General features: G+C 37.0%; 58 protein-coding genes, 1 pseudogene and 2 riboswitches (2 of these 61 running past the window's edge). Of the genes and pseudogenes, 51 read left to right on the plus strand and 8 right to left on the minus strand.

Features of this window, described 5'->3' with window-relative positions; all coding sequences use genetic code 11:
* The 4 genes from LPC09_RS11235 to LPC09_RS11250 all read left to right on the plus strand — a co-directional run.
* On the plus strand, window positions 1–482 hold the 3' portion of the coding sequence (locus LPC09_RS11235) for a DinB family protein (protein WP_098796981.1). Its footprint begins 40 nt before the window's first position; only the last 482 of its 522 coding nucleotides appear in the window; its start codon lies off the left edge, out of view; the stop codon is at window positions 480–482.
* Between the two features lie 47 nt (window positions 483–529).
* On the plus strand, window positions 530–988 hold the full coding sequence (locus LPC09_RS11240) for a GNAT family N-acetyltransferase (RefSeq protein WP_098796980.1): 459 nt from the start codon (window positions 530–532) through the stop codon (window positions 986–988).
* Window positions 989–1,522: 534 nt separating this feature from the next.
* Window positions 1,523–1,708: an alpha/beta-type small acid-soluble spore protein gene (locus LPC09_RS11245; RefSeq protein WP_098796979.1), complete on the plus strand. Its 186-nt coding sequence runs from the start codon at window positions 1,523–1,525 to the stop codon at window positions 1,706–1,708.
* Window positions 1,709–1,791: 83 nt separating this feature from the next.
* Complete coding sequence (locus LPC09_RS11250) at window positions 1,792–1,941, plus strand: hypothetical protein (protein ID WP_176551049.1); 150 nt, start codon at window positions 1,792–1,794, stop codon at window positions 1,939–1,941.
* Between the two features lie 121 nt (window positions 1,942–2,062).
* Here LPC09_RS11250 and LPC09_RS11255 read toward each other — a convergent pair whose 3' ends face one another.
* Complete coding sequence (locus LPC09_RS11255) at window positions 2,063–2,905, minus strand: hypothetical protein (RefSeq protein ID WP_098796978.1); 843 nt, start codon at window positions 2,903–2,905, stop codon at window positions 2,063–2,065.
* Between the two features lie 155 nt (window positions 2,906–3,060).
* Between LPC09_RS11255 and LPC09_RS11260 the strand changes: the two genes are divergently transcribed.
* The 3 genes from LPC09_RS11260 (at window position 3,061) to LPC09_RS11275 (ending at window position 6,370) form a co-directional block, all read left to right on the plus strand.
* Window positions 3,061–3,558 carry a GNAT family N-acetyltransferase gene (locus LPC09_RS11260; RefSeq protein ID WP_098796977.1) on the plus strand — a complete coding sequence of 166 codons (498 nt, stop codon included), beginning with the start codon at window positions 3,061–3,063 and terminating at the stop codon, window positions 3,556–3,558.
* Window positions 3,559–3,682: 124 nt separating this feature from the next.
* Complete coding sequence (locus LPC09_RS11265) at window positions 3,683–4,405, plus strand: DUF2161 domain-containing phosphodiesterase (RefSeq protein WP_098796976.1); 723 nt, start codon at window positions 3,683–3,685, stop codon at window positions 4,403–4,405.
* Window positions 4,406–4,792: 387 nt separating this feature from the next.
* Window positions 4,793–6,370: a sensor domain-containing diguanylate cyclase gene (locus tag LPC09_RS11275; protein ID WP_176551048.1), complete on the plus strand. Its 1,578-nt coding sequence runs from the start codon at window positions 4,793–4,795 to the stop codon at window positions 6,368–6,370.
* Window positions 6,371–6,504: 134 nt separating this feature from the next.
* Here the strand turns inward: LPC09_RS11275 and LPC09_RS11280 are convergent, their stop codons facing one another.
* Window positions 6,505–6,888, minus strand: a complete 384-nt coding sequence (locus LPC09_RS11280) for a GtrA family protein (protein WP_231309535.1) — start codon at window positions 6,886–6,888, stop codon at window positions 6,505–6,507.
* A 243-nt stretch (window positions 6,889–7,131) separates the two neighbouring features.
* Here LPC09_RS11280 and LPC09_RS11285 point away from each other — a divergent pair, with 243 nt between their 5' ends.
* Window positions 7,132–7,713 carry a YitT family protein gene (locus tag LPC09_RS11285; protein WP_231309536.1) on the plus strand — a complete coding sequence of 194 codons (582 nt, stop codon included), beginning with the start codon at window positions 7,132–7,134 and terminating at the stop codon, window positions 7,711–7,713.
* 107 nt (window positions 7,714–7,820) lie between these two features.
* Here the strand turns inward: LPC09_RS11285 and ndk are convergent, their stop codons facing one another.
* Entirely contained in the window at window positions 7,821–8,276 is a 456-nt protein-coding gene (ndk, locus tag LPC09_RS11290; protein WP_231309745.1) for a nucleoside-diphosphate kinase, read from the minus strand.
* A 245-nt stretch (window positions 8,277–8,521) separates the two neighbouring features.
* On the opposite strand from ndk, the gene LPC09_RS11295 reads away from it, so the two are divergent.
* The 18 genes and pseudogenes from LPC09_RS11295 to LPC09_RS11380 all read left to right on the plus strand — a co-directional run bounded on the left by LPC09_RS11295 (window position 8,522) and on the right by LPC09_RS11380 (window position 28,550).
* Window positions 8,522–10,063, plus strand: a complete 1,542-nt coding sequence (locus tag LPC09_RS11295; protein WP_331275798.1) for an ABC transporter ATP-binding protein — start codon at window positions 8,522–8,524, stop codon at window positions 10,061–10,063.
* Window positions 10,060–11,169, plus strand: coding sequence for an ABC transporter permease (locus tag LPC09_RS11300; protein ID WP_212134815.1), 1,110 nt, complete (start codon window positions 10,060–10,062; stop codon window positions 11,167–11,169). The genes LPC09_RS11295 and LPC09_RS11300 overlap by 4 nt, the downstream gene beginning before the upstream one ends.
* Window positions 11,170–11,226: 57 nt before the next feature.
* A complete protein-coding gene (locus LPC09_RS11305; protein WP_231309537.1) occupies window positions 11,227–12,156 on the plus strand; it encodes an ABC transporter permease in 930 nt (309 codons plus the stop codon).
* A gap of 72 nt (window positions 12,157–12,228) precedes the next feature.
* Window positions 12,229–13,365: a BMP family ABC transporter substrate-binding protein gene (locus LPC09_RS11310; RefSeq protein WP_231309538.1), complete on the plus strand. Its 1,137-nt coding sequence runs from the start codon at window positions 12,229–12,231 to the stop codon at window positions 13,363–13,365.
* A 19-nt stretch (window positions 13,366–13,384) separates the two neighbouring features.
* Window positions 13,385–14,362, plus strand: a complete 978-nt coding sequence (locus tag LPC09_RS11315) for an aromatic ring-hydroxylating dioxygenase subunit alpha (RefSeq protein WP_121661675.1) — start codon at window positions 13,385–13,387, stop codon at window positions 14,360–14,362.
* A 154-nt stretch (window positions 14,363–14,516) separates the two neighbouring features.
* Window positions 14,517–14,960, plus strand: coding sequence for a histidine utilization transcription antiterminator HutP (hutP, locus tag LPC09_RS11320; protein WP_121661676.1), 444 nt, complete (start codon window positions 14,517–14,519; stop codon window positions 14,958–14,960).
* A gap of 119 nt (window positions 14,961–15,079) precedes the next feature.
* On the plus strand, window positions 15,080–16,594 hold the full coding sequence (gene hutH / locus LPC09_RS11325; protein WP_121661677.1) for a histidine ammonia-lyase: 1,515 nt from the start codon (window positions 15,080–15,082) through the stop codon (window positions 16,592–16,594).
* Window positions 16,591–18,273 (plus strand): urocanate hydratase, encoded by a 1,683-nt coding sequence (gene hutU / locus LPC09_RS11330; RefSeq protein WP_121661678.1) that lies wholly within the window; start codon window positions 16,591–16,593, stop codon window positions 18,271–18,273. The genes hutH and hutU overlap by 4 nt, the downstream gene beginning before the upstream one ends.
* The gene (gene hutI / locus LPC09_RS11335; protein WP_121661679.1) at window positions 18,266–19,528 is read left to right on the plus strand and encodes an imidazolonepropionase; all 1,263 of its coding nucleotides are present in this window, start codon (window positions 18,266–18,268) and stop codon (window positions 19,526–19,528) included. Before hutU ends, hutI begins: the two co-directional genes overlap by 8 nt.
* On the plus strand, window positions 19,525–20,502 hold the full coding sequence (locus LPC09_RS11340) for an agmatinase family protein (protein ID WP_231309539.1): 978 nt from the start codon (window positions 19,525–19,527) through the stop codon (window positions 20,500–20,502). Before hutI ends, LPC09_RS11340 begins: the two co-directional genes overlap by 4 nt.
* Before the next feature lie 136 nt (window positions 20,503–20,638).
* Window positions 20,639–21,100, plus strand: coding sequence for a universal stress protein (locus LPC09_RS11345; RefSeq protein WP_121661681.1), 462 nt, complete (start codon window positions 20,639–20,641; stop codon window positions 21,098–21,100).
* Between the two features lie 19 nt (window positions 21,101–21,119).
* Complete coding sequence (hpf, locus tag LPC09_RS11350; protein WP_121661682.1) at window positions 21,120–21,677, plus strand: ribosome hibernation-promoting factor, HPF/YfiA family; 558 nt, start codon at window positions 21,120–21,122, stop codon at window positions 21,675–21,677.
* A gap of 335 nt (window positions 21,678–22,012) precedes the next feature.
* Entirely contained in the window at window positions 22,013–23,035 is a 1,023-nt protein-coding gene (locus LPC09_RS11355) for an amidohydrolase family protein (protein WP_121661683.1), read from the plus strand.
* Window positions 23,036–23,065: 30 nt separating this feature from the next.
* Window positions 23,066–23,791 (plus strand): iron-sulfur cluster assembly protein, encoded by a 726-nt coding sequence (locus LPC09_RS11360; RefSeq protein WP_121661684.1) that lies wholly within the window; start codon window positions 23,066–23,068, stop codon window positions 23,789–23,791.
* 60 nt (window positions 23,792–23,851) lie between these two features.
* Window positions 23,852–24,424 (plus strand): DJ-1/PfpI family protein, encoded by a 573-nt coding sequence (locus LPC09_RS11365; protein ID WP_121661685.1) that lies wholly within the window; start codon window positions 23,852–23,854, stop codon window positions 24,422–24,424.
* 161 nt (window positions 24,425–24,585) lie between these two features.
* Window positions 24,586–25,737: a CdaR family transcriptional regulator gene (locus LPC09_RS11370; RefSeq protein WP_121661686.1), complete on the plus strand. Its 1,152-nt coding sequence runs from the start codon at window positions 24,586–24,588 to the stop codon at window positions 25,735–25,737.
* An 82-nt stretch (window positions 25,738–25,819) separates the two neighbouring features.
* A pseudogene (glcD, locus tag LPC09_RS11375) lies at window positions 25,820–27,231 on the plus strand (glycolate oxidase subunit GlcD).
* The gene (locus LPC09_RS11380) at window positions 27,228–28,550 is read left to right on the plus strand and encodes a (Fe-S)-binding protein (protein ID WP_121661688.1); all 1,323 of its coding nucleotides are present in this window, start codon (window positions 27,228–27,230) and stop codon (window positions 28,548–28,550) included. Before glcD ends, LPC09_RS11380 begins: the two are co-directional and overlap by 4 nt.
* A gap of 163 nt (window positions 28,551–28,713) precedes the next feature.
* On the opposite strand, the gene LPC09_RS11385 is transcribed toward LPC09_RS11380, so the two are convergent.
* Complete coding sequence (locus LPC09_RS11385; protein WP_212134830.1) at window positions 28,714–28,905, minus strand: DUF4177 domain-containing protein; 192 nt, start codon at window positions 28,903–28,905, stop codon at window positions 28,714–28,716.
* A 379-nt stretch (window positions 28,906–29,284) separates the two neighbouring features.
* On the opposite strand from LPC09_RS11385, the gene LPC09_RS11390 reads away from it, so the two are divergent.
* From LPC09_RS11390 to LPC09_RS11410, 5 genes are all read left to right on the plus strand, one after another.
* Complete coding sequence (locus tag LPC09_RS11390; RefSeq protein ID WP_098797011.1) at window positions 29,285–30,295, plus strand: TAXI family TRAP transporter solute-binding subunit; 1,011 nt, start codon at window positions 29,285–29,287, stop codon at window positions 30,293–30,295.
* Between the two features lie 73 nt (window positions 30,296–30,368).
* The gene (locus LPC09_RS11395) at window positions 30,369–30,878 is read left to right on the plus strand and encodes a DUF1850 domain-containing protein (protein ID WP_098797010.1); all 510 of its coding nucleotides are present in this window, start codon (window positions 30,369–30,371) and stop codon (window positions 30,876–30,878) included.
* The gene (locus LPC09_RS11400; protein WP_098796964.1) at window positions 30,871–32,835 is read left to right on the plus strand and encodes a TRAP transporter permease; all 1,965 of its coding nucleotides are present in this window, start codon (window positions 30,871–30,873) and stop codon (window positions 32,833–32,835) included. Before LPC09_RS11395 ends, LPC09_RS11400 begins: the two co-directional genes overlap by 8 nt.
* Before the next feature lie 154 nt (window positions 32,836–32,989).
* A complete protein-coding gene (locus LPC09_RS11405) occupies window positions 32,990–33,988 on the plus strand; it encodes a glutathione S-transferase family protein (protein ID WP_442920022.1) in 999 nt (332 codons plus the stop codon).
* 16 nt (window positions 33,989–34,004) lie between these two features.
* Complete coding sequence (locus tag LPC09_RS11410) at window positions 34,005–34,505, plus strand: GNAT family N-acetyltransferase (protein WP_098796962.1); 501 nt, start codon at window positions 34,005–34,007, stop codon at window positions 34,503–34,505.
* A 119-nt stretch (window positions 34,506–34,624) separates the two neighbouring features.
* On the opposite strand, the gene LPC09_RS11415 is transcribed toward LPC09_RS11410, so the two are convergent.
* The 4 genes from LPC09_RS11415 to LPC09_RS11425 all read right to left on the minus strand — a co-directional run bounded on the left by LPC09_RS11415 (window position 34,625) and on the right by LPC09_RS11425 (window position 38,297).
* A complete protein-coding gene (locus tag LPC09_RS11415) occupies window positions 34,625–36,208 on the minus strand; it encodes an IS1182 family transposase (RefSeq protein ID WP_231308038.1) in 1,584 nt (527 codons plus the stop codon).
* Window positions 36,209–36,577: 369 nt separating this feature from the next.
* Window positions 36,578–36,775, minus strand: a complete 198-nt coding sequence (locus LPC09_RS11420; protein WP_098796961.1) for an alpha/beta-type small acid-soluble spore protein — start codon at window positions 36,773–36,775, stop codon at window positions 36,578–36,580.
* Window positions 36,776–36,877: 102 nt separating this feature from the next.
* Window positions 36,878–37,006, minus strand: coding sequence for a hypothetical protein (locus tag LPC09_RS27350; protein WP_255301597.1), 129 nt, complete (start codon window positions 37,004–37,006; stop codon window positions 36,878–36,880).
* 88 nt (window positions 37,007–37,094) lie between these two features.
* Complete coding sequence (locus LPC09_RS11425) at window positions 37,095–38,297, minus strand: L-lactate MFS transporter (protein WP_231309540.1); 1,203 nt, start codon at window positions 38,295–38,297, stop codon at window positions 37,095–37,097.
* Between the two features lie 280 nt (window positions 38,298–38,577).
* Between LPC09_RS11425 and LPC09_RS11430 the strand changes: the two genes are divergently transcribed.
* From LPC09_RS11430 to cobU, 20 genes are all read left to right on the plus strand, one after another.
* A complete protein-coding gene (locus tag LPC09_RS11430; RefSeq protein ID WP_098796959.1) occupies window positions 38,578–39,900 on the plus strand; it encodes an MFS transporter in 1,323 nt (440 codons plus the stop codon).
* 69 nt (window positions 39,901–39,969) lie between these two features.
* Window positions 39,970–40,116 carry a hypothetical protein gene (locus tag LPC09_RS11435; protein WP_176551045.1) on the plus strand — a complete coding sequence of 49 codons (147 nt, stop codon included), beginning with the start codon at window positions 39,970–39,972 and terminating at the stop codon, window positions 40,114–40,116.
* Between the two features lie 105 nt (window positions 40,117–40,221).
* Window positions 40,222–40,418: riboswitch (cobalamin riboswitch) on the plus strand.
* A gap of 232 nt (window positions 40,419–40,650) precedes the next feature.
* Window positions 40,651–40,837: riboswitch (cobalamin riboswitch) on the plus strand.
* A gap of 126 nt (window positions 40,838–40,963) precedes the next feature.
* Entirely contained in the window at window positions 40,964–41,347 is a 384-nt protein-coding gene (locus tag LPC09_RS11440; RefSeq protein ID WP_098796958.1) for a (2Fe-2S) ferredoxin domain-containing protein, read from the plus strand.
* Window positions 41,348–41,379: 32 nt separating this feature from the next.
* The gene (cobJ, locus tag LPC09_RS11445) at window positions 41,380–43,014 is read left to right on the plus strand and encodes a precorrin-3B C(17)-methyltransferase (protein ID WP_098796957.1); all 1,635 of its coding nucleotides are present in this window, start codon (window positions 41,380–41,382) and stop codon (window positions 43,012–43,014) included.
* A gap of 20 nt (window positions 43,015–43,034) precedes the next feature.
* The gene (locus tag LPC09_RS11450) at window positions 43,035–43,958 is read left to right on the plus strand and encodes a sirohydrochlorin chelatase (protein ID WP_098796956.1); all 924 of its coding nucleotides are present in this window, start codon (window positions 43,035–43,037) and stop codon (window positions 43,956–43,958) included.
* Complete coding sequence (gene cobK, locus LPC09_RS11455; RefSeq protein ID WP_098796955.1) at window positions 43,955–44,734, plus strand: precorrin-6A reductase; 780 nt, start codon at window positions 43,955–43,957, stop codon at window positions 44,732–44,734. Before LPC09_RS11450 ends, cobK begins: the two co-directional genes overlap by 4 nt.
* 3 nt (window positions 44,735–44,737) lie before the next feature.
* Window positions 44,738–45,385, plus strand: coding sequence for a precorrin-8X methylmutase (locus LPC09_RS11460; protein WP_098797009.1), 648 nt, complete (start codon window positions 44,738–44,740; stop codon window positions 45,383–45,385).
* Window positions 45,386–45,388: 3 nt separating this feature from the next.
* The gene (locus tag LPC09_RS11465) at window positions 45,389–46,525 is read left to right on the plus strand and encodes a cobalt-precorrin-5B (C(1))-methyltransferase (RefSeq protein WP_098796954.1); all 1,137 of its coding nucleotides are present in this window, start codon (window positions 45,389–45,391) and stop codon (window positions 46,523–46,525) included.
* A complete protein-coding gene (gene cbiE, locus LPC09_RS11470) occupies window positions 46,491–47,699 on the plus strand; it encodes a precorrin-6y C5,15-methyltransferase (decarboxylating) subunit CbiE (RefSeq protein WP_098796953.1) in 1,209 nt (402 codons plus the stop codon). Before LPC09_RS11465 ends, cbiE begins: the two co-directional genes overlap by 35 nt.
* Window positions 47,700–47,702: 3 nt before the next feature.
* The gene (gene cobI / locus LPC09_RS11475; protein WP_098796952.1) at window positions 47,703–48,404 is read left to right on the plus strand and encodes a precorrin-2 C(20)-methyltransferase; all 702 of its coding nucleotides are present in this window, start codon (window positions 47,703–47,705) and stop codon (window positions 48,402–48,404) included.
* Window positions 48,404–49,177 (plus strand): precorrin-4 C(11)-methyltransferase, encoded by a 774-nt coding sequence (cobM, locus tag LPC09_RS11480; RefSeq protein WP_098796951.1) that lies wholly within the window; start codon window positions 48,404–48,406, stop codon window positions 49,175–49,177. The genes cobI and cobM overlap by 1 nt, the downstream gene beginning before the upstream one ends.
* Window positions 49,174–50,298 carry a cobalt-precorrin 5A hydrolase gene (locus tag LPC09_RS11485; RefSeq protein ID WP_098796950.1) on the plus strand — a complete coding sequence of 375 codons (1,125 nt, stop codon included), beginning with the start codon at window positions 49,174–49,176 and terminating at the stop codon, window positions 50,296–50,298. Before cobM ends, LPC09_RS11485 begins: the two co-directional genes overlap by 4 nt.
* Window positions 50,299–50,314: 16 nt before the next feature.
* Window positions 50,315–51,691 (plus strand): cobyrinic acid a,c-diamide synthase CobB, encoded by a 1,377-nt coding sequence (locus LPC09_RS11490; protein ID WP_231309541.1) that lies wholly within the window; start codon window positions 50,315–50,317, stop codon window positions 51,689–51,691.
* Window positions 51,684–53,213 (plus strand): cobyric acid synthase, encoded by a 1,530-nt coding sequence (locus tag LPC09_RS11495; RefSeq protein ID WP_098796948.1) that lies wholly within the window; start codon window positions 51,684–51,686, stop codon window positions 53,211–53,213. Before LPC09_RS11490 ends, LPC09_RS11495 begins: the two co-directional genes overlap by 8 nt.
* Window positions 53,197–54,264: a nicotinate-nucleotide--dimethylbenzimidazole phosphoribosyltransferase gene (gene cobT / locus LPC09_RS11500; RefSeq protein ID WP_176551044.1), complete on the plus strand. Its 1,068-nt coding sequence runs from the start codon at window positions 53,197–53,199 to the stop codon at window positions 54,262–54,264. Before LPC09_RS11495 ends, cobT begins: the two co-directional genes overlap by 17 nt.
* Window positions 54,261–55,055, plus strand: coding sequence for a uroporphyrinogen-III C-methyltransferase (gene cobA, locus LPC09_RS11505; RefSeq protein WP_231309542.1), 795 nt, complete (start codon window positions 54,261–54,263; stop codon window positions 55,053–55,055). The genes cobT and cobA overlap by 4 nt, the downstream gene beginning before the upstream one ends.
* On the plus strand, window positions 55,042–55,611 hold the full coding sequence (locus LPC09_RS11510) for a nitroreductase family protein (protein WP_098796946.1): 570 nt from the start codon (window positions 55,042–55,044) through the stop codon (window positions 55,609–55,611). The genes cobA and LPC09_RS11510 overlap by 14 nt, the downstream gene beginning before the upstream one ends.
* A complete protein-coding gene (cobO, locus tag LPC09_RS11515) occupies window positions 55,612–56,187 on the plus strand; it encodes a cob(I)yrinic acid a,c-diamide adenosyltransferase (RefSeq protein ID WP_255301596.1) in 576 nt (191 codons plus the stop codon).
* Window positions 56,187–57,293: a threonine-phosphate decarboxylase CobD gene (cobD, locus tag LPC09_RS11520; RefSeq protein ID WP_231309543.1), complete on the plus strand. Its 1,107-nt coding sequence runs from the start codon at window positions 56,187–56,189 to the stop codon at window positions 57,291–57,293. Before cobO ends, cobD begins: the two co-directional genes overlap by 1 nt.
* On the plus strand, window positions 57,290–57,671 hold the 5' portion of the coding sequence (cobU, locus tag LPC09_RS11525; RefSeq protein ID WP_098796943.1) for a bifunctional adenosylcobinamide kinase/adenosylcobinamide-phosphate guanylyltransferase. Its footprint extends 152 nt past the window's final position; the window shows 382 of its 534 coding nt (coding positions 1–382); it begins with the start codon at window positions 57,290–57,292; its stop codon lies beyond the right edge, outside the window. Before cobD ends, cobU begins: the two co-directional genes overlap by 4 nt.

Genomic DNA, 57,671 nt, shown 5'->3' on the forward strand with positions numbered 1-57,671 from the left:
GAACACCAAAGACATTGGAGCATTTTTTATCTGGACTTTCTGATCAATGGCTGCATTGTAATGAAGGGGAAGGAACGTGGAATGCTTCTGAAATTGTTGAACATTTAATTGAAGCTGAACTACATAATTGGATTCCCAGATTAGAATCTATTCTACATGATGGAAAGAACAAGCACTTTCCTTCATTTGATCGTTTTTCACATTTGACTAAGCCTGAAAGTACAATTGAAGAAAAACTATTAACTTTTATCCAACTAAGAGAAACAAATCTTGAAAAATTAAAAGAACTTATTAATCCTCATCATCACCTAGAAATCGAAGGGACACATCCCGCTTTCGGTGTGGTCAAAATAAGAGAGCTTCTTTCAACCTGGGTTGTTCATGATCTTACACATATTTCGCAAATCGTTAGAGTAATGGCAAAGAGGTATTATGATGACGTTGGCCCTTGGAAGGAATATTTGGGAGTATTAAAGAAATAGATTTTTAAATTGTAAAAGTATCTTCTCATAACAAGGAGTAATAAATAATGAAAATTAGAGCCCTAAAAAAGGAAGAAACACCGCCAATACAATTATTATTACTTGCGGATCCTTCAGTATCAATAATTGAAGATTACCTTAACCGGGGAATGTGCTTTGTTGCTGAAAATCAGGAGAACATGGTCATAGGAGTTTTAGTGCTACTTCCAACAAGACCACATTCCGTGGAGTTAGCGAATATTTCTGTTTCAGAGGATTACCGAGGAAAAGGTGTTGGAAAGTTATTGATAAAGCATGCTATTTCCGTAGCTAGAGAAAAATTATTTAAAGTCATGGAAGTTGGAACTGGAAATTCTAGCATAGATCAAATTGCCTTTTATCAAAAATGTGGATTTAGACTAACAGGCGTTGACTTTGATTTTTTCGTCAAACATTATGATGAACCGATATATGAAAATAATATCCAATGCAGAGATATGGTGCGCTTTACTTTGGATATTGAATAAAAAAATGTTTAGTTACTTTACGCTTTGATTCAATTTAACAAATAGATTAGTAAACCAATACGCAAGAATAGCCATACCTACATCTAGAAGAAAAACATGAAAAATATTCATTCCTTTATAAAAAAGCAACAAACCAAGCTTATGCCATATAAAAGCAAGTTCCAAAATGACCAAACTGTTTCCAGTATTCAAGAATTAGGTCAGTTAATTTAGCATGTAAAGAATCTGTTTGCTCTAATAAGTGTTCACGTGACATAGAGCGTTCTCTCCTATCGCATGATAAAAAATGGTTATTATTTTATTATTTGCCAAACCATTTTTTTCTACTCGAGTTATTAACCAGGTTTTTGCAAGTCCTTCCAAATGTATGTATTTAGCATTAGCATTTATTTTTATATAAAATCAAAATTATGCCTCGACTATTCCTTCAGGAAGAGGTTTTTGAATTTTTTATCAGGAAATTTTTAAAATGATGCATAATATACAAACTATCAACAAATGTTACAAGTACACTATACAAAGGAGGAATTGATTATGGCAAATAACTCAAATAACTTAGTCGTACCTGGAGCTGAACATTCACTTGACCAAATGAAGGTGGAAATCGCAAATGAATTCGGTGTAGACCTTGGCGGTGAAACAACTTCACGTGCAAACGGATCTGTTGGTGGAGAAATAACAAAACGCCTTGTTTCAATGGCGCAACAACAATTAGGTTAATTTGAATAAGGCATCATTCTTGTAGAAATAAACATCATGTATAACTACAACTAAAGAATGAAAGATGCCATTTTAGGTTTCTAATGTTTAGTGTTTTAAAAGATCATGAAATTGCTCATTTATATAACATTCTAGGAAAGTCAATTAAAGTAACTAAAGACAAACATCTAAGAACTGTTGTGCTTGAATTAACTGAAGAGCTGAACAGACGACACCAAATGGCTACTGAATGACTATACTAGAACTCTAACCCCACCAAACTTATAAATAAAAACCCCCATTATTCTTTTGAATAATGTACTGCACCCCAAAAGTTAGAGTAAGAATCTAACTTTGGGGTGTTTTTACTATCAACTATGTTCTTTCTTTGGAGTTTGAAAATATCTCCTTATGAACCAAACGTGAAACATAAATAACGAATAGGTGCCAGGGAACAAACTGAAGAAAGGCACTATAATTTATTTTCACATAGCGAACCTTTATAAGAAAATAATCGATTACTAAAAAATACAAAAGATGATAGAAGCGATAAATTATTCCACTTTTAGAAGAGATAAAGGTAGAAAAAATACCCAGTAGTAAACTGTAAAGAGGTGCAATGATAAAATGTTCCTTCCAGGTATGTAGCAACCCAACCCCAAATTTTAATTTTCTTCTAACAGCCATCGTAAACATAAAGGTCACATCAATTACAACAATTGTTAAATATTGAGCCAATTTAAGAGCCCAATCTTTTCTCTTCTCAATCAGTTTATAAAAATAATCGCTTATATAAAAATACATAAGCATTAAGACTGTAGTGAATTTTGGATTCCACCAGTTTGTTTTATAAATTCCCAAGCGAAGAAATAATTTTTCAACAATATAAAAGTATGTGATGAAGGAAACTTTCCACCGCCAATTCTTTTTATAGATCGTTAAAAACGTTGCTGTAATGGGTACATAAAAGGCTTGAGATAAAATTGCTCCAAGAATATTATCTAAATATTTTATTTTTAAGATGGAGGGTTTATATGTGTATGCTTGAAAAAGATTCAGTACAAAGTATTCAAAAAAGAAAGCAAAGCCAATATTTGATAGCAACAGAGTCCATGTGTATTCTCTTTTTCGTTTTAGTAATTGAGAAAAAATAATAAGATGAATAATTGTTAATAAAAGAAATGGTATAGAGTTTCTATTCAGTTGTCCTTTACGCAAGGGTATCACCAACTCATGACTAATATAATATTTTGATTCCTCAAAGATATCTTACCTTTATCTTTTGTTATTATTTGTTTTTTTACTCAAATAACGAAATACCCGATTGATTTGGTACAATGGAAATGGAATCTCCTTGAAAGAGAGGAAAAAAGATGGATATAAGATTATTAAGTAAAAAACACGCAGCTGTTTATAAAAGTCTAAGATTAAAGGCGTTACAAGAGCATCCAGAAGCATTCAGCTCCAGTTATGAGGAGGAAGTTACATTTTCTATAGCTACTATAGAAAAGAGGTTAAGTGTAGAAAACTCCTTCACATTTGGAGCATTTGTTGATGAAAAATTAGTTGCTGTTATTACATTGTTGCCGGAAACAAAAAATAAACTAAAACACAGAGCTAATATCGTCGCTGTTTATGTTAGTACTGGCTACCGTAAAGCGGGAATAGGTCAAAAGTTAGTAGAAGCAGCGATTAATAAATCAAAGTCTATTGAAGGAATCGAGCAACTTTATTTAACTGTTTCATCAAGTAATATAGCAGCAAAAAATCTTTATCAATCATTTGGTTTCAAAACATTTGGTATTGATAAAAAGGCATTAAAAGTTAAAGAAACTTATTATGATGAAGAACTTATGGTACTATATTTGTAATACAACGGCGGATTATGTCATGCAGATGCAAAAGAACAACTAACAGATTGGTTACATAGTGCAAAGTAGCCATACAACTTTTAAATAAAGAAATACTCTGGAAACACACTTGGATGGTGGCAACATGACTGAAAAGAAAAAAATACAAGAAGCAGACTTATATAAACCAATCCAACATTATTTTACCCGTGAAGGATTTGACGTTTATGGTGAAGTAAAGGATTGCGATATTGCGGCAGTAAAAGATGACGAGCTTATCGTGGTGGAACTAAAGCTTAATTTAAGTATTGAGTTATTAATTCAAGCAACTAAGCGGCAGCGCTTAACGGACCAAGTGTATATTGCTATTCCGAAGCCTCGCTATAATAAGCGGTCGAAGCGATGGTCTGATCTATGTCATCTTGTAAAAAGACTGGAGCTTGGTCTGATTATCGTATCATTCACTGGAAATCGAAAGAGAATGGAGATGATTTTCCATCCAACTACATATAGTAAACAACGTAAACAGCAAAAATGGAAACGAGATTCAGTCCTTAAAGAGATAAATGGAAGAAGTGCTGATTATAATATTGGGGGGAGCAGTCGAACGAAAATTATGACTGCCTACAAAGAAAATTGCATTCAAATCGCATGTTATTTAATTGAATTTGGTGAACTCTCTCCAAAAAAGTTAGTGCAATTAGGAACAGGTACAAAAACATCCTCCATCTTAACCAAAAACTTTTATGGGTGGTTTCATCGAGTGAAAAGAGGCATCTATACCATAACTGACAAAGGAAAGCTTGAAATAAAAGAGTTTCCTGAATTACTAGATTATTATTTAGATAAAGTAAAAGAATCAGAATAATGGTGGAATTTAGATGTTATTACACCTAAACAGCTCCAACAAAGAAGTGATGATTGGCTCGATGAAACAACTCCTTTTTGGAATAATTTGACCGCAAATAATTATTATAAATGGTTCCAAGTTTTTGAGGATGAATTAAACCATCGTCGACAAATAAGAATGATTCGAAAAAGATTTATTGAGTAGATTTTTATGGTTCTAGCTTGACTTTCTTTTTCAAGCTGGTTTTTACAGTGATAAAAATCACATTTAAAAAATTTGTAAAGTGATATATTTTATAGTTAGAGTAGGAACAAGTTCCATATAGGAATGACCCCCTATTTATTTACTCTCTTTAACGTAATAAACTATACCTACAACAGGTTTCTTTCATGTATTGGAGTTATTATGAAAATTAAAAATAGAAAAGTTAGACTTTCAACTTTATTAACAGGACTTGTAGCTGGTTCTGTTATTTTGACTACAGTCATATTATTGTTAGCTTCCTATCAATCTGAAAAAGAATCTCTGACTAACGCCTATCTAAATCTTAATTACTCAAAGTCAAGTAAGATGAGTAGATCGGTTGATTCGTTGTTTAAGTCAATGAGAATGAGTTTAGAAGAAACAGCGATTTTTTTGTCTGAAAACGATGATTTTAAAGATGATGAAATTCAAAATTACTTTGAGCTTTTACGTAATAATAGCAGATACTTCAATTCATTATCTTGGATCGATGGAAGTGGTGTTGTTAGAAGTATAGCCCCTATTTCGGTAGGTCTAAGAGGTGAAATTCTTAGTTCAGGTGAGACAAGAAAAATTGTTGATTCAAAAAAACAAACGGTATCTCAGCCATATATTGCTCCTTCTGGACGTTTAATTGTCCTGCTTGCACATCCTTTATATGATCAGAATAATCACTTTAAAGGTATGATCGGGGGATCTATTTATCTTCAGGAACAAAACGTGCTTAACGAGATTCTTGGCAACGATATCATTGATGAAAACGGTTCATATTATTATGTTGTTGGGCCAGAAGGGAAGATTTTATTTCATCCTGACAAAAAACGAATTGGCGAAGATGTATCAGGAAATCCTATTATCGGTAAAATCATGCAAGGTAAAAGTGGAAAGGAAATTGTCACAAATACAATAGGCGTCACGATGTTAGCGGCATACACTGTTGTTCCAGAAACAGGATGGGGAGTTGTTCAGCAAACACCTGTTACTTTTATCTATGAATCATTGTATGATCACCTAAAAAAATTACTAATATATATTCTTATTCCTTTTGTTATTTTGCTTGTATTTTCAATTTTTATTGCCAGAAAATTAGCAAAGCCGTTTTTTGATCTTTCTAACGTTGTAAACCAAATTTCTTCCGGTAAATTAGTGAGTATTCCCCCTATGAAATCACATTGGAACAGAGAAGCAGATTTATTAACAAAAAGTGTGACAATGGCGATAGAAGGAATGCAAGATAAACATCAACAACTTTCTTACGAAGCAACAACCGATTCTCTAACAAATACTTCAAATCGCCGCCTGCTTGATGAGGTTATGAAAGAATGGGTAACAAACAACAAACCTTTTACACTCATCGCTTTCGATATTGATAATTTTAAAAAAGTAAATGATACGTTTGGACATCAAGCTGGAGATCAAGTACTGCAATTTTTAGTGAAATATGTACAAATGATGATTAGAAAAAACGATTTGCTGTTTCGGTACGGCGGGGAAGAGTTTGTCCTATTAATTCCGGATGTTACATCAACTATTGCTTATTCAATCGCGGAAAAAATTCGGATATGCATAGAAAATACAGTTTCTCCAATCGGAAAACCTATTACAATATCTATAGGCATAGCCGAATTTCCATCACACACAAAACAACAGGATAAATTATTCGACTTAGCCGACCAAGCTTTATATGTGTCAAAATCACAAGGGAAAAATAGGTCGACTATTTGGAATGAAAACTTATAAATGATCTCATATTTTTATTAGGAGTTTTATATACATTAGGTATCACTGGTGTGTAAAATATGCATCTAGATGGCAAGAAAATATAATAAAAACCTGGATGGAAATCAACTTACCTTCCAGGTTTTTCATATGCACTAATTAAATGTCCAAATATTATTTAAAGTGAAATTTATGAGTGGGATTACTAGGACTGTAACAATTTCTCCAATAGCATAATGAAACGATAGAACATTAACAACTGTAAAGATAATCACAAAATTTAATGTGAAGCCAATGATGGACACAACAAGGAATCGCAGTAATTGTTGATGGGAGTACTTTCCACCGAATGTATATTTTTTATTTAATAGGTATGAAAAAAGAGTCATGATGAAAAAAGAGATCGACGCACCGATAACTGGTTCTTGATAGAAAAATTCCACAAATATAAACATAGAAAGAAAATAAATGAGTGTACATATAATCCCGACAAAACTGTATTTTATAAATTTAATAATAAAAAGTCTATTTAGAATCATACTATCACCTTTAACATTAAAATTACTCTTTATTCATATCGGTTAGTAGAAATAAATATTTACAAAAATTCTAGTTACCATTCTTTTTTGTTTGAATTTTCTCTTTGTAATGGTTTTTTATCAATTTTCACAAAAAGATAGGATGTAAAAACAGTTTTTTAAAAATACGACTATTTTTAACAGATATTATGAAAGATTCCCTCATAAAGTTAATACATGTCCAAATGTTTGTGAGGGAATCAAATGAATACGATAAAAATAGTGTGTATTATTGTGTTAGGAAGTCTTCTATTATCCATTGGAATCAATGTTTTTTTAACACCTTATAAAGTGCTGGATGGTGGGATGATCGGGATTGGCTTGATTTTGCACTATTTGTTCCATTTAAAAACAGGTTTGATGATCATTGTTTTTAGTACACCAATATTTCTCGTTGCATGGATCTATTATAGAAAGTATTTTTATAATAGTTTACATGGCTTGTTACTTTCATCTTTTTTTATTGATTTGCTAAAACCATTGGATGGAATTGTTCATGCATCACCAATTGTAAGTTCAATTATTGGAGGGATATTTGTCGGCTCTGGGATTGGATTAATGCTTCGTATCGGGACTAGCACTGGTGGAACAGATCTGCTTGCTCAATTTATATCTGACAAATCTGGAGTTAACGTTGGAATTTTAATCTTTTTTATTGATATGGTTGTGATTATGCTAGGAGGTCTATTAATATCAAGTGAAACATTAATTTTGTCTTGTGTTACCATCGTATTCGTTGGTTTAACAACAACAATTGTTTCATCAAAATCTATAAAGGAAGTTTAATTTCTAGACCGAAGCGGAAGAAGCTATTCTATAAAATCAATATGATAAAAACTTGATATCCTGCAGAAAAGAAGCCATTTAGTCAAAATAATGGCTTCTTTTTACTGTTAGCTACTTTTTCTCACATTCTGATTGTAATCTGCTTTTCCATCTCGTAGCTTCAATGGATCAAAGAAATTTGCTATTTCCCGTTCAGCACTCTCTAGAGAATCTGATCCATGAATTACATTTTCTTCTTTACAAAAAGCAAAATCTCCACGAATTGTACCTGGCAGTGCTTCTGTTGGACTTGTTTTCCCTATCATCGTTCGAGAAACCTCAATGATGTTTTCACCTTCCCAAACCATCGCAAAAACAGGTGCTGATGTAATAAAATCAACCAACTCACCGAAAAATGGCTTTTCTTTATGTTCTTCATAATGGTATTCAGCTTTTTCTTGATCAATTGTCATGAATTCTGCTTGTAAAAGAGTAAACCCCTTTTGTTCAAAACGTCTAACAATTTCTCCAATTAATTTTCTTTTCACACCATCAGGTTTGACCATGATAAAAGTTCTCTGCATGGGCATGAAAATCACCTCATTTAAATGTATTTAAATTCACCTGACACTGGCAAATCTACTAGTCATTATTGGAACTTCCATAATTTCTTAAACATGAATGAATAAAAAATTGCATTGTAACTGTTTTTTACAAAATTCTATTTAGTTTGTTACATAATCCTACACAATCATAGACTGAACCTCTTTAGTGAAGGATAATTTAGAAAATTCCAAAAATATTATCTGAAGTAAGAGGTGGATAATCCTTGAAACAAACACATCTAGCGATCGAAATGCAAGATATTGTGAAAAAGTTTGGTTCGGTAGTTGCCAGTGATTCTGTTAACTTTTCTGTCAAAAAAGGGGAGATTCATGCCTTATTAGGTGAAAATGGTGCAGGGAAAAGTACCATTATGAGCATGCTTTCCGGTATTTATAAAGCAGATAGTGGCACTATTTCTATACATGGTAAAACATGTCAGATTCGTTCGCCAAAGGAATCAATGGAATTAGGGATTGGAATGGTTCATCAAAACTTCCGTTTGGTCGATACACTAACAGCCATTGAAAATATTATTCTTGGTGAAAAGGGCCAAATATGGCGAGGCCCCTCTTGGTTGAAGAAAAAGAGCGAAGAAATAGAAATAATCTCAGAGCAATATGGACTAAAGTTTCCTACAAATGTTCCAATCTGGCAATTATCCGTTGGAGAGCAACAGCGTGTAGAGATTGTAAAAACACTTTATCGGGGTGCTGACATCATTATTTTCGATGAGCCTACATCTGTTCTGACTCCTTTCGAAGCAGAGCAATTATTTCAAACGATGAAGAACCTAAAAAAACATGGGAAAACAATGATCATCACAACTCACAAACTAAAAGAAGTGATGGAGGTTTCAGATCGAATTTCTGTTATGCGAAAAGGAAAAATGATTGCTCACCGAAATCGTGCTGATACGTCAGTTGAAGAGTTAGCGCAATTGATGGTCGGAGCCTTACGTACAAAAGGGGTAACAGTTACATCAGAGCCAATCGGAAAACCAGTTATAGAAGTGCGAAATCTTTCCGTTCAAGGAGAGCGTGGGGTGCTTTCGATTGATCAAGTTAGCTTTACGATTCATGAACATGAAATTGTGGGGGTGGCTGGTGTTGCAGGAAATGGACAGAAGGAACTTGCCGAAACGTTAACAGGGCTTATCCCGTGGAAAAGCGGATCCATCATGTTTAATCAAGAACAACTAATTTCTCCTACCGTTCAGAGTTTAATAGATAAAGGAATTGCCCATATTCCTGAGGATCGTATGAAAAGTGGTTTAGCAGGAAGCTTAGGAATAGTTGATAACTTACTATTAAAAACATATCGAACAACTAAACGTACAAAATGGGGTCTTCTCCAAAAGAAACAAAATAGTGAATGGTCAAGAAAATTAGTTGAAACATTTGATGTTAAAACAGCTGACCTACATAGCCCTGTTCGTCAGCTTTCAGGTGGTAATCAGCAAAAGCTATTATTCGCACGAGAAATTGATCAAGAGCCGAAGCTGATGATTGCTGTACATCCAACACAGGGGTTGGATGTTGGAGCTACAGAAGCTGTTCATCAGATGTTGCTAAATCTTAAGCTTTCAGGAGGTGCCATTTTACTCATATCGGAAGATTTAGATGAAGTAATGAAATTGTCCGATAAAATTTTAGTTTTATATAACGGAAAAGTGAACGGCGTCATCTCTCGGGCAAAAGCTGAAAAAGAGTATATTGGCCAACTTATGGCTGGTTTGGATGAGCGGAAGGAAGGAGCTGTTTTATGAATCAAAAAACATCTGCTGAACAAGCTGCTGTTGAAATACAGGGTTCTAAAAAGAAACTAGAATTGCCTTTTCGATTAGAATATGACCCACATAAAAAGTCGAGCAGCTGGTTTGTACCACTTTTATCAATACTTATAGCTTTATTTATTTGTGCTGTGTTTATTGCAATCGACGGGATGAATCCCATTACGGTTTATGGAAAAATGCTGCAAGGTGCATTTGGCTCTGCTTTTGGTATAAGTGAAACACTTGTAAAAGCGACCCCTCTTTTACTTTGTGGGCTCGGTGTGGCCATTGCTTACCGAATATCGATCTGGAATATTGGTGCAGAAGGGCAATTTTTACTAGGAGCAATTGGAGCAACAGCTATCACCATTTACTTTCCAAACTTGCCTGGAATCGTTTATATCCCACTTATGGTCATCGTCGGAATAGTAGCTGGTGCTGTATGGGGATTACTTACCGCCTTACCTCGTACCTATTTTCAAGTAAATGAACTGATTACTTCCTTGATGTTGAACTATATCGCTCTCTTGCTGTTAGATTATTTTGTTTTTGGACCATGGAGAGATCCTGAAGGCTTTAATTTTCCTGGAACTCCAATGTTTTTACCTTCACAATTACTTGCCACAATAGGTGATACTCGACTTCATATTGGAGTATTGTTTGCAATAATCGCGGTTGTTTTATTTGCATTTCTCATTTTAAAAACCCGTTGGGGCTATGAATTAAGAGTATTAGGTGCTAATCCATCAGCGGCTAAATACGCCGGTATCAAAATTAATAAACACATTCTCCTAGTTATGATGATTAGCGGAGGGATGGCAGGGTTAGCTGGAATGATTGAGGTATCTGGTGTTGCAGGAAGGCTCATGTATGGTATTTCACCAGGTTATGGATACACAGCTATTATCGTTGCATGGCTTGCCAGATTAAATCCATGGGCAATGATTGTTTCGTCGATTTTTATTGGTGGCTTAATAGTCGGTGGTTATAGTGTTCAAACCATTGGCCTACCATCTTCTATGTCCCTAATGCTTCAAGGTGCCATTTTATTTTGCTTAATTGGTGGAGAAATGCTTAGCAAATTTCGTGTGAAAAAGTAAGAAACAAGATAACCGTGATTTTCGTTTATTAAAAAAATAAGGAAGGGAGGCACGACAATGGATGTTTTCATTTTGCTCTTAACAGCAGCCATATCATCTGGTACACCATTGCTGTTTGCAGTACTAGGAGGAATTTTAAGTGAAAAAGCAGGCGTCATACATCTTGGCACTGAAGGCATTATGCTAATTGGGGCAGTCATGTCATGTATTGTTTTTATTGAAACCGAAAGCTTGTTCGTAACATTTATTGCCTGCTTATTAGCCTCAGGATTCCTCGGACTTATTCATGCATTTTTAAGTATTAGTTTAGGTGCTAATCAAATTGTGAGTGGGTTAGCGATCACTTTATTCGGTACGGGACTGAGTGCGTATTTAGGTAAATCTGTAGCGGGAATTGCGTTACCGGTTTCCGTTCCGAAGGTGGAGCTAAGTTGGCTGGAGTTCATCCCTGTGATCGGTAAGGTGTTTTCAAACCTCGATCTTTTCATTTGGATGAGTATCGTGTTAACGATTGTTCTTTATTTATATATGTACAAAACTTCATGGGGCCTTCATTTAAAAGCGGTTGGTGATAGTCCTTCAACTACAGATGTGATGGGGATTTCAGTAACAGGTTTTCGTTATTTTCACGTCATTTTCGGCTCGATGCTTATGGGACTATCAGGATTTTATCTCATCATGGCCTATTCACCGAACTGGATAGAAGGAATGACAGCTGGAAGAGGATGGATTGCGATTGCTTTAATTATCTTTGCTCGCTGGAATCCTATCTACGCATTATTTTGCGCCTATTTTTTCGGTGGCCTTGATGCACTTGGTTTTCGTATTCAACTATTTGAAATACCGGTTCCATCTTATTTTCTGAAAATGATTCCCTATCTTGCAACGATTGTAGTCTTAATGTTTGTTGGCTGGAAAAACAGAAACAAACCTCCGATTGAACCAAAGTCATTAGGAGTTCCGTATTTCCGCGAGCAACGATTTTAATGATCAGATCACTTAAGGAGGTGGTGTATCCGGTAATTGAATATATTTTTTAAAAATAAGGGGGATATTGAGTTGAAGAAAAAAATAATGGGCTTATTTGTATTGATCATGATGTTCATGGTTATTGTTGCTTGTTCTCAGGAGTCTTCACAGCCTGCTGAACCTGAGACAACAGAAGAAGAAACAGAAGCAACAAAAACAGAATCAGAAACAGAGGAATTACCAAAAGTAGCCTTTGTTTATATTGGTGTACCTGGTGATGGAGGTTGGACGTTCGAGCACGATAAAGGAAGACAAATGGTTGATGAAACATTTGGTATTACCTCGACAACAGTAGAAAATGTTCCGGAGGGGCCTGATGCTGAACGTGTTATTGAAGAACTTGCTCAAGATCATGACATTATTTTTACAACAAGCTTTGGATATATGGATCCAACTGTGAATGTAGCTAAAAAATATCCTGATGTTGTGTTTATGCATGCAACTGGTTATAAAACCGCTGAAAACCTGGGTACATACCAAGGGAAAGGGTATCAGCCCGGATATTTAGCTGGGATTGCGGCTGGAAAGTTAACAGAAAACAATAAAATTGGTTATGTTGGTGCCTTCCCAATACCAGAGGTTATTTACACAATTAATGCTTTCACATTAGGTGCACAAAGTGTAAATCCTGATATTGAAGTTTCAGTTGTTTGGAGTAATACATGGTTTGATCCTGCAACCGAAAGACAGGCAGCTATGACACTATTAGATGAAGGTGTTGATGTTCTAGCAAACTACCAAGATTCACCAGCGGGTATACAAGCTGCTGCTGAACGAGGGGTTTGGGGAATGGGGAATGACTCTGACATGAACAAATACGCTCCTGAGACTTATGTAACGAATCCAACTCTTAACTGGGGACCTTATTATGTTGATGTTGTGCAAAGTGTAATAGATGGGACATGGGAAACGAATTCCTATTATGGAGGTTTAAAAGAAGGAATGGTGGATTTAGCTCCATTCGGTAAAAATGTACCACAGGATGTTCAGGATGCTGTTAATACGAAAAAACAAGAAATCATTGATGGAACTTTTGAGGTATTTAGTGGTCCGATTTATGATCAGTCAGGAGAAATTAAGCTCGATGAGGGAGAAACAATTCCTCTTGAAGAAATTCTTAGTATGAACTGGTTTGTTAAAGGTGTAAAAGGAACAATTCCAGAATAATCGGAAAGGATGACATGTCATGCAAGTGAAAGATCCTGTTTTGTTTCATCAATGGCATCCGGTCCTATTATCGAAAGAGTTAGCTGATCTTCCAAAGGCTGCTGAAGTTCTTGGTGAAAAGATTGTCATATTTCGTACGTCTCAAGGTGTGCATGCTTTTAAAGATTTATGTATTCACCGCGGAGTACCACTGTCATTAGGTAAGGTTGTGAATGATGCAATTGTTTGTCCATATCATGGATGGACCTATAATACGTGTGGAACATGCACAAAAATCCCAGCAATGCCAATAGGAAAGGCGATACCAAGAAAGGCAAAAGCCATTACTTATCATTGTGTTGAAGAAGCCGGGTTAGTATGGGTCTGCCTGGGTCAACCAGAACATCACCCCGCTATTGGTGAAGAAAATGTGGGCAATGAATTGGTTCGTGTTGAAATGGGGCCTTATGAAATCAATGCAGCAGGGCCACGGGTTGTTGAAAATTTCCTAGACGTTTCACATCTTATGTTCGTTCATGAAGGACTTCTTGGAGACAGTCAGTTTCCTGAAATTGGTGATTATGAGGTGCATGAGCAAGATGGAGTTCTAGTTTCTGATGAAATCGACATTTATCAACCAGATCCAGATGGAAGAGGGCATGGCGTCCATGCAAAATACACGTATAAAGTCTTTCATCCACTTTGTGCAGGGTTTACAAAAAGAATTGATCATTCTGAAGAGTTTTTTGATCTTTATCTTATCGTTTCACCAGTAAATGAAGAAAAAAGTAAAGCGTTTATGATTATGGAACGCAATTATGCGCTCGATGAAGATGAAAAGGTATTTGTGGATTTTCAAGACCTTTTAATTGAACAAGACAAAATTATTGTAGAAAATCAAAAACCAGAGTTACTTCCACTTGATCTTCAAGCAGAGCTACATTTAAAGAGCGATAGAGTTAGTATTGCCTACAGAAAAATGTTAAAAGAAGTAGGATTATCATTTGGAACTGCATAAAAATAAATGTAGGAAGGCTGTGAAAGCCTTTCTTTTTTCGTATATCGAATCCTCTTACTCTATTATTTTTTTAAAATATAGTACTCAAAGAACAAACACATGCATAGGATAATTTTAGATACTAGACATTAGATGAAAAGAAAGAGTTGTTATTATGGCATTAAGTAAAAATCGATTAATTGGACGAAATGCAATTATGCTGTTGTTATCTGAAAATCCTAACGAACAGCTTCAATTCCTTCAACAAAACAAATGGAGGGGCTGTTTGGGGAAAGTGGGTTCGATGGAGGCGAATAAAGTCGTTGCATCTATTGAAACAGCAGCAAAGAAAAATGGCATCATTCAGTCTGATGTTTATCGTGAATCACATGCATTATATCATGCGATTATGGAAGCCTTACATGGTGTAACGCGAGGTCAAGTACAGTTAGGTTCAGTGTTACGAACCGTTGGACTTTCTTTCGCGGTTTTACGTGGCAATCCATATGATCATGAGCAAGAAGGAGATTGGATTGCTGTCTCGTTATACGGAACGATCGGAGCTCCAGTAAAAGGCTCCGAGCATGAAACGATTGGCCTTGGTATTAATCATATATAAAGTGCCCATAGTTAATAGATAAGCAGGGGGCTATATCATGAAATCTTTGATTTCATTGATATAGCTCCCTTTTTTATTGACCCTTTAATCAACTAAAGGGCAGGAGGGGAGTCGTAAAGATGATTTTGCTAGATGGAGAAAGCTTAAGCTTTTCTACTTTACTAAAAATCCTATTTGAAGGAGAAGAAGTTGGATTCTCGGATGAAAGCTTAAAACGTGTGGTGGCAAGCAGAAAAGCGGTTGAAAAAATCGTTTCCGAGGAAAAAGTTGTTTATGGTATTACTACAGGATTCGGGAAATTTAGTGATGTGTTCATTGAAAAAGAAGACGTTGAGCTCCTTCAACTCAATTTAATTCGTTCACATGCATGCGGAATTGGTGATCCGTTTCCAGAAGTTGTTTCACGAGCAATGCTTGTTTTACGTGCCAATGCCTTACTCAAAGGTTTTTCGGGTGTACGTCCTATTATCATTGAAAGATTAATTGATTTGGTAAATGCCGAAATTCATCCTATTATTCCACAACAAGGCTCTTTGGGCGCAAGTGGTGATCTAGCTCCACTTTCACATCTTGCTCTCGTGTTAATAGGAGAAGGTGATGTGCTGTATAAAGGTCAAAAAACAACAGCAATTCAAGCACTAGAGCAAGAATCGCTTTCCCCAATAACCCTTACAGCAAAGGAGGGGCTAGCCCTTATTAATGGCACTCAAGCGATGACCGCAATGGGCGTAGTTGCCTATCTAGAGGCAGAAAAGTTAGCCTATCAAGCTGACTTAATCTCGGCTGTAACCATAGAGGGTTTAAGGGGAATTCTGGATGCTTTTGATGAGGATATTCATCTTGCTCGTGGATATAAAGAGCAAATTGACGTAGCGAACCGAATTAGATCCTATTTATCTGATAGTCTACTAACGACGAGACAAGGAGACATTCGCGTACAAGATGCCTATTCAATTAGGTGCATTCCGCAAGTTCATGGGGCTACATGGCAAGCGTTAAATTATGTGAAAGAAAAACTTGAAATTGAAATGAATGCAGCAACAGATAATCCGTTACTTTTTCTTGGTGATGAAAAGGTATTGTCTGGTGGAAACTTTCATGGCCAGCCGATTGCCTTTGCTATGGACTTTTTAAAGATCGCCATTGCAGAATTAGCCAATATCTCTGAACGACGAATTGAAAGATTAGTAAATCCTCAACTAAATGATTTACCAGCCTTTTTAAGTCCTGAGCCTGGTCTACAATCAGGTGCGATGATTATGCAATATGCCGCTGCCTCACTAGTCTCGGAAAACAAAACATTAGCACATCCGGCTAGTGTTGATAGTATTCCTTCATCAGCTAATCAAGAAGATCACGTTAGTATGGGAACAATCGCGTCACGACACGCTTATCAAATTATTACAAATACTCGGCGAGTGCTAGCGGTAGAAGCAATTTGCAGTATTCAAGCGGCTGAATTTCGTGGTGTTCAAAAGATGTCAACCGTTACAAGGAAATTTTATGAAGAAGCAAGACAGGTTGTTCCATCCATCGTAAATGATCGAGTTTTTTCGATCGATATAGAAGCAATGCAACATTGGTTAAAGCTCGGAGCAACATCAATACCAACTAGCCTGGAGGGAACAAAATGAATTCAAACTATGTGGAGAAAATAAAAAGATATAGAGGTACAAAACTCAATACAAAAGGATGGCAACAAGAGGCTGCTCTTCGGATGTTAATGAATAATTTAGATCAAGATGTTGCCGAAAATCCTGAGGAGCTTGTTGTATATGGTGGAATTGGGAAAGCTGCACGAAATTGGGAAAGTTTCGATACAATCGTCACATCTCTAAAATCATTAGAAAATGATGAAACACTGCTCATTCAATCTGGTAAGCCTGTTGTTATTTTTAAAACACATGAAAATGCGCCGCGTGTTTTGATGGCCAATTCCAATCTTGTTCCGGCTTATGCAAACTGGGATACGTTTCATGAACTCGACCAACAAGGACTTATGATGTACGGTCAAATGACGGCGGGCAGCTGGATTTATATTGGTTCCCAAGGTATCGTTCAAGGCACATATGAAACATTTGCTGAATTAGCAAAACAACATTTTCACTCTTCTCTTAAAGGGACGATTACGTTAACCTCAGGACTTGGAGGAATGGGTGGGGCACAACCTCTTGCTGTTACGATGAATGGCGGGGTTTGTCTTGCAATCGAAGTAGATGAAAGAAAAATTGACCGGAGAATAACAACGGGTTATTTGGACGTAAAAGCTTATTCAACAGAGGAAGCGATACATGTAGCCGAAGAAGCGAAGAAAACTGGTAAAGCATTATCAATTGGTTTACTAGGTAATGCATCTGAACTGTTATATAACATGATTGAACGTAATTTTATTCCAGATATTTTGACTGATCAAACCTCTGCTCATGATCCATTGAACGGATATATCCCCACAGGAATGTCCCTGAAGCAAGCAGCTCAGCTACGAATTACAAATCCAAAAGAATATGTAAAGCTTTCGAAAGCTTCTATAGCCAGTCATGTAAAAGCCATGCTCACAATAATGGATAAAGGAGCGGTCACCTTTGATTATGGAAACAATATTCGTCAGGTCGCTAAAGACGAAGGAGTAGAAAATGCTTATAAATTCCCAGGTTTCGTACCAGCTTATATTCGCCCGCAATTTTGTGAAGGAAAAGGTCCCTTTCGCTGGGTAGCATTATCAGGTGATCCTGAGGATATTTATAAAACAGATGAAGCGATAATGCGTACGTTCAGTGAAAATAAGCACTTATGTAATTGGATTAAAATGGCTCAGGAAAAAATTAAATTTCAAGGCTTACCTTCGCGGATATGCTGGTTAGGCTACGGCGAACGGGCAAAATTCGGGAAAATTTTAAACAACATGGTAGCAAGTGGCGAACTAAAAGCACCAATTGTGATTGGGCGGGACCATTTAGATGCAGGCTCGGTAGCTTCGCCAAACCGTGAAACTGAGGCAATGAAGGATGGCTCAGATGCTGTGGCAGATTGGCCAATTTTAAACGCAATGATCAATGCGGTTGGTGGTGCCACATGGGTTTCTGTTCATCATGGTGGTGGAGTTGGAATGGGATATTCCTTACATGCAGGTGTTGTTATTGTAGCGGACGGCACGAAAGAAGCTGATCAAAGAATTCAACGTGTACTCACAACAGATCCAGGTATGGGTGTTGTTCGCCATGCTGATGCTGGCTACAAGCTTGCAATGAAAACAGCTCACCATCATAACATTCAAATGCCAATGCTTGAAAAGGGAGTTGATTCTTGTGAGTAAGCCGATCTGGATCAAACATGCTGCTCAATTGGCTACACTTGCTTCAAATATAGATGGACCTCGTTCAAAAACAGCTATGTCTGAGCTCGGTATTATTGAAGATGGTAGCTTATGGATTGAATCAGGGGTTATCAAAGCAGTTGGTACAACAGACGAACTGAGGAATACTTATAGAGACGTAATAGACTCCGCTGAAATCATAGATGCCTCAAATAGCTTGGTAACACCAGGCTTAGTTGATCCTCATACACATGTTGTTTATGGTGGCAGCAGGGAACGGGAATTTGAAATGAGGCTGCAAGGCTCAACCTACATGGACATCATGAATGAGGGAGGAGGAATTCATGCTACAACTAGCATGACGAGAGAGGCAACGGAAAAGGAATTAATTCAACAAACAATAACCCGCCTAAATTCCTTCTTGGAGCATGGTGTAACAACAATTGAAGGAAAAAGCGGATATGGCTTAAACCTTGAAACAGAGCTAAAGCAACTCAAAGTCATGAAAGAGCTTCAACAAATGCACAGCATTGATTTGGTAGCAACCTTTATGGGAGCACATGCAGTGCCAAAAGAATTTAAAGGTCGTGAAGAAGAGTACGTCGATTTTATTATTTATGACATGTTACCAGTTATTGCACAGAAAAATCTTGCACAATTTATCGATGTTTTTTGTGAAAAAGGAGTTTTTACATGTGAGCAATCTAAACGAATAATAGAGGCTGGAAAGCACTATGGCTTGATACCAAAGATACATGCAGATGAAATTGTTAATACCAAAGGTGCAGAACTAGCTGCAGAGGTAGGAGCGATCTCCGCTGAACATTTACTTAAAACATCAAATCAAGGAATCGAAAAGATGGCTGAAGCAGGAACGATTGCTTGCTTACTACCTGCTACTGCTCTTTATCTTCGCGAACAATCAGCACAAGGGAGAAAAATGATTGATCATGGTGTGCCGGTTGCTATCTCAACCGATTGCAACCCAGGTTCTTCACCAACTACTTCCATGCCACTTGTGATGAACCTTGCCTGTATTAATATGAGGTTAACACCTGCCGAGGCCTTAACCGCAGCAACCTATAATGCAGCTTGTGCTATTAACCAACAGCATAAAGTTGGTTCTTTAGAAGCTGGAAAGCAAGCTGATATTGTACGCTGGAAGGTAAAAAACTATCAAGAATTACAATATCTATTCGGTGTTAATCATGTGAAAACGGTGTGGAAAAAGGGTGTGAAGGTGGTAGACAGATGAAAAAGCATTGGCTGAAACCACCAGAATGGTCTTGGAATTCTTTTAGTGATGAAAACCCAACATCAGTTTCTCAATGGATTAAGTCACTTCAAAGCTTTCAGGACATACCAGATTTAATCGTATACGGTGCACCAATTTCTCGTTCATCCATTAGTGTTTCAGGCGCATCATTATATCCTTCTGAATTTCGAAGAATGTGGAAAAGTTTTAGCACTTATAACATTGATGAAGATGTGGATCTTGCTTCTTTTAATGTTGCCGATGCAGGTGATATTGACATGCATACAACAGATATTCCATTGTCACATCAAAGAATTCAGCAAACAACCGCATACCTCACCAAATGTTATCCAACTTCTCGAATATGTATGATAGGTGGTGATCATTCAACAACTGCTTGTGCTGTTCGAGGAATCAAAGAAATGTATCCATTTGAGAAAATCGGGATCTTACAGCTTGATACCCATCTTGATGTTCGAGATCCACGAATATTAGGTCCGGCGAATGGAACCCCCATACGTCAGTTGATTGACGACAATACTGTTATGGGAAAGCATATAATGAATATCGGGCCACACGGTTATTTTAATGCAAAATCACTTATTGATTACGCAAAGAAACATAGCATCAACATCATTACCTTACAAGCAGCGAGAAAAGAAGGTGTTTCCCAAACAGTGAAAGAATCTCTTCAGCATTTATCAAACTGTGTTGACCGAATTTACGTTACCGTTGATATGGATGTTCTTGATATTTCCTTTGCTCCTGGAGTACCAGCCTCTACACCGGGAGGTATGAGCACATCAGAATTATTTGATAGCTTAATAGAAATTGGGAAGGAACCAGCCGTTAAACATATAGATTTTGTTTGTTTAGATCCAAGTAAGGATTCATCTGTTCAAGAAACAGTGAAGATTGGCTGTTATGCATGGCTTCAGTATGTAACGGGGTGTGTGTTGCAAGATAAGGAATAGGGGGGACAGCTCATTTTAAAGATGGGCTGTTTTTTTATTCAGGGTGTGAGAAATATCACCGAGCTATCCATTATAACAAGGTAAACTTAACTCATAGGAAGAACCTTCCTTAAAAGAAAAGTAGGGAGAGATGATCATGAATATGGTCTATGAGAATATCCTTGTTGCAATTGATGGATCAAAAGAAGCTGAGTGGGCTTTTCGAAAGGCCGTTAGTATCGCAAAAAGAAACCATGCACACTTAATATTGTGTACAATTATTGATTCAAGAGAAGTAGTGTTAACATCCTATGGGTTACCAATCGAACCAGCATTTATTGAACATGCTGAAAATTTTTCACATTCTCTATTAACAAAATATAAAAATATCGCAATTGAAAACGGGTTATTAAATGTAGAAGCAATTATCGAATATGGCTCTCCAAAAGTAAAGATTGCAAAAGAAATTGCACCTGAAAAGAAGGTGGACTTAATCGTTTGTGGTGCAACAGGAATGAACGCCGTTGAAAGAATATTTGTCGGAAGTGTATCTGAACACATTTTACGATACGCAAACTGCGATGTATTGATCGTTCGAACAGAAAAAGAAGAAGAATAAAGTTTTAGGAGGAGTAGTAATGAATCTAATTATTCACAGCAAAAATCTTGAATTAACCGAAGCTTTAAAAACCTATGTTGATCAAAAAATTGGTTTGGTTATGGAGCACTATTTTGAAGACACAACAACTTTCCAAATTCATATTAATTTATCTACCTTCAAAAATAATCACTGTATTGAAGTAACTATTCATCTTGGTGATATAACCATTCGAGCAGAAGAAAAAACAAACGATATGTATCAATCTATTGATCTAGTAGAAGAAAAATTAAAAAGACAAATTCGTAAATACAAAACAAGAAGAAATCGTAAGCTGCGAAAAGGAAAAATAATTGAACAAGCTCCAGTGTTTGAAATCCCGACAGCAGAGCAAGAGGAAGAGGAAATTGTTCGTATTAAACAATTTCAATTCAAACCGATGAGTACAGAAGAAGCGATACTACAAATGAATTTACTAGATCATCAGTTCTTTGTCTATCAAGATGCGGAAACAGATCAATTTAGTATCGTATACAAACGGAAAAACGGTCAGTATGGGTTGATTATTTCTGATGAAAAAATTGCTGTGAACATGTAATTTAAGAAAGTTCCTCATAAGAGGGAATTGCTGATATATGGCAGTTCCTTTTTAGATTGGAGAATGACCATTCTTGTCTAATTGAAGATAAATGTTAGAAACACTATTTTTTTAGGTAACTCCTCCATTTCTCATTTATATTATTCTTGTTATTTAGTATAATAAGTTCAATCCTAGTAAGTTAGATGATTATACAAAGAACTCCCTTTAAAATAACTGAAATTTTGAGTGAAACTACATATCTTATTAAAAAATAGTAGACTACAATAAATTACAAGATCTATTGTAAGCGGTAACATATTTTGATACTAAATAAAATATGAGGGGGATTGGAAATGTATAAATTGCCAAATGGTGAAGAGATTTTTATCATTGATGCTCATATTGCTTTATGGGATGGCAGTAAAGAAAATCAGTTGAACATTCACGGTGATCAATTTATAAGTTGCTTCTATGATTATCATACTAACTTAAGTCCAGATGAGTATATTTGGCCAAAGGAAAAATTTTTAAAATACGACCCTGAAACACTCGTGAAGGATGTTTTTATCAAGGGATATTCAGACATCGCCATTTTCCAACCTGTATATTTAAAAGAATTTTATAAAAATGGATTTGGAGATTTTGATGCAAATGAGGAATTGGCAAAGAAATATAAAAATCGATTTATTTGTAACGGTACATTTGATCCAAGACACGGAGAACGTGGACTTGAACAATTAGAAGAAAATAAAGAAAAGTACAATTGGCAAGGGGTAAAACTATATACAGCCGATTGGTATGGTGATTCAAAAGGATATAAACTATCAGATCCATGGGCTAAGCGATACTTAGAAAAATGTTTAGAACTTGGGATTAAGAATATTCACGTGCATAAAGGACCTACTATTACTCCACTAAATCGCGATGCATTTGACGTAGCAGATATTGATGATGCAGCATCCACCTTTCCAGATTTAAACTTCATTGTTGAACACGTTGGTTTACCTAGATTAGAAGATTTTTGTTGGATTGCTACACAAGAAAAGAATGTATATGGTGGTTTAGCTGTTGCCATGCCGTTTATTCATTCGAGACCCCGTTATTTTGCAGAAATTATTAGTGAATTACTCTATTGGATTGGAGAAGACCGTATTTTATTCGGTAGTGACTATGCTATTTGGGAACCTGGCTGGCTTATCGAGAAATTCATTGAAATGGAGCTACCTGATGATATTCAAAAAGAAACAGGTGCAAACCTGGACTTGAATGTAAAAAAGAAAATCTTAGGTGAAAATGTTGCAGCTTTATATAATATTGACATTGAAGCCCATAAGAAGTTACTTAAAGACTGTTCGCTAGCTAATCATTTTGCTTAAACCTTGAACCGAAAAAGGAGAGGGGATCGTATGGAAAAGGAGAAGCAAGTATATCAAATGCTTGATCAAGTATACGACCCGGAACTTGATCAGCCCTTAACAGAATTAGGATTTATCGATCATATCGTCATTGAAGGTTCAATTGTGGAAGTTATCTTTCGTTTACCGACTTATTGGTGCTCACCAAACTTTGCTTACATCATGGCGGAGGATATTCATAAGTATGTATCATCACTTAATTGGGTGGAAGAAGTAAAAGTGAACCTAATTGATCACTGTGCATCCAATGAAATTAACCAAGGTGTTACAAAAGGAAAAGCATTCAGTGAATCACTTACCGCTTTTAGCGGGTCTGACGGTGATTTGGATGAACTACGTAAAACATTTCAAATAAAGGCGTTTTATGCAAGGCAAGAAAAAATGATCAAACACCTCCTTTATCAATTAGACATGACTAAGGAGAAGATCGTCAGTATATTACATTCGGATTTAATATCTCTTAATCTATCAAAAGAAGGTCAATTGATTAGGACAAAGTATTTTGAAAAGAAAAACCTTTTCAATCACTCTAGTCCACTTGCCTTCACAACACCAGAAGGGGAATCCCTTACTATTGAATCATTTTCAGATTATTTACTTGGTGCTAAAAGAACAAGATTAAGCATGGAATTCAATGGTCACTATTGTAGAGGTTTACTAGAAGCAAGATACAAACTGCCGTCTATAAAAGAGCAAGAAAGCACAATTAATAACTGAATATTTAGAATGTTAATGCATTCTTAATATAAAATTAATTTGTAAAGGGGAACTGTAAACATGAGTAAAAATGTACTAATTGTAACTGGTGATGCTGTGGATTGCTTAGAAATTTACTATCCTTACTATCGCTGCATTGAAGAAAATATATCAGTGACAATCGCTTCTCCAACGAAGAAGAAGCTTCAAACCGTCTGTCATGATTTTCTTCCTGAAATGGAGACTTTCACTGAAAAACTAGGCTATAAAATTGAATCTCATGCATCTGTTGATGACATTAACCCTGCAGATTATGATGGTCTTATTATCCCTGGTGGACGTGCGCCGGAATACATTCGTATGAATCCAAAAGTACAAGAGATCACTGCACATTTTCTAAAAGAAGATAAACCAATGGGAGTTATATGTCATGGTCAACAAGTACTTACAACTGTTCGTGAGCATATTAAAGGACGTGAAATGACTGCCTATACAGCTTGTCGTCCTGAAATTGAAGCTGCTGGAGCTACATATATCGAAGAAATGTTACATGTAGATGGCAATTTAGTAACAGGTCATGCTTGGCCAGACCTGCCAAGATTTATGAAAGAATTTTTCAATATTCTTAATGTGAAGGAAGAAGCAAGCGTATAAATGAATAATCCAAGAGACTGTGGAGGTTTCCTCTACAGTCTTTTTTAAAAAGGGTTTATTTATATTGCTATTGCTTACAATTAGTTTCCAGACTTGTGCAGGTGAGAGATTTTTATATCGAGATTATTCTCAATCTAATATGCAAAGGATATGATTTTAATATGCGGCTTGTCCCTGAATTAGCAAAAAAAATTGTTAATGAAGTACAGCTTGTAATGACAGAAGATACCATTGTTGTAGATCAGAATGGCTACATTATCGCTTCGACAGATTCAAATAGAGTAGGAACCTTTCACGAAGGGGCAAATATCGTGATGAAAACAAAGAAAAAACTTTATATTAATGAAGAATTCGCTACTCATTTACAGGGGGTAAAACCTGGAATTAATTTACCGATTATCTATGAAAATGATGTCATTGGTGTGATTGGAATAACTGGGATTCCAAAAGACATAGAACCTTTTGCAGAACTTATTAGAAGAATGACAGAACTCATCATCAGAGAGGCAAATTATATTGAAAAAAAAGAATGGAAAACAAGAGGGCTAGAATCCTTTTTCTATGAATGGTTATACAATCAAGACGTTGATGAGGAATTTATTCACCGAGGGGAGATTCTTGGAATCTCATTTAACAATGCATATCTATGTATCCTTATCCAACTCGATTCTCAATTATCTCAAGAAAAATTAAAGAACATCCAATTTTTATTAAATAGTTGGTTTACAACTGAGTTACTCAGAGATCAAGATGACTATTTAGTCCAATGGGGACAAGACCGATTTGTATTATTAAAAAGCGCAAAAAGGGTAATTTCAATGACTGGATTACAATTTATGCTAGAAACTTGTAAGCAATATTTTGCTAATCATCACCAAACAAACTTATCAATCGGTGTAGGAAAAACAGTTGAATCCAAATATATTTATTCGTCATATCAAGAAGCGAAAAAGGCTCTAAAAGTCGCAGAAAAAAATAATTCTGTTGTCTTTTACGACTCTTTATTGTTAGAGATTATTCTAGAGGAGATAAACGAAAAGACTAAAAATGAATTCATTCATCGAGTTTTGTCTAGTATCAAAGAGGACGATGATTTAATTGAAACTTTAAAAACTTATTTTTATTATAATCAATCTTTAAAGAATACAGCTGATGCATTACATATTCATATTAATACTTTACATTATCGACTGAAACAAATTAGAGATATAACAAACATCGATCCAAAAAGTGCTGAAGGAACAACTTTATTTTATATTGCCCTTTCCTATTATCAATTAGATAAACAACCAAAAACTCAACATGTTTTCTAGCTATTTTCGTATTTTTCTCCATCGTTCTCATCGTTTTCTACCATTATAATTAGGTCAAAGAGATAAAGTAGGGGGAATTTCAATGCTTGATACTTCCATAAAAAAACAATTTATAAAAATTGTTGGAGACAAATATTTTCAAGATACAGCTGAGGCTAGACTCGTATACTCTTACGACGCTACACCGAATTTTCAATCATTGCCAGACGCTGTAATCATGCCCGAAAACACTCTCAAATTCAGCAAATTATGAAACTATGCAATGATGCCAAAATTCCAATTGTCCCGAGAGGTTCAGGTACAAATTTAAGTGCTGGTACATGTCCAACGCACGGAGGGATTGTTTTAACATTTAACCGAATGAATCAAATTTTAGAAATTGATGAAGACAATCTAACAGTTACTGTCCAACCTGGGGTTATTACATTAGATATGATTCATGCCGTAGAGGAAAAGGGATTATTTTACCCACCAGATCCAAGCTCAATGAAAATCTCAACAGTAGGCGGCAACATAAATGAATGCTCTGGTGGTCTTCGAGGATTAAAATATGGAGTAACAAAGGATTATGTATTAGGACTTAAGGTTGTACTTCCGAATGGAGAGGTCGTTCATACAGGTGGAAAGCTTGCAAAGGATGTTGCTGGTTACGATTTAACAAATTTATTCGTTGGATCTGAAGGTACACTCGGAATTGTCACCGAGGCTACATTAAAGTTGATACCAATCCCCGAAACGAAAAAAACACTGTTAGCCTTATTTCAAGATATGGATGCTGCAGCTAAAACGGTATCCGCCATCATTGCGAATAAAATCATTCCAGCTACATTAGAATTTCTAGATCAATCAACATGTGAGGTAGTGGAAGAATTTGCAAAAGTCGGTCTTCCAACAGATGTTAAGGCTGTTCTGTTAATTGAACAAGATGGTCCTTCCGAAATTGTAGACAGAGATGTTCAACATATTTTGAAAATTTGTCATGAAGGAAATGCTGTTTCAGTAAAATTAGCGAAAACAAAAGAAGAGGCTGAGGGTTTAAGTACAGCACGGAGAGCAGCATTATCTGCCCTCGCACGTTTAAAACCAACAACCATTCTAGAGGATGCGACTGTTCCTCGCTCGAAAATAAGCGAAATGGTTGCAGCGATTAATGAAATTGCAGAAAAATATTCTTTAAAAATCTGTACTTTTGGTCATGCAGGAGATGGAAATTTGCACCCAACTTGTTTAACAGATGCTCGAGATACTGAAGAAATTCACAAAGTAGAATTAGCTTTTGAAGAGATATTTTCAAAAGCAATAGAATTAGGTGGCACGATTACGGGGGAGCATGGAGTAGGAGAGATGAAATCACCATATTTAGCATGGAAAATTGGAGATAGTGGGGTATCAGTTATGAAAGCAATTAAACAGGCTTTTGACCCAAACGGCATCATGAATCCTGGAAAAATGTTTGCAAAAGATACTCGTAAAAGAGTGGTGGTAAATACATGAAACAATCTGTGAAGGAAGACATTCAGAAAGGTTTTCAAGAACGATTAAATTATGATGAACTCATGAATTGTATGCGATGTGGATTTTGCCTGCCTTCATGCCCAACGTATGGACAGACAAATCAATATGAAGCTTCCTCACCCAGAGGAAGAATTGCCCTTATGAAAGGCGTAGTTGACGGTTTGATAGAGCCTGATGCAACCATTGAAAGACAGTTAAATCAATGCTTAGGCTGTCGCGCTTGTGAACCTGTTTGTCCCTCTGGTGTAAAATATGGTCATTTACTTGAAGAAGCACGCGATGTGATTCAACAAAAAAAGAAACATACATGGCCAGTCCGAGTTTTAAGACATTTTATATTTGATGAACTATTTCCCAAAAAAGAAAGAATTAAAAAAGTTCATCATCTTCTTTCAATTTATCAGCAAAGTGGTATTCAAACCTTTTTTCACAAAACAAAGCTACTGTCATTACTCCCTGGGAACCTAGAACAATTTGAAAAGGCTTTACCTATAGTTCCTTCTAAGAATGAAATGAACAATAGGCCAACTTATCTAAAAGCCAAGAACCAAACGAAGCGAAGAGTAGCTTTTTTTTCCGGTTGTTTAATGGACACTATGTTTATGAAAATAAATGATGCTACGTTAAAACTTTTACAACAAGCGGGATGTGACATCTTTATTCCAGAACAACAGGGCTGTTGTGGAGCTCTACATGCACACAGTGGTGAGAAAAAGACCGCTAAACAACTTGCAAAAATAAACATTGAAGCGTTTGAAACTTTAGATATAGACGATATTGTTCTTAATGCAGGTGGTTGCGGTGCTCTTTTAATCGAATATGATCATCTTTTAAGAGATGAACCTGAATGGCAGAAAAGAGCCGAAAAATTCGCCGAAAAAGTAAAGGATTTTTCTGAAATTTTAATTGAACTTAAATTTAATGAAGATCATTATTTATCACTACCTGATCAAACGGTTACATACCAAGATTCTTGTCATTTAAGAAATGTAATGAAAACATCGAGTGCACCAAGAAAATTACTTAGAGCCATTGATGGTACATTCTATAAAGAAATGAAAGGGGCTGATCAATGCTGTGGTTCTGCAGGTGTATATAATTTAACGGAACAAAAGATGTCGATGCAGATATTAGATGATAAAATGATCAAGGTAAAAGAAACGAAAGCACAGACGATTGTAACTTCAAACCCTGGGTGCTTGTTACAAATGAGGTTAGGTATTATTAGAGAAGGATTACAAGATTCAGTAAGAGCGGTTCACTTGGCAGAGCTACTAGCAGAATCAATTAAAGAGTGAAGACAAAAAGGAACTGCCTGATTATTAGGTTTTCCAGCTTTCTCAATAACACGGTCTTGGTTAATTGCTTTGAAGGCGTTCTTGATAAGCTCGTGTTTCTTGCGAAAAAAGACTGTAAACAAACTTGATCATCTCGAGTTTGTCTACAGTCAGTCATGAAATATTAAGAGCTAACAAGTTTCTCAAAAATGATCTCATAATATGCCGCTGAACCATATGCAGCGGTGCCGGGTGCAAAAATTTGAACCAGTCTCCAACCGTCTTTTGCATGTTGTTCAATGATCTCCTGATATTCAGCCTTAGGTTTACCACTCCACTTCCCAATTTCAACTTTTTCAAATTTATATTCAAACATTGTTCATTCCTCCTAGTTTTTTCTCCTATTATCTACGAATAAAGAATCAGATGCGTTTCATTTTTCTTATATCGTGCAAAAAATCAAAACTAGTAAGCTATCTATTGATCACTTTTACTAGTATATAAAAACTCTTTCATTCGACATCATTCGATATTTTAAGATAATTTTAGCAATATTCAAAAGATAGAGAACATATAAATTTCTTTTGAAGGTATTAGGTTAATGATAGAGAAAACCCTTACAAACCAAAACTACTTTACCTACTTAACCTATGTCACTCTATCTCACATATCATTTGACAAATCTACCATTACCTATGGTAGTATAATTATGTGTTTACACAAAATTACCAATAAAAGGGGGCTTTACAAATATGATGAAGAAATTTCGTAGTAGTTTTCTGTTCATCATGATCTTATCACTTATGATGGTCATTGCTGCATGTGGCGGCGGGACTGGAGGCGGTGATGAGGGAGCTACAGGTGGAGAAGAAGGTAATGACACAGGTGGCGAAACTCAAAACCTTAGTCTTTTAACTGGTGGTACTGGTGGTACATATTATCCACTTGGTGGACAAATCGGAAACATCATTTCTGAAAACACAGATGCAAACATAACACCACAAACATCAGGAGCATCTGCAGAGAATATGGAGACATTAAGAAATGGCGAAGCAGAGCTTGCTTTCACGCAAACAGACATTGCTTCATATGCTCTTGAAGGAAAAGAAATGTTTAAAGATGCACCGATTGATAACGTTCAAGCAATTGGTTCACTTTACCCAGAAACAGTTCAGCTTGTGACAACTGCTGATAGCGGAATCACATCTGTTGAAGATTTAAAAGGGAAAACTGTTTCTGTAGGTGCACCAGGTTCTGGAGCTTACATCAATGCGATCCAAGTTCTTGAAATTCACGGCTTAACTGTTGATGACATTAAAGCACAAAACCTATCATTTGATGAATCAACAGATGGTATTCAAGCTGGTAACATTGATGCTGCATTTATTACAGCTGGTACTCCAACTGGAGCTGTTGAAGCACTATCAGCACAAGATGATGTGGTGATTGTTCCAATCGCAGAAGATAAGGTTCAAGAGCTAGTAGAAAAATATCCTTACTATGCGGCAGACACTGTTCCTGGTGGAACGTATAACATCGAATCTGATGTAAGTACAGTTGCTGTTAAGGCAATGTTAGTTGCTTCAAAAGAGCTTGATGAAAACTTAGTGTATGAGATGACAAAAGCTTTATTCGATAACACTGATCAAATCACTCATGCAAAAGGTGAGTTCATTACACCTGAATCAGCACTAGAAGGAATTGGAGATATGGAACTTCATCCTGGAGCTGCTAAGTACTTTGAAGAAAAAGGCATTTCGAAATAACATGGTTAAAAAATCGGTAGATCGCATGGTGCGGTCTATCGATTTCATTTGCAATGCTTTAAAGGATGGTTCTATGAGGCTTAAGATAATTCTAGTCACTGTACCTCTACTCTTGCTTATCACTTTGCTCGTTTTCATTCCTTTTAAACAAACTCTTGCTTTTACTTATGAAAACGAAGAAAAACTACTTGCATATCTACCTTTTGAGAAAGAGAATTCCTTTCAAATTAAATATACACATTCCATTCATCTTTCAGATGTCATTGAAACCTACAAACTTACTAAGAAGCAAATTATCTTAACTGAATTTTCTTATAAAGATTTTGCAATAGGCATGCCTTCTAATGCAGAAGGAGATGAGGTATTTGAAGAAAAAAATGGTACATACTACATAAAGAATATGAACCGTGCTTTCCCATTTGTTGATCTTCGTCTCGGGCAGGTAAGAGCGGATCATCGAATTATTTATAAAGATCACACATATACATTATCAAATTTTATTAAACCAGGAACATGGGTGCGGATGTCACCTGAAAAAATGTCATTATGGGAGCTATTGAAAGGAGTGAACATAAGTGGTTGATGAAAATAAAACGTTAAATGAAGAAGAACAACAGGCATTATTGGAAAAATATGATCCTGAAGCCGGTACACGTAAATTAACAGGTATTATTGGCTGGATTGCCTTTATTGGACTGCTATCATTCTCACTATTTCAATTATATACAGCCATTTTCGGTGTTTTTACTGCACAAATTCAGCGGACCATTCACTTAGGGTTTGCACTATCCTTGATTTTTTTACTTTTTCCTGCTAATAGGAAAAAACGTCAAAAAGGAAAGCTTCAAATTGCATGGTATGATGGCATATTAGCTCTCCTTAGTGTTGGTATAGGAGCTTATTGGCCAATTAATTTTAATGATTTGGTTATGAGTGTTGGACGTCTATCACAAATGGATTTTATCGTTGGAATCATCGCAATAGTATTAGTGTTGGAAGCAACACGAAGAGCAGTTGGTCTTCCGATTACTATTATTGCCCTTATCTTCTTGGTGTATGGACTTTATGGGCAGTATATGCCAGGTTTCCTTGCACACAGAGGATTATCACTTGAGCGATTAGTTCAAACGATGTTCTTTACTACTGAGGGGATTTTAGGAACACCACTTGCCGTATCCTCAACATTTATTTTCCTATTTCTCTTGTTCGGAGCATTTTTAGTGAGAACTGGAGTAGGACAATATTTTAATGATTTGGCTGTTTCCATTGCAGGGCGCAGAACTGGTGGACCAGCTAAAGTTGCGATTTTCTCAAGTGCCCTACAAGGAACGATAAGTGGAAGCTCCGTTGCAAACGTTGTTACCTCTGGTTCGTTTACAATACCAATGATGAAAAAGCTTGGATATAAAAAAGAGTTTGCTGGAGCTGTAGAAGCTGCTGCATCAACAGGTGGTCAGCTAATGCCTCCTATAATGGGTGCTGCTGCCTTTCTAATGGTTGAATTTATCGGCGGCGGTATCACGTATTGGGAAATAGCAAAAGCTGCTGCAATCCCTGCCGTTCTATATTTCGCAGGAATTTGGATTATGACTCATTTTGAAGCGAAGCGAATTGGTCTTCGTGGATTAACAAAAGAAGAAATGCCTGATCGAAAAGAAGTGTTAAAAAAGTTTTACCTGCTACTTCCAATTATAGCGGTCATCGTATTATTAATGTCAGGAATTATTGTCACACATGCTGCATTATATTCAATTTTAGTAGCGATAATCGTAGGGCTATTTAATAAAGCAACGAGAATGGGACCAAAGCAATTTGTGCTAGCACTTGTAGACGGTGCTCGTTCTGCTTTAGGTGTTGCAGCTGCAACTGCTGCAGCGGGTATTATTGTTGGAATTGTAACAAAAACAGGTTTAGGATTAAAGCTTGCAAATGGATTGATTGATTTAGCTGGAGGATACTTAATTCCAACATTAATGCTAACCATGTTAGCAGCAATTGTTCTTGGAATGGGTTCGCCAACAACTGCTAACTATGTTATTACATCAACAATTGCTGCGCCGGCGATTATCTTATTAGGTGTACCTGACTTATCAGCTCATCTATTTGTTTTCTATTTTGGAATTATTGCAGATATTACACCACCAGTTGCCTTAGCTGCATTTGCAGCAGCAGGTGTAGCAGGAGGAGAGCCTTTGAAAACAGGGGTCAACTCAGCCAAACTGGCCATTGCTGCCTTTATCATTCCATATATATTTGTTCTTTCACCAGAGTTGCTCATGATTGACACAACGTGGTATGAATTAGTATGGGTGCTTATTACAGCCGTATCTGGAATGCTTGCTATCGGTGCTGGTATTATCGGTTATTGGATGCGCAAACTTCATTGGATTGAGCGAATTGTCGCACTTGTTACAGGGCTTCTGCTCATCTATCCTGAAGGTATTTCTGATATTACAGGAATCATTGCCTTTGCAGCCTTACTGGCTCTACAATTTATTTGGAAACGTGATAAAGGAAATACGTTAAAAATGTCTAATTAAATTAGTTTAAAGCCTGATACTTCTCGTATCAGGCTTTTTGCTGGGCCTATTAATTGACTGATTATTCAGGTAAATACTAAACTAAACATAGTACTGCAACTTTAGATGGGGAGTGATGAGGTGTCACGTAAAGATCAGAGCTGTGAACTGGATCTTGAAATCTTTAGATAAATCTACAAAAACTGTTGAAATCAATGAAGATGGCGCTTTCAAACGTCAATCCAATAAGTTTACTACTCCGTTCGGTAGCGAGCCAGATGAGCTTCCAGTTGAAGCAGGACGCTATCGCTTATTATGGACAGCAGCATGTCCTTGGGCGCACCGAACTGTTATTGTTCGTAAACTTTTAGGCTTAGAAGATGTTATCAGCTTAGGAACAGCAAGTCCTTTTCGTCCAAAACTCAATCGTGTGGACTGGGAATTTTCATTGGATGAAGAGAGTAAGGATCCAATCCTTGATATTAGGTATATGAGTGAAATTTATCATCAAACTGATCCTGAATATACAGGACGTCCTACAGTACCTGTTATGGTGGATTTACAAACTAAAAAAGTAGTGAATAATGACTATTTTAAGTTAACTAATTATTTTGAAACGGTATGGTCACCGTTTCATAAGGAAAAAGCACCAGATTTATATCCTGAAAGCTTGCGTGAAGAAATCGATGAACTAAATGATCTTATTTTTCAAGATATTAATAATGGAGTTTATAAATGTGGATTTGCGCTTTCTCAAGATGCTTATGAGCAAGCTTATGACCAGCTTTTTGCTCGGTTAGATGAGCTAGATGAGCGACTTTCTAACCAGCGTTTCTTGCATGGTGATTTTATTACAGATTCAGATGTTCGCTTTTACACAACTTTAGTTCGATTTGATGCTGCTTATTATTCAGCATTTAATACAAATCGCACCTTAATTAGAGAATTTTCAAATTTGTCTGGCTATGTGCGTGATTTATTTCAAACACCAGGTTTTGGGGATACAACAGATTTTAACGCTATAAAAAATCATTATCATCTTTCAATCACAATCTTCACAGAAAAAGAAGATGTAAAAATTTTGCCGAAGGGACCTGACTTATCTTTTTGGAAATCACAGCACAACCGGGAGTTACTAAGTAAACAAAAAGAGAAGTTTATCATAAAAAAATGAAAATGGAGATCACAAAATGATCATAAGAGATGCGTCTAGGGAAGAGATCCCTTTTATTAGAAAACAAAGAGTTTCAGCTTATAGCGAGCATGCAACATCTGTTTCATCAGAGCATTGGCAGGCACTAAAACAAGCCATCTCCTCTGAAGCAGATGTCCAAGATGGAGTAGAGTTAATTGTGGCTGAAATAGATGGGGAAATTTTAGGAAGTGTTGCGTTATTTCCACCACAATCTGATGCATATGAAGGAATCGTTGATAAGCTTGATTATTCCGAAATACGTTTACTTGCTGTTTCTACGGAAGCTAGAGGAAAAGGAGTGGCTTCAGCATTAATCAATGAATGTATGAAACGAACAAAAGAAAAAGATATTGATTCTATTGGACTTCACACAGCTGATTTTATGAAAAGTGCAATGAAATTATATGAAAGTTTTGGATTTAAACGAATTCCGCAATATGATTTTGAACCTGCTAATGATGGTGTTATTGTAAAAGCTTTTAGACGTTCAGTTTAAAAAATGAGGGTGACTCAAAAGGTTGTTAAATAACGACCTTTTGAGCACCCTTTCTTTATTTTTGGTATAGAAACCAAATAAGTAGGATTTTTTTAATGAAAAAGGGGTATTCCTCCCCCTTATTGGCATCCAATATCCTCTTTTGCTTTATTTCTTTTTATTGCCTTCTGCATTTTTTTACAGTTATGTGCAACGCAAAGAAGCCCCCATTCAATCGTATTTTTTTGGAGGCCACGCATTGAAAAGCGTCTGAACTGCTGATTATGTTTTATTTGTCCAAATACACTTTCCACATCACATTTTCGTTGGCTATATAATTTTCGTCCTTCTTCACTCTGAAGACGTTCACGAATCTCTTTTCGTTGCCTTTGATTTTCTAGTGATATTGTAATTGTTTTTTGTTCTTTTCCTTTGGCACAAGTTTTTTGGAAAGGGCAGCCGGCACATTCAAAACATGAATACTTTCTTTTAATTGAAACATATTCATTATCAGAAGTTTTTGAGGTTTCATACTGGAATACAAGGCGTTGCTTGTTTGCACATATAAACTCATCTAGTTCCTCATCGTACTCCATATTTTCTACACGTTCGATTTTATTTTTCCAGTTTCTTTTTTGTTCCTGATCAAATGTATTATATTTTATGTACGCTGTTCGTCCTTCTCTTTCTAAAAAGTCATAGTTTTCCTCACTACCATAACCAGAATCGGCAACTATTTTTTCTGGTTTCACTCCGTGCTCCTCCAGGTGTTGAAGATGAGGGATTAAGCAGCCTGGATCACCTGCTCTTTGATGTAGAGAGAAACCTGTAATAAATTGACCTTCTGTTCCTGTTTGTACATTATATCCTGGTTTTAACTGCCCATTTCGCATATGATCTTCCTTCATTCTCATAAAGGTCGCATCATTATCTGTTTTCGAGAAACTGTTTCTTCCATTGAAAAGTTGATTTTGTTCTTCATATTTCACTTTTCGAGGAAGGTAGTCTTTCTTTAATAATCGAACAGCTTTTTTCGCCTCTTTATTTTTGGGTTCTGTCTCTAAATGCTTTTCTAACTTTTTAATACTTTGTTCAATCTGTTCCGAGGTAATCGGAGTTTCTTTTAACTTTTCTTCTAGCCCCATGGAAGTGGCGGTCTTTTCCTCTTTTTCAAGGATATGCTCAATTTGTAAAGCGAGTTGACGATATTTATCATCTAAACTTTTTTCATATTTCTCTGTCGCTTTTCTCCAAACAAAAGTATACTGATTTGCATTTGCTTCGATCTTAGTCCCATCTACAAAATAGTGCTCCAGCTTGACTAATCCTTTTTCACGTAGTAACTCTACAATTGAAAAGAAAACTTGATAGATTATGTCTTTCATTCGCTCCGATCGAAAACGATTAATCGTACGAAAATCAGGAGTTTGACTACCACTTAACCACATAAAGTAGATATTTTCGGTTAGTAATTTCTCTATTTGTCTTCCTGAGTAAACTTTTTGTGTATAAGCATAAATGATGACTTTAAGTAACATTTTTGGATGATATGATGGGCGTCCACCACCTTTGTAAGGTTGAACCAACAAAGTATCGTCTAGCTTTTCTACAGCTTCATGAACAATGATAGATAAATGATTTTGAGGGATGAGAATTTCAAGGTCTAATGGAAGAACTAACTGATTCATGTTATAATTAACGAAAGAAATATGATCATATTTCATAAAAAAATCGTTCCTTTCTTGTATAAAGTGGTGTGGTAACTTCATTATACAGAATCGGGCGATTTTTTTGTTTTTAATTTTGTCTTTTAAAAGGTTGTTTTCGTAGATTGTTGCAAATAAATATTATTTTAAAAGGATAGTGGAATGGAGCGGAAGACACTTGACTCCTGCGGGAGGTAGAGGAAAGGCTGAGACCCCGCAGGCGAAGGCGAGGAGGCTCAGCTTCCTCCCCGCGGAAAGCAAGTGTCTGGAGCGCAATGGAACGAACCAGTTTTTATAGTTAACTTTATTTAAAAAACACTTTTTAAAAAAGGCTAACCCAAAGGTCTAAAATCTAGACTTTTGGGTCAGCCCCATTTACATTTACATTTAAAATTGTTGATGATTCTGCAGTTGGTTTTCTGCCATTGCAACTAAACGCTTTGTCATTTCCCCACCAACAGAACCGTTTGCACGAGCTGTCGTATCGGCTCCAAGTTGTACCCCAAATTCATTCGCAATTTCCTCTTTCATGGAATTAAGAGCATTTTCTGCACCAGGCACAACTAATTTGTTGTTTCTTGCCATTGTACAACACCCCTTTTGAATGGTTTAGGAACTCCCGAGCACTACAATCAGTTGCTCATGAATTATTGTACCCGCCTAACTCAAAAAATATTGAGGATCTCTTTATTTTGATTGATGGCGATTTTTTACTTTTTTCTTCATTTCTTCTGTACGGTCATCCTTTTCAGAGCCGTAATGAAAATTTGTTAATTTACCTGTATCTGGTGGTTGCATTGATTGGTTTTTATCCATTTTTAACCCTCCTTTGATTCACTAATAGTTTGTGCAAATGCTTGATGTTTTGAGGTGGGAATTTGGTCCAATCTTTATTACTTAAGAATCAGTTTCTTAAAGGTTCCTTACTAAGGAGTTCATCTGATGAAGATTGAGAAGGTACCTTAACAAATTTAGCCATAATGATTGCCAATATGCATATAAAACCTGCAAAAATAAATGCTTGAGTAAAAGAAATAGCTTTGATGATAAAAGGTCCAGCGAAGGCAGATAGTCCGTATGCTTGATACATAAAACCATAATTTGTACCTATGTTTTTTGTCCCATAGTAGTCTGCCGTTACAGAAGGAAAGAGAGCGAGAAATCCACCAAAACCAAAGCCGATGAAAGAAACTGCGATTAAATAAATCGGATAGTTCATGAAACCCGTGCTCATATAAAACATGATGAGTGCGGTTAAAGCATAAATGATCACAAGTGTACTTTTGCGTCCAATGCGATCTGAGATTTTTCCTAGAAGAATTCGCCCAGCCGCGTTAAATAATGCAATCACCATTACAGCATTTGCAGCTTGCTCAACATCAAGTTTTACTAAATCAACCCCAATATCTACTGCAAAGCTAATAACAAGAAGTCCAGACACACTTCCAAATAAAAACATCGTCCACAAAAGATAAAACTGATACGTTTTTAACATTTGAACTGGTGAAAAATCATTTGTTACTTTAGAAGTATTTGTTAAGGATGTGGTATCATCGTTTGGTGGATTTTTTAATAACTGTGCACCTGCTACAACTAATACAAAATAAAGTATTCCTAAATAAAAGAAAGAAGACGATACACCGAAAGTATCAATTAAATATCCGATAACAGGTTTATAAATTAAACCACCTAAACCAAATCCGGCAACAGCAACTCCACTAATAAAGCCTCTTTTATCAGGAAACCATTTTACACATGCAGATAATGGACAAACATAAGTCATTCCGATACCAATTCCACCCACAACACCGTAGAAAAAGTATAATTGAAATAATGTAGTAGCTTGACTTGATAGAATTAAGCCAACTCCAAGTAAAATTCCACCTATTGTTGCTACCCATTTTGGTCCGATGCGGTCTTGAAGCCTTCCTGCAAAAATGGTTGTTAAGGCAAATACTGCAATTGTGATGGAGAAGGTAACAACAATATCTTCTTTTGCCCAACCAAACTTATCCATTAAAGGCTGATTAAATAAACTCCATGCATATACTGCTCCTAAATTAATTTGAATGAGAATTGCTCCTAATACAACTAACCATCTGTTCAATTTTATTTCCTCCTAAGTTATTAACAAATAAAAAAGAGACCAACGGTGACAAATGATTATCAACGTTGGTCTCTTGTGCACTCACTTAAAGTGTTTACAAAAGCAACCAAATATTATGATTTTGTAGTGGATCTGCCTAATGCTTAAACGTTTCATAAAATGATATGATTTCCATCCATTTTTGTGAATGCGCTTACTAGGTCTAGCGATCTTTCGGGTCAATTACATAACCTATTGCAGTTAGGGAAAAGTAAAATGAAAAGAAAAGGAGGATAATCATATGGGAATAAAAGACATATTACAACTAGAAAAGCCGCTACTTATCCTTCTTTTTGGTGTTTTACTTTCACATTTAGGAACATATTTGGTTACACCGATGCTTCCGATTATTTTAAAAACAGATGCAGGTTTATCGATAGGACAAATTGGAATTGTGTTAGCAAGTATTGCCATTGCCTTTCAAGTTGGGAGCGTGGCCGGAGGAGTTTTAGCTGATCGTATTGGTCGAGGATTTACGATAGGACTTGGAGCTTTGATTGCTGCATGCGGACTTATTGGGTTTGGTTTATTCACACAGTTTTCTTTTTTGATCGTTACTGCTATTACAATGGGATTTGGTACTGGATTAAATGCTCCTTCAACAAAAGCAGCCATCGCAGCCTTTGCTTCTTCAGAGAACCAAACAACAGCTTTTTCCATAAGAGGCATAGCTGCAAATATTGGGACAGGCTCAGCAGGATTAATTGTTTTTTTTCTTTTAACCGGAACATCTAAAATGATCTTTTGGATTGCTGGTGGAATTTATATCCTTTTAGCACTACAAAGTTGGATTTTTCTCCCAAAGGGTTGTGGTGATGTGCCATGTGAGGGAATTCCTAAGGGAGCTTACAAACAGGCATTTCAAAACAAGCCCTTTATGGTGTTTAGTTTTGTAACGATTATTATATGGGCTTTATATGCACAGTTATCTCTTGCATTACCACTTAGAGCAACAGTTATTTTACCGGAGCCTAAAAATGTTGCGTTGATATGGACAGTTAATAGCTTAATTGTCATCTCATTACAAGGCTTGATTACAAAGCGAATTATTAGGAAAGTAGAGCCTCTAACTGCATTAGGATTAGGGATTCTCTTCATAACGATTGGAATTGCCTCGTTATTTTTTGCACAATCATTTTTCCATTTGATCCTTAGTGGAGGAGTGTTTGTTATTGGTGAAATGATGATTCTTCCTACAATAGACAGTACCATCTCACAATTGTCAAAAGGAGAATTAATCGGGTTGTTTTTTGCCTTATCAAATGTTGTTTACGGCTTAGGAGAGGCTGGTGGAAAATCTGCTGGTGGAAGAATTCTTGGTGTAGGTGAAAATACTTTAACACCTGTTTTCATTTACACCGCCTTAGGATTTGCGCTAGTAGTTGTTGTTACTTTTCTTAAAAAATGGCAGCCACTTAGACAATCGTTACAACAGGCATCATCAAAAGAAAACAAGCCTAAAGATGCACCTCGACTTCCAAGTGAACCTGGACAACATCGAACACATCCTGTTAACAGATGGGAACCAGAAGTGTTCTTCAGGAAAAAGCCAAGAACAGAATGATGATAACCAGGTGCATAATCGATATCTTATTGGTGAAAATCTTATTATAAAACAAAGGAGGTTAAAAGCATGAGCGTTTATGAAAACTTTCCAGTCGCAAACTTAGATCGTGATCAATTAAACAAAATCATGAGTCTAGAAAAAGAATTAAGAAGTGAAACAAATGAAAATATTGTGTTAATAGCGTATGATGAAAAAGATGAGGGAATGGAATAAATCACCACTTTAATTGTAACTTTTGTCATTTTATCCAACAATATGTTGAAATATCATTTTGGTTGCTTTAATATAATACCTATCAATTGATAACAACTTAAAATAGTAAACGCTGTAGATTAAGATGCCGCTTAAGGCTTAATAGGGAATTCGGTGTAAATCAGAAACTGTCCCCGCAACTGTAAGTGTCGACGAAATAAGCAATCCACTGTATTGAAGCTTTATTAAAAGTGATATATGGGAAGGGGCTTAAAGTAGAGTGAAACACAAGTCAGGAGACCTGTCTTAATTTATCAAGTTTCAGTTTCTTCGGGAGGTGAGAAGGTGAGACGAATGCAACCATTTTAATTTTTTGGATTGCTTTCGTATTGCCTTTTCATCCGCTCAATAAAGATATGAGCGGATTTTTTGTTCTGTCTAAATGTATAAGGTTTTATGGTTGATAGCTTAGGTATTTTCCATTGGTTTGATGATTGTTTTTATAAAAAGACATATTTCAAGAGACAACCTAATACGTTTAGATGAGTAAATTAAATAGAGTTTTAAAGATTAGGTGCACTTCAACTACTGTAGTGCTTAAAAGGGAAGTCGGTGAAAGTCCGACACGGTACCCGCCACTGTTATGGGAAGCTTTATAGCATAATGTCACTGAATGTAAACGGGAAGACGTTATAAAGCTATGAACCTAAGTCAGGAGACCTGCCTATCTTTTTATACTGATACCTACGGGCATATAGGTAGACGTGTAGTAGAAAATGCTGGTCACTTGCGCCATTTTTTAATGCACCTCTGCCTATATAGAGGTGCATTTTTATTTGAAAAATTTTAATAGATTGGAAGTGTTTAGATGACGACTTGGAATCTAACAGAAACAAAGCATCATGTACTTATTTGTAACGGAAGCAGCTGTATGAGAAAGGGTGGAGAAGAAGCAACTCAGGCAATCAGAGAAGAAATTACAAACTTAGATTTGGATGCAAGCATTCATACAACAAGAACTCGTTGTAATGGAAGATGCAAAGATGCGTGTGTAATGGTGGTCTATCCGGAGGGAGTTTGGTATAAAGCTGCAACGCCTGAATTAGCTAAAAAGATTGTTACTGAGCATCTTGTAGGTGGAAATGTGGTAGAAGACAGCGTTATTTACACATATGATAAAGATCATTTTACTGCACCTGAAAATTCAGAGTCGATTAAAGGAATAGTAAAACCGCAAAAGAGTAACGTTTAATACCGTTATACGTATTGAAAGGAGGAATTTACTTGCTAGGAAAATTACTTGTGATCGGATTTGGTCCAGGAAGCTTTGAACATATGACAAAAAGGGCTCAAGATGCGATTCAAGAAAGTGACTGTATTATTGGATACAAAACATATGTTGAATTAATTCAGGATCTTTTAACAGATCAAGAGATTATTAGTACAGGAATGTCAGAGGAAGTAAGCCGTGCCCAAGCAGCTGTGAAACTTGCCGAAGAAGGAAAAACAGTAGCTGTCATATCAAGTGGTGATGCTGGAGTGTATGGAATGGCCGGACTTGTTTATGAGGTTTTAATTGAAAAAGGCTGGTCAGAAGAAACTGGTGTGAGTGTAGAAGTCATTCCGGGTGTTTCGGCAATTAATTCATGTGCATCACTTTTAGGTGCCCCAATTATGCATGATGCATGCACAATCAGTCTCAGTGACCATTTAACTCCTTGGGAATTGATTGAAAAGCGTATTGATGCAGCTGCTCAGGCTGATTTTGTTATAACTCTTTATAATCCTAAAAGTGGTCGTCGAACAAGACAAATACAAGAAGCGCAACGGATTTTATTAAGCTATCGTTCACCATTAACACCTGTTGGACTTGTGAAAAGTGCGTATCGTGACAGACAGCATATCGTTATTACAGATCTTGAGCATATGCTCGAGTTTGATATCGGAATGCTTACAACGGTTGTGATTGGAAATTCATCGACATTTTTATATGACAATAAAATGATTACGCCAAGAGGTTATCAACGTAAGTATACGTTAAATACCACTGAGCAGAGATTAAAGCCACATGAGCGTCTTCGACATGAAAACGAACCATGGGCATTACATAAAGGTATTAACGATATGCCACCAAATAAAAAAGCAAAAGCAACCAAAGAAAAAGAAAGCTCTTTGCAACTTGCTTTAGAAGCGTTGCAAAAAGTTAAGGGAGACACAGATCCTTCTATTAACGAAGAAAAGTCTCGAAATTCTGTAAACAACCCGATTACATCGATTTTTGAATTAGCTGTCAGCCCTGGTATTGCAAATAAAAAATTCACTCCAAAGCAGATGATGACTCTTGCAGAAGTGACCGGGGACGATGGTTCAATGGAGTATACACCACATCATCAAATTCTTTTACGAATTCCGACGAGTGAACCGGAAGTGATCACCGAAAAACTTAAAGAAGTTGGGTTTTTATTAGAACCTATTGGTGATGTTTTTCAAATCAAGGCTTGTGATTTTTGTGAAGGAGAAAAGAAAGATTCCATTCCATATGCAGAGGAGCTTCATGAAAAGTTAAGCGGGCTAGATTTACCAAAAGAATTAAAGGTAGGATTTAACGGGTGTGGAATGGCATGTTTTGGTGCTGTGAATGAAGATATCGGAATTATTTTTCGAAAAGGAAAATTTGATTTGTTTTTAGGAGCCAAAACAGTCGGTCGAACAGCTCATCCTGGTCAACCGGTTGCTGAAGGAATAGAGCCCGAAAAAATCGTCGAAGTGATTGAAAATATTGTTCATGAATACAAGGAAAAAGGACATCCAAACGAAAGGTTTTTCAAGTATTTTAAACGTGTTGGTAATGTTCAAGGCTATTCATATAGGGACATGAGTCCAAAAATTGAAATTGAACCAGCTCCGTGCGGAGATTAATAAGGATAGGGGAGAATAGTATGAAAGCAATTTTACTCGTTGGACATGGAAGTCGAGATCATGAAGGAAACGACCAAGTAAGACAAACAATTGAAGAGTTAAAGCCACAATTAGATTCGGAGCTTTTAGTGGAAACCTGCTTTTTAGAGTTCGAACGACCAACTATTAATCAAGGTATTCAAACATGTGTAGAAAAAGGGGCAACTAGTGTTTTTGTCATTCCACTAATGCTACTTGCAGCAGGACATTCTAAAATCCATATACCAGCTGCGATTGATGAAGCGAAGGAAAAGTATCCTCATGTTTCATTTACGTATGGAAGACCTTTTGGCATACATGAAGAAACAATGGAAATTTGTAAAAGCCGCTTAGAAGAAGTTGGCGAGAAAATCAACGAAGAAGATCCTGAAACAGCTGTTATTTTGTTAGGTCGCGGCGGCAGTGATCCTGATGCAAACAGTGATTTATATAAAATTACAAGACTTTTATGGGAAAAGCTACATTATAAGTTTGTTGAACCTGCTTTTATGGGTGTAACAGATCCTTTAATTAAAGAAGGCGTTGAACGTTGTGTGAAATTAGGGGCAAAGAGAATTGTTATTTTACCTTATTTTCTATTTACTGGTATTTTAATCAAACGTTTAGAGCACATGATTGAAGAGTTTCAACAAGAGTTTCCTGAGGTTGAATTCAAGCTTGCCGGCTATTTTGGCTTTCACTCAAGACTTAAAACCATTATAAAAGATCGAATTCAAGAAGCGTTGCAAGGTGAAGTAAAAATGAACTGTGATACATGTGTGTACCGAATTGAGGCAATGGAACATATTGATCATCACCACCACCATGATCACGATCATGACCACGGGCACCATCATCATCACCATCATCATGACCATGATCATGATAACGAGCACAACCATGAGCCAGAGGTTCAAAAACTATGATTCTCTTTTTAGCCGGTACAAGTGATGCTAGAGCACTAGCATTAACCGTGAAAGAAGCAGGATATAACATTCTTACAACAGTCGTTACAGAGAATGCAGGAAAAGAAATGCAAAAGGTAGGCTTAGATGTATATGTAGGAAGGCTTACGGATCATGATTTTACAACGATGATTAAAGATCAGGGCTTTCAAGCGATTGTTGACGCTAGTCATCCGTTTGCTGAGGAAGCTAGCAAAAATGCACTTTTGGGGGCAAAAGCAGCTGGTGTTCCATATATCCGTTATGAGCGGGAATCTCAAGTCTATGAACAAAAAGGGATTGTGATGGTTGAAGGCTACGAGGAGGCAGCAGAGGTTGCTGCTGAAAAAAAAGGTGTGATTATGTTAACAACTGGGAGTAAAACTCTTGAAATTTTCACACGTAGATTACTAGATCTACCGAATACTCGTGTTATTGCAAGGATGCTTCCAAGAAAAGATAATATGGAAAAATGCGAAAAACTTGGCTTTCCTCAAAAAGACATCGTCGCGATTCAAGGTCCGTTTTCAAAAGAATTTAACGCAGCTCTTTATAAACAGTACGGAGTAACAACGATGATCACAAAGGAAAGCGGCAAAGCAGGTTCTGTTGATGAGAAATTAGAAGCAGCTTTGGAGCTTGGTATCGAGACAATTATGATTAAAAGACCAAAAATTCAATATGGTCATGCTTATTCTGACTTTGAAGGATTACTCAGCCATATTAACAGAATAGTTGATAAAAAATTGGAGGAATAGATGATGGATTTTAAAACAGAATTCAAACCACTTACAGTTCAGCCTCAAGAAATTGAGGGAATTAGTTTTCAAATGATTGATTCAGAGTTTGGTGATCATAACTTTACCGAAGAACAATATAAGGTTGTCCAACGTGTTGTACACGCCTCCGCTGATTTTGAATTAGGTCATAGCATGCTTTTTCACGATAAAGCTGTTCAAGCTGGTATTAACGCTATTCGTAATGGTGAACAAGTATATGCGGATGTTCAAATGATTTTAGGCGGCGTCAGTAAGCCAAGAATTGAAAAACATGGCGGTGGTGTACATGTTTACATTTCAGACCCAGACGTCATGGAGGAAGCAAAGCGTTTAAACACAACTCGTGCGATTATTTCTGTTAGAAAAGCGATTAAACAGTTTGACGGAGGAATTTTTGCGATTGGTAATGCACCAACAGCTCTACTTGAATTAATTCGGTTAATTAAGGAAGGTGAAGCTAAACCAAGCCTAGTCATTGGTCTGCCTGTTGGTTTCGTATCAGCACCGGAATCAAAAGAAGAATTAGCAAAATTAGACGTACCATTCATTACGAATGTAGGTAGAAAAGGTGGTAGTACCGTTACGGTTGCAGCGTTAAACGCAATCTCTCTTCTTGCAGATAAGGAATAAACGATGAACGGAAAAACCAAAAAAAAAGACAAAAGTGAAATGCGCTCCGGTTATACAACAGGTGCATGTGCAACGGCGACGACCAAAGCCGCATTACTCTCATTAATTACAGGTGAGCCTCAAATGGAGAGCACGATTTATTTACCTGTTGGAAAATTTGCGACATTTGTCATGGAAAGTTGCACAGTAGAAGCAAACGTTGCTGAAGCCGGAACAATTAAAGATGCCGGAGATGATCCAGATGCAACACATGGAGCTCAGATCATATCGACTGTTTCTTGGAGTGAAACACCAGGCATTACACTAGATGGCGGAATCGGCGTTGGTCGGGTCACAAAAGAAGGTCTCCCTGTCCCAGTTGGCGAAGCAGCGATTAACCCTGTACCAAGAAAAATGATTCTTGAAACAGCAGCGGAGGTCCTTCAAAACCATAACATTACAAGAGGAATCACGATCATTATTTCTGTTCCTGATGGAGAGAAAATGGCCGAAAAAACATTAAACAAACGACTTGGTATTATTGGTGGAATTTCAATATTAGGAACAAGAGGCACTGTTATTCCATTTTCAAGCTCCGCTTATATGGCGAGTATTGTTCAAGCGGTTAGTGTGGCACGAGCAGGCGAATGTGAGCATGTAGTGATTACAACGGGTGGCCGCAGTGAGAAGTATGCGATGCAGCAATATCCGGAGCTTCCTGAAGAAGCCTTTATTGAAATGGGTGATTTTGTAGGGTTCACTCTAAAGCAATGTAAGAAACAAGGAATCAAAAAGGTTTCTCTTGTTGGAATGATGGGGAAATTTTCAAAGGTAGCTCAAGGTGTGATGATGGTCCACTCAAAAAGTGCACCAGTTGATTTTGATTTTCTCGCAAATGTTGCTGTTGCTGCTGGTGTAAAAGATGAAAAATTAATTGATGAAATAAAGCAAGCCAATACCGCATCACAAGTTGGAGATTTGATGGCAGAGAATGGTGTTGATGATTTTTTCACCATACTTTGTGAAAATTGCTGTCTTTCAGGTTTAAAAGAAATTGGCGGCGGAATCTCAATAGAAACGAGTTTGTACACAATGAAAGGTGCATTGCTTGGAAAGGCAGGTAAACATGACGAAGAAAATGAAAGTAATTGGAATCGGTGATGATGGCAAACAAAGCCTGCTTCCAGTTTATGAAAAATGGATTTATGAGAGTGATATTCTCGTAGGAGGAGAACGACAACTTTCATTTTTCAAAGATTTTACTGGTGAAAAGAAAGTCATAAAAGGTGGCCTTTCTTCACTCGTAAGTGACTTAGAAAAGGAAAACCGCAAAATTGTTGTCCTTGCATCAGGTGATCCTCTTTTTTATGGAATAGGGAGCTATCTTGCAAAAAAACTGGATGTTGAGGTTTATCCTTATTTAAGCTCTTTACAACAAGCCTTTGCTAGAATGAATGAAAGCTGGCAGGATGCCTACATCACTAGTCTACATGGCAGAAGTATAAAAGGTCTTGTGCAAAAAATTAATGGAAAAGAAAAAATTGCTCTTCTAACAGATGAGGAGAATAGCCCTTCTCAAATCGCTCGCTATCTACGTTCCTTTGGAGTTTCAGAATATAAGGCATTTGTTGCTGAAAATCTTGGTGGTGAACAAGAGCGCTGTGCTTTTTACAGCTTAGAAGAGCTTGAGAATATGGAGTTCTCTCCACTCAATGTTGTTATTTTGAAAAAAACATCTGAAGTGAAATCTTGGACTATAGGCATTGATGATGAAGAATTTCATCAAAGAAAGCCTGAAAAAGGTCTTTTAACTAAAAAAGAAATAAGAACACTTAGCTTAAGTGAATTGAAGCTTTCAAAAAACAGTGTTGTCTGGGATATCGGTACTTGCACAGGTTCTGTTGCCATTGAAGCTTGTTTAATTGCAAATGAAGGACAAGTATTTGCCATTGAAAAAAATGATCACGACTTAGAGAATTGTCGGTTAAATATGCAGAAATTCAGAACAGATTTTACGGTTGTTCAAGGAAAAGCTCCCGAACACTTAGAAGCATTCCCTAATCCAGATGCTATTTTCATTGGTGGAACAGCTGGTGGCATGGAAGAAATTCTGAAGGTTTGCTGTTCACGACTTAACAAGGGTGGAAGAATTGTGCTAAATGCAGTCACCATTGAAAATTTATATCAAGCGGTTGAAGGTTTCAAGCGTAACGGTTTTGAGGTCAACATAACACTCTCACAAATTTCAAGAAGTAAACCAATATTAAATCTTACGCGTTTTGATGCGTTGAACCCGATCTATATTATCACTGCTCAACATAAGGAAGGGGAATAAAAAATGGTAGGAACTCTTTATGGCTTAGGCGTTGGACCTGGAGATCCAGAGCTTTTAACGGTAAAAGCTTTTCGAACGTTAAAAGAAGCACCAGTTATCGCCTATCCGAAAAAACGAAAGGGCAGCAAAAGCTACGCCCATCGCATAATTGATGTATACATAACACCAGGGGAAAAGGAAATGTTAGGCCTTGTGTTTCCGATGACAAAGGATCCGGAGATTTTAGAGCGCGAATGGTCACATACGGTTGATCTTGTGTGGGATAAGCTTAAAACAGGCAAGGATGTTGCATTTGTTACAGAAGGTGATCCCCTTTTATATAGTACGTTTATTCATATGATGAATCTTGTGAAAGAACGCTACCCAGAAGTGAATATTCAAACCGTTCCCGGTATTTCTTCCATAAATGGTGCAGCTTCACGTTTAGGCATTGCCTTAGCAGAGGGAGATGATCATGTGGCGATTATTCCTGCAAGAGATGACTATGAAGCAATGAAAAAAGCAATCGTTGAAAATGATTGTGTTATTTTCATTAAAGTAGCTAAAGTGATTGATTTAATGCTAAAAATTCTACGTGAATTAGATCTACTCGAAAAAGCATCTGTTGTAACAAAGGTAACATCGGATGAAGAAATCATCTGGGACATTCGTGAATTAGATCGTGCAGAGCTGGAATATTTAACGTTAATGGTGGTGAGAAAATAATGAAAATCACAATTATTGGAGCCGGTCCGGGAGATCCTGATTTAATTACTGTTAAAGGCTTAAAGCTGCTTCAGGAAGCTGATGTTGTCCTCTATGCAGATTCATTAGTAAGCAGTGAACTAATTGAGAAGGCAAAGCCTGAGGCCGAAGTGATTAAAACAGCAGGCATGCATTTAGAGGAAATGGTTGAGGTAATGGTTGATCGCGTCCAAGAGAGTAAAAAGGTCGTGCGTGTTCATACAGGTGACCCGGCTGTATATGGTGCGATTATGGAGCAAATTGCGATTCTAAATAAACAAGATGTTCACGTTGAAATCATTCCTGGAGTAAGCTCGGTTTTTGCTTCAGCTGCAGCTTTAGGTGCTGAGCTAACCATTCCTGAGTTAACACAAACCGTTATTCTTACCCGTGCAGAAGGACGAACGCCTGTTCCTGATGCTGAAAAATTAAAGGATCTAGCGAAACATAACTGTACAATAGCACTATTTTTAAGTGCAACACTTACGAAAAAAATTGTAAAAGAATTTTTAGATGCAGGCTGGAGCAAGGATACACCAGTTGGGGTTGTATACAAAGCAACATGGCCTGATCAAAAAATTGTTCGTTCCACACTTGAGCATCTTGATGATGATATGCGTAAAAACGGCATTCGTAAACAAGCAATGATTCTAGCAGGCTGGGCACTTGATCCTGATATTCATCATAAAGATTTTAAATCAAAGCTTTATGATAAAGCATTCACTCATGGCTATCGTAAAGGAGTGAAAGAATGACGCTCGTTTTAGAAGAAGGAAAAATTTTGGATCTAAAACAAACAGGTCAATATGCTGTTATTGCCATCACAAAGCATGGAGTGGAGTTAGCTCGTCATCTTACTGCTAATTTTCATCAAACAGACTTGTTTTATATGAGCAAATTTGAAAAAGGAGACGAAGATGCCCGGAATATTACTCTTTTTGAGGGAAATGTCCGCATGCTGCTTCCAACTCTTTTTCAAACATATAAAGGTATCATTATGATCATTTCTTTAGGCGCTGTTGTTCGAATGATTGCTCCTATCTTAAAAGATAAAAAAACAGATCCTGCTGTTGTGGTCATAGATGATAAAGGCAACCATGTTATCAGTGTGCTTTCAGGTCACTTAGGTGGAGCTAATGAGCTAACAAGAGAAGTGGCCGAATTATTAAAAGCAACCCCGGTTATTACCACAGCCTCCGATGTTCAAAAAACCATTCCTGTGGATTTATTCGGAAGTCGTTTCGGCTGGATATGGGAGAGCGCTGATAAATTAACACCTGTTAGTGCTTCAGTTGTAAATGAAGAGCATGTTGCCATTGTTCAAGAATCAGGTGAAAAAGAATGGTGGACATATGATACTCCTCTACCGGAAACATTGAAAATTTATCAGAATATTCAAGACGCAATCTCGGCAAAGCCTCAAGCAGCACTTGTTGTCACACATCGAAACCTAACAGAAGCTGAAAGTGTCATTTTACAAAACGGCGTTCTTTACCGACCTAAGGTTCTCGTTCTTGGTATTGGGTGTAATCGGGGCACATCGAAGGAAGAAATTGAACAGGTGATCGAGGAAACATTGCAGGAGTTACAGTTTTCGCCGAAAAGTGTGAAAGCAATTTGTTCAATTGATTTGAAAAAAGATGAACAAGGCATTATTGAGGTTGCACAGAAACATCAATGGGAATTTACCTGTTATTCGGCTGAAGAATTGAATCGTGTACCGATCGAGCTTCCTTCAGAAACTGTATATAAATTTACAGGTGCATACGGGGTTAGTGAACCGGCTGCCCGCTTATATAGTGGGGCATCATCACTTTCACTAACAAAGAAAAAATCAGGAAATGTAACGATTTCTGTTGCCGTAATTCCTTATTAGAGAGGTGGAAGTTTAGGTGACTGAACGTAGAATCGTCATTGCTGGAACCGGTAGTGGTGTTGGAAAAACAACGCTAACAATTGGTTTAATGTCAGCATTAAGAAAAAAAGGCTTAACCGTGCAAGGCTTTAAATGTGGACCAGATTATATTGATCCCTCTTATCATACAGCTGTTACAAACCGTGTTTCTCGAAATCTTGATAGCTGGATGCTGTCAGAAGAAAAGGTGCTAGACATCTTTTCTCATGGAAGTAAAGGGGCAGATATCTCCATTATGGAGGGTGTGATGGGGTTTTATGATGGAAAAGACCCACGCACAAACGTAGGAAGTACAGCCGAAATTAGTATGATTACAGAGAGTCCTGTTTTGTTGGTCGTTAATTGTGCAAGCATGGCTCGAAGTGCTGCGGCAATTGTTAAAGGATTTCAAATGCTTTCTGAAGGTCCTAATATCGTCGGTGTTATTGCAAACAGAGTTGGAAGTGAAGGTCACTTCAAGCTTGTCAAAACAGCCATTGAGCAGGAATGTGATGTTCCTGTTATCGGATATTTAAAAAGAGAAAATGATATTGAAATACCTGAACGTCATCTTGGGCTTATTCCTTCCATTGAAAGAGGAGAATTAGATTCTTTCTTTGACAAATTAGGTGAATTGGTACTCGAAACCGTCGACATTGACAAATTACTTACTTTATCTGAAGCAAAGCCAATTCAGGATAAACCAATCTCTTCTCTTTTCGATAAAAAGAAAGATGCATCAGTAAAGATTGCTGTAGCAAAAGATGCCGCCTTTAATTTCTATTATCCTGAAAATCTCGAAATCTTGGAAACTCAAGGTGCTGAGCTTCTATATTTTTCACCACTTGCAAATGAAGCATTACCTGAAGGAGCAGATGGTCTCTACATAGGTGGTGGTTTTCCTGAGGAATTTGCTAGTGAGCTTTCAAACAACGATAAAGCAAAGTCATCTATAAAAGAGGCGATTGAGCAAGGTTTACCAACACTTGCTGAATGTGGTGGATTCATGTATTTAACAAATGGCATTGAAACAAGTGAAGAAAATCGTTATGAAATGGTTGGAGTCATTTCAGGTGAAGTTAAAATGCACACAAAAAGAGTGGCATTGGGCTACCGAGATATTACTGGTCGAAAAGGAAATTTCCTTATCAATGAAAATCAAAAAGCACGAGGTCATGAATTTCATTATTCAACTTTTGAACCACACTCTGACTTTACGAATGCTTATGAAACAAAAAGCATGAGAGGAACTAAGCTTGAAGGCTGTTTAACTCATAATCTAGTTGCAGGATACACGCACTTTCACTTTGCTTCTTGTCCTGAAATGGTCGAGAATTGGATAACTTTTTGTAAGGAAATAAAAACATATGGGTAAGGGTTTGCCGATCATGTTTCAGGGAACGCATTCTGATGCAGGAAAAAGTGTAATTGTCACAGCATTTTGCCGAATTTTTGCACAAGATGGATATAAAACAGCACCATTTAAATCGCAAAACATGGCATTAAATTCATATATTACGATCGATGGGAAGGAAATCGGACGGGCTCAAGGTGTGCAGGCTGAAGCCGCTTTTATTCAAGCAACAACGGATATGAATCCGATTTTAATTAAGCCAAATCGTGATTATGAATCGCAAATTGTTGTTCATGGAAAGCCCTATAAAAACATGCAGGCTGGGGAGTATCGAAAAGTGTTTTTTCAAACAGGCTTAGCATTAATTCAAGAATCACTCACAAATCTTACAAATACATACGACCGAATTGTGATAGAAGGTGCTGGAAGTCCTGCCGAAATCAATTTAAATGATCGTGAGCTTGTCAATATGCGGGTAGCCCGAATGGCAAACGCTCCAGTTGTATTAATTGGTGATATTGAAAAAGGCGGTGTTTTTGCTAGTTTAGTAGGAACACTGCAACTGCTTGATCGAGAAGACCATGATCGAGTTATTGGAGTGATCATTAATAAATTTAGAGGAGATGTTCGCCTTTTAGAGCCGGGACTTAAATGGTTTGAAGAATATTCAGGTAAAAAGGTATTAGGAGTAATCCCGTATATCCCTCATCTTAACATCGATGCCGAAGACTCCGTTGTTTTAAATCAATATACTTCTGCGGTCAATGAAGAAAAAGAATTAGATATTGCTGTTATTCAGTATCCAAAAATTTCAAACTTTACTGATATTGATCCATTTTTTCATGAGCAGGATTGTCATGTACGATTTGTTACGAGAAGTCATCAGGTGAAAAATCCGGATATTGTCATCTTACCAGGAAGCAAAAACACAATAGAAGATCTCAAGTTTCTTAAAGAAAGTGGAATTGCTCAAAAAATAGTAGAGCTACATGAAAAGAAGCAAACTCATATTATCGGTATTTGTGGTGGATATCAAATGCTAGGTTTAAAGATCACTGATCCTGAAGGAATTGAATCATCACACCATGAGATGGAAGGGCTAAGTCTTCTCCCGCTACTTACCACAATGAAAAAGGATAAAACAACCGTGCTGTCAGAAGGACACTTACATTTTAACGATCAATCCTATCATGTAAAGGGTTATGAAATCCATATGGGAGTAACAAATGTGAGTGGCGACTGTACACCACTTATTCAGCTGTCAGATTCAGTTGATGGATGTAAAACAAGTGATGAGCAGGTTATAGGCACGTACTTTCATGGTGTTTTTCATAACGATGATTTTCGAAAAGGGTATTTAAACGCGGTTCGTATTAGTAAGGGATTAACACCTATAGAAGAAAGAATTTCATTTAACCAGCTTCGAGAGGAAGCATTTGATCTATTAGCTGATCATGTGCGAAACCATGTTGATCTTACCTTCATTCAACATGCAATGGAAAGATTTCATCAAAGGAGTGTAAAAATTGATTCACATATATAATGACATTCCACCTCTTGATAAACGAGTAGGAAAAAGGGTTCGTGCCTATATCGACACATTAACAAAACCCCCCGGTAGTCTTGGACGATTAGAAGCAATTGCTATTGAGCTAGCCGAAATGACTGGCAAGCCTTTTCCAACTGTCACACCACCAGGGGTTATTATATTTGCCGCTGATCATGGTGTAACAGAAGAAGGGGTATCTGCTTTTCCTCAAAATGTGACAGCTCAGATGGTTCAAAACTTTTTAAACGGTGGAGCAGCGATAAATGTGTTTTCACGACAAATACACGCGATGTTTGAAATTGTGGATGTAGGTGTTGCCGAAGATATTGAATCAAGTGAACTTGTCCAAAAAAAGGTAAGGTACGGAACAGCTAATTTTTGTAAGCAAGATGCGATGACAAGACAAGAAGCTGAAAAAGCCATTGAAATTGGCTATGAACGAGCACTAGCAATGATAGCAAAAGGAATAAAATGCTTAATTGTTGGTGAAATGGGAATTGGGAACACCACGGCAAGCAGTGCGATTCTTTCTGTGATCCTTAATCAAAATCTAGATGAACTTGTTGGAATCGGAACAGGTATTTCAGAAGTAGGACGCAAAATAAAACAGCAGGTCATTGAACGAAGTATCAAAGCTCGTCAACCTAATCCAAATGATCCACTTGATGTTCTGTCAAAGGTTGGAGGATTAGAAATAGCAGCAATGGCAGGTGCAATGCTGGCTGCGGCAGAAAATCGGATTCCGATCCTTGTTGATGGATTTATTTGTTCAACAGCGGCTGTTATTGCCAAATGCATTCACCCAACTGCAGCTGACTATATGTTCATCGGTCATCGCTCAGTCGAAAAAGGTCACAGTAAGGCTATTCGTTTTTTAGAAAAAGACCCACTTCTTCAATTAGGTTTGCGGTTAGGAGAAGGATCTGGAGCTGCTGTTGCTTTTCCCATTTTACAATCAGCAACAAACATGCTAAATGAGATGGCTACATTTCAATCAGCGGGAATATCCAACAAGAATGAAAATAGAAGAGAGGGAGAATTTTGACCAAAGGAACCGTGTATCTGGTAGGAGCAGGACCTGGGGATCCGAAATTAATTACCGTCTATGGATTAGAATGTATCCAAAATTCAGATGTGATTTTATATGATCGCTTAGTAAATAAAAGATTGTTAGACCACGCAAAGCCTGAGGCAGAACTGATTTTTTGTGGAAAGCTTCCTGGAAAGCATGAACTTATTCAAGAACAAATCAATGATCTGCTTGTAGAAAAATCATTACAAGGTAAAGTTGTTACTCGTTTAAAAGGTGGCGATCCCTCTGTATTTGGACGTGTGGGGGAAGAAGCAGAAGTACTAGCCGAACAAAATATTAAGTTTGAAATTGTTCCTGGAATCACATCAGGAATTGCTGCACCAACATATGCGGGAATTACTGTCACACACCGGGATTATGCTTCATCATTCGCTATTGTAACAGGCCATGGTCGGGCAGAAAAGAAACAGGACAGTATCAACTGGTCGGCTCTCGCACAAGGAATCGATACAATCGCTTTTTACATGGGTGTTGGAAACTTGCACTATATATGCGAAAAGCTTATTGAAAATGGCAAAAACAGTCTCACACCGGTTGCAGTCATTCAGTGGGGAACAACTGAGAAGCAGCGAACAGTTACTGGCACATTAAACACAATTGAAGCAATCGTCAAAGAAGCAGGAATGGAACATCCTTCCATCATCATTGTTGGTGAAGTTGTTAACCTTCGTGAAAAGATTAAGTGGTTTAACGAAAGAGAAGCTTCAAGTAATAACGAGGAGGAGAAGTATGTCAATCATTAATGAGTTAAAAACACGTCGAGCAATACGAGATTACCGTGAACAAGATGTAGAAGATGAAAAAATCAACGTGTTGCTTGAAGCGGCAACATGGGCTCCAAACGACCGTATGAGAGAGCCTTGGAGTTTTTATGTGATAAAGGGTGAGGCAAAAGACAGATATGAAGCTCTTGCTAAGGAATATTTAGAGGAACGATTTCCAACGAAGCCACATTTAGTTGAAAGCTCCATTAAAGTGTTAACCTCAACACCTGTTCATATCGTTGTTACTTCTGATGTTGTCCCAGGAGATGATGACGCCACAAAAGATAATGAATATGCCGTTTGTTGTGCAATTCATTCCATGTGGCTTGCTGCCAAAGAGCTTGGACTTGGTTTTGTTTGGCGTACAAGAGGTGTTGGTCTTGTTCATGATGAGCGCCTTCATCAATTTATCGGTGCACCCGAAAACAAAAAGGTGATTGGGAACATTTTTATTGGATATCCCAACGAAGACTCTCTCCAAAAAATGAAAGAACCAAAAAGAACGTCATATGAAGAAAAAACAATTTGGTTGTAGTTGCAAACTAACCAAACGAGGGGGGAGCTTATGAGTCAATCAAAGCAACGTGGCCTTATGCTCGTTTATACAGGTAATGGGAAAGGGAAAACAACCGCAGCACTTGGTCTTGCCATCCGAGCAACAGGACGTGGAAAAAAAGTGCTCATCATTCAATTTATTAAATCTCCAACTCGTACATATGGAGAAAAGCTTCAGTTTGACAAAATTGGCATTGAAATGCATCAAACTGGGATTGGGTTTACTTGGACTAAAACACCAGAAGAGCACCGCGAAGCGTTAAAAAAAGCATGGGCTTTTACGAAAGAAAAAATTGCAACTCATTCTTATGATGTTGTGATTTTAGATGAGCTAAATAATGCTCTAGCCATTGAAAAATTTCCTATTGATGATGTTCTTCCACTACATGAGGTCATAGATTTGATAAAATCTCGTCCGGAGCATATGCATTTGATTCTGACAGGACGCTCTGCTAAAGAGGAAATCATGGCTGAAGCAGATCTTGTTACAGAAATGAAGGAAGTTAAACATTACTATCACGAGGGCATACCTGCAGTGAAAGGAATTGAATTTTAATGACTGTATTGGAGCAATTTGGTCATGGAGGAGATCTGCTTACTGCAACAAATGTATTTGGGCTTGAAGGAAAAAAGGTACTGGATTTCAGTGCAAATATTAATCCTTTGGGTCCACCACAGTCAGTAATGGAGGGCTTAAAAAGTGAGCTTGAAAGCATTATCCATTATCCTGATCCCGGACAACGAAAACTTAAAAGTAAACTTGCAGAAGTTCTATCCGTTCCTTCTTCTAAGCTCGTCATTGGAAATGGGGCTGCCGAATGTATGGCTCTTGTCCTGCTTGCCTTAAAACCGAAAACTGTTGGTGTTGTTTATCCTTGTTTTTCTGAATATGAACAGCTTTCAAAAGCTTTTGGTGCAAAAGTGGAGGGTTGCTACGGAAGAGATGAGGACGACCTAAAGCCTAATATGGTAGAACTTTTAAGCTTAATAAGCAAAGTGGATCTGCTATTTATCGGACATCCTAACAATCCAACAGGTACAGTCTATACATTGGATGAGTTAAAACAAATTGCAGATTCAGCAGAAAAATCAAATACGTATGTCGTGATTGATGAAGCATTTATTGACTTTTTAGCTAACGGGTCGGACCTTACTCTACTTCCTTATCTAGAAAACTATCAACATATGATCATTATTCGGTCGATGACAAAGTTTTACGCCATACCAGGTCTTCGCCTAGGTTACGCAATTGCGAATCCTGAGCTTATTGGAAAAATGATCGTAAAACAAGTAACTTGGAGCGTGAATCAGCTAGCCCTAATGGCTGGGGAATATTGCTTAAACGAAAAAGCATATGCTGACGAAACAATCACTCTTATTACGGAACAACGACAGTATGTAAAATCAAAAATTGAACGTGAACTAGGATGGTACGTTTTTGACGGACAGGCTAATTATTTATTAGTTCGATCACAAAAAAACATGGGAGCTCAGGATCTTCAATGGAAACTCGGACAAAAAGGGATTTTAATAAGATCCTGCTCCATGTATAAAGGATTAACAGAACATGATTTTCGCATCGCTATTAGGTCTCAAGAAGAAAACAATGTGCTACTAGATGCATTAATAGATGTGAAGCTTAAAGGATGTGAAAATGGATGACCATCACCTTTATAACCGGTGGAATTCGTTCTGGTAAAAGTGAGTATGCAGAACGCTTGGCTAATGAAAGTACAAATGTCTTATACGTAGGATTTGGTGTGATAACAGATGATGAAATGCAACAGCGAATTGAAGTTCATCAAAAGCGTCGCCCTAATCACTGGGGTTTACTGTCAAACCCTACTGAATTGCCTATCTTTGGATCTAATAATGAAGATAACGAAGCTATTTTAGTTGATTGTTTGTCAACATGGTTAGCAAACCGCTGTATGAGCATCCCTGAAGAAGAATTAAAATCAAAAGACCATCAGGAAACGATTTTATTAGAGTTACAAAGTTGGCTAGAGCAAATCAAACAGCTTACAGAACACGTTATTA

Origin of the sequence: Metabacillus sp. B2-18 (assembly GCF_021117275.1) — a bacterium.
In the GTDB taxonomy this organism is placed as follows: Bacteria; Bacillota; Bacilli; order Bacillales; family Bacillaceae; genus Metabacillus.

Bases quoted from the DNA above. Each gene is read 5' to 3' on its own strand.
- LPC09_RS11240 (WP_098796980.1), top strand. From the start codon at position 530: ATGAAAATTAGAGCCCTAAAAAAGGAAGAAACACCGCCAATACAATTA.
- LPC09_RS11245 (WP_098796979.1), top strand. From the start codon at position 1,523: ATGGCAAATAACTCAAATAACTTAGTCGTACCTGGAGCTGAACATTCA.
- LPC09_RS11250 (WP_176551049.1), top strand. From the start codon at position 1,792: ATGTTTAGTGTTTTAAAAGATCATGAAATTGCTCATTTATATAACATT.
- LPC09_RS11260 (WP_098796977.1), top strand. From the start codon at position 3,061: ATGGATATAAGATTATTAAGTAAAAAACACGCAGCTGTTTATAAAAGT.
- LPC09_RS11265 (WP_098796976.1), top strand. From the start codon at position 3,683: ATGACTGAAAAGAAAAAAATACAAGAAGCAGACTTATATAAACCAATC.
- LPC09_RS11275 (WP_176551048.1), top strand. From the start codon at position 4,793: ATGAAAATTAAAAATAGAAAAGTTAGACTTTCAACTTTATTAACAGGA.
- LPC09_RS11280 (WP_231309535.1), bottom strand. From the start codon at position 6,888: ATGATTCTAAATAGACTTTTTATTATTAAATTTATAAAATACAGTTTT.
- LPC09_RS11285 (WP_231309536.1), top strand. From the start codon at position 7,132: ATGAATACGATAAAAATAGTGTGTATTATTGTGTTAGGAAGTCTTCTA.
- ndk (WP_231309745.1), bottom strand. From the start codon at position 8,276: ATGCAGAGAACTTTTATCATGGTCAAACCTGATGGTGTGAAAAGAAAA.
- LPC09_RS11300 (WP_212134815.1), top strand. From the start codon at position 10,060: ATGAATCAAAAAACATCTGCTGAACAAGCTGCTGTTGAAATACAGGGT.
- LPC09_RS11305 (WP_231309537.1), top strand. From the start codon at position 11,227: ATGGATGTTTTCATTTTGCTCTTAACAGCAGCCATATCATCTGGTACA.
- LPC09_RS11315 (WP_121661675.1), top strand. From the start codon at position 13,385: ATGCAAGTGAAAGATCCTGTTTTGTTTCATCAATGGCATCCGGTCCTA.
- hutP (WP_121661676.1), top strand. From the start codon at position 14,517: ATGGCATTAAGTAAAAATCGATTAATTGGACGAAATGCAATTATGCTG.
- hutH (WP_121661677.1), top strand. From the start codon at position 15,080: ATGATTTTGCTAGATGGAGAAAGCTTAAGCTTTTCTACTTTACTAAAA.
- hutU (WP_121661678.1), top strand. From the start codon at position 16,591: ATGAATTCAAACTATGTGGAGAAAATAAAAAGATATAGAGGTACAAAA.
- LPC09_RS11340 (WP_231309539.1), top strand. From the start codon at position 19,525: ATGAAAAAGCATTGGCTGAAACCACCAGAATGGTCTTGGAATTCTTTT.
- LPC09_RS11345 (WP_121661681.1), top strand. From the start codon at position 20,639: ATGAATATGGTCTATGAGAATATCCTTGTTGCAATTGATGGATCAAAA.
- hpf (WP_121661682.1), top strand. From the start codon at position 21,120: ATGAATCTAATTATTCACAGCAAAAATCTTGAATTAACCGAAGCTTTA.
- LPC09_RS11355 (WP_121661683.1), top strand. From the start codon at position 22,013: ATGTATAAATTGCCAAATGGTGAAGAGATTTTTATCATTGATGCTCAT.
- LPC09_RS11360 (WP_121661684.1), top strand. From the start codon at position 23,066: ATGGAAAAGGAGAAGCAAGTATATCAAATGCTTGATCAAGTATACGAC.
- LPC09_RS11365 (WP_121661685.1), top strand. From the start codon at position 23,852: ATGAGTAAAAATGTACTAATTGTAACTGGTGATGCTGTGGATTGCTTA.
- LPC09_RS11370 (WP_121661686.1), top strand. From the start codon at position 24,586: ATGCGGCTTGTCCCTGAATTAGCAAAAAAAATTGTTAATGAAGTACAG.
- LPC09_RS11380 (WP_121661688.1), top strand. From the start codon at position 27,228: ATGAAACAATCTGTGAAGGAAGACATTCAGAAAGGTTTTCAAGAACGA.
- LPC09_RS11385 (WP_212134830.1), bottom strand. From the start codon at position 28,905: ATGTTTGAATATAAATTTGAAAAAGTTGAAATTGGGAAGTGGAGTGGT.
- LPC09_RS11390 (WP_098797011.1), top strand. From the start codon at position 29,285: ATGAAGAAATTTCGTAGTAGTTTTCTGTTCATCATGATCTTATCACTT.
- LPC09_RS11395 (WP_098797010.1), top strand. From the start codon at position 30,369: ATGAGGCTTAAGATAATTCTAGTCACTGTACCTCTACTCTTGCTTATC.
- LPC09_RS11410 (WP_098796962.1), top strand. From the start codon at position 34,005: ATGATCATAAGAGATGCGTCTAGGGAAGAGATCCCTTTTATTAGAAAA.
- LPC09_RS11415 (WP_231308038.1), bottom strand. From the start codon at position 36,208: ATGAAATATGATCATATTTCTTTCGTTAATTATAACATGAATCAGTTA.
- LPC09_RS11420 (WP_098796961.1), bottom strand. From the start codon at position 36,775: ATGGCAAGAAACAACAAATTAGTTGTGCCTGGTGCAGAAAATGCTCTT.
- LPC09_RS27350 (WP_255301597.1), bottom strand. From the start codon at position 37,006: ATGGATAAAAACCAATCAATGCAACCACCAGATACAGGTAAATTAACA.
- LPC09_RS11430 (WP_098796959.1), top strand. From the start codon at position 38,578: ATGGGAATAAAAGACATATTACAACTAGAAAAGCCGCTACTTATCCTT.
- LPC09_RS11435 (WP_176551045.1), top strand. From the start codon at position 39,970: ATGAGCGTTTATGAAAACTTTCCAGTCGCAAACTTAGATCGTGATCAA.
- LPC09_RS11440 (WP_098796958.1), top strand. From the start codon at position 40,964: ATGACGACTTGGAATCTAACAGAAACAAAGCATCATGTACTTATTTGT.
- LPC09_RS11450 (WP_098796956.1), top strand. From the start codon at position 43,035: ATGAAAGCAATTTTACTCGTTGGACATGGAAGTCGAGATCATGAAGGA.
- cobK (WP_098796955.1), top strand. From the start codon at position 43,955: ATGATTCTCTTTTTAGCCGGTACAAGTGATGCTAGAGCACTAGCATTA.
- LPC09_RS11460 (WP_098797009.1), top strand. From the start codon at position 44,738: ATGGATTTTAAAACAGAATTCAAACCACTTACAGTTCAGCCTCAAGAA.
- LPC09_RS11465 (WP_098796954.1), top strand. From the start codon at position 45,389: ATGAACGGAAAAACCAAAAAAAAAGACAAAAGTGAAATGCGCTCCGGT.
- cbiE (WP_098796953.1), top strand. From the start codon at position 46,491: ATGACGAAGAAAATGAAAGTAATTGGAATCGGTGATGATGGCAAACAA.
- cobI (WP_098796952.1), top strand. From the start codon at position 47,703: ATGGTAGGAACTCTTTATGGCTTAGGCGTTGGACCTGGAGATCCAGAG.
- cobM (WP_098796951.1), top strand. From the start codon at position 48,404: ATGAAAATCACAATTATTGGAGCCGGTCCGGGAGATCCTGATTTAATT.
- LPC09_RS11485 (WP_098796950.1), top strand. From the start codon at position 49,174: ATGACGCTCGTTTTAGAAGAAGGAAAAATTTTGGATCTAAAACAAACA.
- LPC09_RS11495 (WP_098796948.1), top strand. From the start codon at position 51,684: ATGGGTAAGGGTTTGCCGATCATGTTTCAGGGAACGCATTCTGATGCA.
- LPC09_RS11510 (WP_098796946.1), top strand. From the start codon at position 55,042: ATGTCAATCATTAATGAGTTAAAAACACGTCGAGCAATACGAGATTAC.
- cobD (WP_231309543.1), top strand. From the start codon at position 56,187: ATGACTGTATTGGAGCAATTTGGTCATGGAGGAGATCTGCTTACTGCA.